Below are 55,933 nucleotides of genomic sequence, written 5' to 3' on the forward strand. Positions count from 1 at the left end.
CCTGCGGCCGAACCCGCTGCCCCAGTACGACCAGCCCTCGGCCGGCGCCATCAGGGTCACGCCGCGTGCCCTCAGCATCCGGGCCAGGGCCATGTGGATGGTGAGGAGGCCGGTGGGGTGACCGGTGGCGATCAGGACCCTGGGGTCCTTCCCCCGGACCACCCCGGCGATCGTGTCGCCCATCTTCTCGACCGCCTCGATCGTGCGGTCGGGGTCGATGGTGTCCTGCCCCTCCCGGTGCTCGGGGTCGGCCACGACGCCCGCGGACTTGGCCATCAGTTCCAGCACGTCCCGGTAGGACCAGGCGCCGTCCATCGTCAACCCGAACATGTAGTACGGGTCGCGGTTGGACAGCGACCGGTAGTGGTCCAGATTGTTCTCCCGGCTGGTCGCCACGTCACCGGCGATCCGGGTACGGATCAGGTGCTCACGAAGCTCGGTCCGAGCCACCGGCGACGCCTCGCGTCGCGGCTCGGGTGCTGGAATCCGGTGACTTCCCTCGTCACCCATCCACTCGTCCACCGCCAAACGCGACGCCTCGCGTCGCGGCTCGGGTGCTGGAATCCGGTGACTTCCCTCGTCACTCATCCACTCGTTCCTCGCTACTTCGTTCCTCGGTCCAGTTCACCGGCGCACCCTCGCGGGCCACTTCGTTCCTCGGTCCAGTTCACCGGCGCACCCTCGCGGGCCACTTCGTTCCTCGGTCCAGTTCACCGGGGACCCCCGCGAGCCGTTTCATTCCTCGGTCCGGTTCACCGGCGGACCGTGTGTCACGGGAGGGGATCGAGCCCGTGGAAGGGGAAGACGGCATTCCTCGTCGCCATGATGGCTCGGTCGATCGGGTCTGCTGGGTCATAACCAGCGGAGAAATCGCGAAATTCCGGATCACGACCATCGGTCAGCGTCAACGGCGCCGTCTGGTTGGTCCGTTCCTTGACGAACTCGCGCCACGCGTCGGGAGTAGCGGTCCCGGGATCGAGGGGGTGGCCCGCCACCTCCGCGATCAGGTGGGTCCAGGCCCGGGGCACGACCTGCACCAGCTCGTAGCCCCCGCCGCCGGTCACGACCCACCGCCCGCCCGCGGTCTCGTGGGCCAGCTCGTGCAGCGCCGCGTACGCGGTCCGCTGGCCGTCCAGGCTGAGCATCAGGTTGGCCAGCGGATCGAGGGCGTGGCTGTCGCAGCCGTGCTGGGTGACCAGGATCTCGGGGGCGAACTCCCGCAGCAGCGGCGGGACCACCGCGTGGAAGGCCCTGAGCCAGCCGCTGTCGCCACATCCGGCGGGCAGGGCCACATTGACCGCGGTGCCCTCCGCGCCGCGCTCCTCGGGGAACCCCGTGCCGGGGAAGAGGGTGCGAGGGCTCTCGTGCAGGCTGATGGTGAGAACCCTGGGGTCGTCGTAGAACAGCGCCTGCACGCCGTCGCCGTGGTGCACGTCCACGTCCACATAGGCGATCTTGGATGCCCCCTGGGCCAGCAGCCACGCGATCGCCGCGCCCGGGTCGTTGTAGACGCAGAAGCCGCTCGCCCCGGCGGCCATCGCGTGGTGCAGGCCGCCCGCGACGTTGACCGCGTGCTCGGCCTCGCCGCTCCACACCGCGCGGGCCGCGGCCAGGCTGGCACCGGTGATCAGCGCGGACGCCTCGTGGACCCCGGCGAAGGCCGGGTTGTCCGTGGTGCCGAGCCCGTAGGCCACGTCGGGCCTCCCGGTGGCGGAGACCCGCTTGACGGCCTCGATGTAGTCGCGCTCGTGGACGAGGGCCAGCTCGTCGTCGGTGGCGGGCGCGCAGCCGCCCATCTCCACCTGGTCCAGCACGCCGAGCTCCCTGGCCAGCGCCATGGTCAGCTCGACCCGTACGGGCGCGAGCGGGTGCCCCGGGCCGAAGTCGTAGGAGGTGAGCGCATCGTCCCAGACAACCCGCACGGACCGGCTCATGCGCACTCCCTGTCTGGTCGCGACGCCGCGCGTCACGACCCGATCTTCCTGCTCCGGCTCGACGTTACCGCACGTGTACGGAATGGCGTTTACGCAGCCGTCTCGGAGGGCGGGCCCGTTTTCACCTGAGGAAAATATCCGGATTTATTGCTATTAACGGGCATGTTTGGCCGACCCCGCTGAGCGCCTCCGGAACGCCGTACCCCCAGCGGACGTCAGGCCGAGGAGACCCTGCGCAGTCCCCTGACGGCGGGGACCAGCAGGAGGGAGGCACAACCGGCCACCGCCACGATCGTGGACACCGTCAGCAGCTGCGGCGCGCCCACCACCCCGGCCACCGGACCGGCGAGCACCTGGCCCACCGGGACGAACAGGGTCGAGCCGGCGACCTCGTACGCGGTGACCCGGTTGAGCGCCTCCGCGGGCACCTGGGTCTGGATGCTCGTGGCCCACATGACCGACCAGAACGCCCACCCCGCGCCGCCGATCACGTGCGCGGCCATGAGGACCGCGGGCGGCGACGCCACGGCGATGGAGAGCGGCTCCAAGGCGAAGCCGAACAGGCCGATCGCGCCGGCCATCAGCGGCCGTCCAGGGCGGACCCGCATGGCGACCAGGCCGCCGACGATGGTGCCCGCCCCGGAGGCGGACATGACCAGGCCGTAGGCGGTCTCACCGAGCCGCTCGCTGATCAGCACCGAACCCAGCGGGATCATCGGGCCGAACAGGGTGACGCCGAAGACCGCCCAGACCAGGATCACCGACCACATCCAGGTCCTGGACCGGAACTCCTGCCAGCCCCCGCGCAGGTTGCGCCACATCGACTGCTCTGCGACCGGGCCCGCGACCACGGGCAGGCGCAGGAGGAGCAGGCACACCGCGCTGACGGCGAAGCCCACGGCGTCGATCGCGAAGACGACGCCGACGCCGGAGAAGCCGACGATGGCACCGGCGACGCCGGGCCCGGCCAGCAGCATGATCGACTCGGAGACGCGCAGGGTGGCGTTGGCCTTCTGCACGTCCCGCGCCACGCGCGGGACCGTGCTGGAGACGCCGGGCTGGTACATCGCGGCGGCGACGCCGTTGATCGCGGAGATGACGAGGATCTGCCAGAGGTCCGGCCTGCCGAAGACGAACAGCGCCGCGCCGGTCCCCTGGCTCAGCACCCTGACCGTGTCGGCGCCGATCATCATGCGGCGCGGCGTGAACCTGTCGGCGAAGACCCCGCCGAACAGGATGAGCACCGCGAAGGGCGCCATCCACGCGGCCAGCGCCAGCCCCACCCCCGTGGGGCCGTAGCCGAGCCCGCCCACGCCCACCGCCGTCGCGAACGGGACCATCGCGGCCCCCAGCATGGAGACGGACCTGGCGGTGAAGAAGAGCAGGAAGCTCCGCGTCCAGACGGCCGGTCCGGCCTGTTCCCGCTGCTCGTCAGCCGATACGGCCTGCCCCACGATCGCCTCATTCCCCCGGAGTTCCGTGGGAAATGATGCCGTATGTAGGAAAGTTTCCTATTAGAGGGGTGGGCTCAGCCCTCGGCGAGCTGGCGTCCCCGATCCCTGGCGGCCTCGATGGCGGCCAGGAAGGCGGCACGGACGCTGTGCCGCTCCAGCTCGGCGATGGCCGCGATGGTCGTACCGCCCGGCGAGGTGACCGCCTCGCGGAGGATCACGGGGTGCTCCCCCGAGTCACGGAGCATGATCGCCGCCCCGACGATCGACTGGGTGACCATGTCGAGGGCCGCGGCGCGGGGCATGCCGAGCAGGATGCCGGCGTCGACCATGGCCTCGACCAGGTAGAAGAAGTAGGCGGGACCGCTGCCCGACAGGGCCGTGGCCGCGTCCTGCTGCGACTCGGGGATGCGCAGCACCTTGCCGACCGGGCTGAACAGGTCCTCGGCGCGCCTGAGGTGCTCCTCGGAGGCGTGCGCGCCCGCCGAGATGACACTCATCGCCTCGTCGACCAGCACCGGCGTGTTGGACATGACCCGGACCACCGGGATGTCGGCACCGAGCCGCGCCTCGACGAACGCGGTCGTGATCCCCGCCGCCGCCGAGACGACCAGGCGGTCGGCCGGGATGTGCCCGGCGATCTCGGCGAGCAGAGCTCCCATGTCCTGCGGCTTGACCGCGAGGATGATCGTGTCGGCGTCCTTGGCCGCCTCTGCGTTGGAGGCCACCCGCACGCCGTACCGCTCCGCGAGGGCCTGGCCCCGCTCGGCGCGCCGCGCCGTCGCGATCACGTCGCCCGGCTTGAACCCGGCCCTGAGCAGCCCGGACAGCAGGGCCTCCCCCATCTTGCCGGTTCCAAGAATCGCGATCATGTGAGCACCTCGAAATCGTGGATCGGAACTCCCCGCAGCCTATCGGCCCCGCCACCGGAGGAATTCATCGATCTCTGCCGCCTGGCGGCCGTCCCCGAGTCCGCGTGGCGCTGGGTGGAGAACGCGCAGTACAAGCTCACCCAGAAGGGCCGGCACCGCTCCGCCGGGCCGATCGACTTACTGCTGTGCGCGACCGCCGTGCACCACGGGTTGACCGTGTTGCACGTCGACCAGGACTTCGTCACCGTCTCGGCGGTCATGGCCGAGGTTCGGCAGCGCGACATCAGAGTGTCCTGAACCTCTCAGGACCGCGATCCGTCTTAGGGGTATGCGTATGATCGCGACCTCTATCCTGGCCGGAAGCCTCCTGCTGGCGCTGGGCTGCGGCGCCGAACCCAGCGCCACGGTCACCGCCGCCGCCCCCTCTCGACCGGTGAGTCAGGCCACCTCCATCCCCGGTGGCCCCTCCGAACCCGCGGGCCACAGCGTGGCCCCCCGGGAGGAGCCCACGAGTGGTACCCCCAAACCGACGAAACCCGAGGGCCACACCGACAACCCCCGCAAGGTCAGGTGGCTGAAGGCCAAGCCGTCGAAGGACGGCCGGAGCCTGAAGGTCACCTGGTGGTCCGGCGTGGAGCCGTGCAACGTGCTCGACCGGGTCACCGTGCGCGAGACCTCCAAGCGGGTGACGGTCACCCTCTGGGAGGGCCCGAGCAGCAAGGCCCAGAACGTCGCCTGCATCGAGATCGCCATCCAGAAGGTGACGACCGTCAAGCTCAAGAAGCCCCTCGGCTCCCGCAAGGTGGTCGACGGCGCCCGCTGACGCGGCACCCCGCGCGAAAGACGCCGTACCGGAGGCCGCACGCCCCGCTTCCCGGCCTCAACCGGATGGATGCGTCCTTCGAGGACCATGACCAACCCCGCCCGCCTTCGGAACAGGCCTGTTCCGAAGGCGGGCGGGCGTCGTACGAGCCCCGCCGGCGGCGACCCGGAGCCCCTGGTCACCGCCGGGGAACGATCGCGCCGGTTCCCTCGTCAGAGGAGGTGGCGGCCACCGGTGTGTTTCCCCGGAAACGGGGAATGCCCCCGCGCGGCAGAAGGTTGAGCCCAGTAGACTCAAGTCGTTTGACAAACGTCACACGAGGTTCCACTATGAGTCTCATCGACTCAACTTTGACTACAAGGACGTACTCATGGCACGTGCGGTAGGTATCGACCTGGGGACGACCAACTCCGTCGTCTCGATTCTTGAGGGCGGTGAGCCCACCGTCATCGCCAACGCTCAGGGTTCGCGGACCACGCCGTCCGTGGTCGCGTTCGCGAAGAACGGCGAGGTCCTCGTCGGAGAGGTCGCCAAGCGGCAGGCCGTCACCAACGTCGACCGGACGATTCGCTCGGTCAAGCGCGAGATGGGCACCAACTGGTCCGTCGAGATCGACGGCAAGAAGTCCAACCCGCAGCAGATCAGCGCGTTCGTCCTGCAGAAGCTGAAGCAGGACGCGGAAGCCTACCTGGGCGAGAAGATCACCGACGCGGTGATCACCGTTCCCGCCTACTTCAACGACGCCCAGCGCCAGGCCACCCAGGAGGCCGGCACCATCGCCGGCCTGAACGTGCTGCGCATCATCAACGAGCCCACCGCGGCCGCGCTGGCGTACGGCCTCGACAAGGAGAAGGACGAGACCATCCTCGTCTTCGACCTCGGCGGCGGCACCTTCGACGTGTCCCTGCTCGACGTCGGCCAGGAGGACGGTCACGGCTTCGTCGAGGTCAAGGCCACCAGCGGCGACAACCACCTCGGTGGCGACGACTGGGACCAGCGCGTCGTGGACGAGCTGGCCAACCGGTTCAAGAACGCGCACGGCGTCGACCTGACCAAGGACAAGATGGCCCTGCAGCGCCTGCGCGAGGCCGCCGAGAAGGCCAAGATCGAGCTCTCCAGCCAGTCGGAGACCTCCATCAACCTTCCCTACATCACCGCCTCGGCCGAGGGTCCCCTCCACCTGGAGGAGAAGCTCACCCGCGCCGAGTTCCAGCGGATCACCGCCGACCTCCTCGAGCGGTGCAAGGGCCCGTTCAACCAGGTCGTCAAGGACGCCGGAATCAAGGTCTCCGACATCGCCCACGTGGTGCTCGTCGGCGGCTCGACCCGCATGCCCGCCGTGGCCGAGCTCGTCAAGGAGCTGACCGCGGGCCAGGAGCCCAACAAGGGCGTCAACCCGGACGAGGTCGTGGCCATCGGCGCCGCCCTGCAGGCCGGCGTGCTCAAGGGCGAGGTCAAGGACGTCCTGCTGCTCGACGTGACCCCGCTGAGCCTGGGCATCGAGACCAAGGGCGGGATCTTCACCAAGATCATCGAGCGCAACACCACGATCCCGACCAAGCGCTCCGAGGTCTTCACCACGGCCGAGGACAACCAGCCGTCGGTGCAGATCCAGGTCTACCAGGGCGAGCGCGAGATCGCCGCCTACAACAAGAAGCTGGCCACCTTCGAGCTGACCGGCATCGCCCCGGCGCCGCGCGGCATCCCGCAGATCGAGGTCACCTTCGACATCGACGCCAACGGCATCGTCAACGTCTCCGCCAAGGACCTCGGCACCGGCAAGGAGCAGACGATGACGATCACCGGCGGCTCCGCGCTGCCGAAGGACGACATCGAGCGCATGATGCGCGAGGCCGAGTCCTACGCCGAGGAGGACAAGAAGCGTCGCGAAGAGGCCGAGGTCCGCAACAACGCCGACTCGCTCGTCTATCAGACCGAGAAGTTCCTCGGCGAGAACGCCGAGAAGGTCCCGGACGACATCAAGACCGAGGTCAACGCGGCCGTCGCCGAGCTCAAGAAGGCTCTGGAGGGCACCGACTCGTCCGAGATCCGCACCTCCGCCGAGAAGCTCGCCACGGTCAGCCAGAAGATGGGATCCGCCATCTACGCCCAGGCGCAGGGCTCCGAGGCCCCGGCCGGCGCCCCCGGCGCGGACGCCACCGACGGGCAGAAGTCCGACGACGACGTGGTCGAGGCCGAGATCGTGGACGACGAGCCGAAGCGCGACAACGGCGCCAAGTGACGGTCGGAAAGCCGAGGGGAGTACCAGCGTGAGCACGCGCGAGAACGGTTCCGAAGAGGAGCCGGTGATCCGCGACAACCGGAAGATAGACCCGGAGACGGGGCAGGTACGCGAGCCGAAGCCGGCCGAGACCACGGCCCAGAACGACAAGGAGCAGGCGGCCGACAGGTCGTCGTCCTCCCTGGCGTCAGACCTGGCCTCGATCGAGCTGGCCACCCAGCTCGCCGAGCGGACCGCGGACCTGCAGCGCCTTCAGGCCGAGTATTCCAACTATCGCAAGCGGGTCGAGAGAGACCGCGTGGCCGTCAAGGAGCAGGCGGTGGCCGGCGTGCTGGCCGAGCTGCTGCCGGTCCTCGACGACATCGGCCGGGCCCGCGACCACGGGGAGCTGACCGGCGGCTTCGCCAAGGTGAGCGAGTCACTGGAGGCGGCCACGGGGAAGCTGGGGCTGAGCACCTTCGGCACCAAGGGCGAGCCGTTCGACCCGATGGTGCACGAGGCTCTGATGCACAGCTACTCCCCCGAGGTCACGGAGCCGACCTGCGTGGAGATCCTGCAGCCCGGTTACCGGATCGGCGAGCGAGTGCTCCGCCCCGCGCGCGTCGCGGTCGCGGAGCCAGAAGAGCCCGCCGCGGACGACAACTGACACCCCCACATCTGATCTCTGAGAAGGAACGTAGATGAGCACCAAGGACTACCTGGAGAAGGACTACTACGCCGTCCTTGGTGTGCCCAAGACCGCTACGGCCGATGAGATCAAGAAGGCGTACCGGAAACTGGCCAGGCAGTATCACCCGGACGCCAACCCCGGAAGCTCCGCGACCTCCGCGAGCACCGCCAAGTTCAAGGAGGTCTCGGAGGCGTACGACATCCTTTCCGACACCAAGCGCCGCAAGGAGTACGACGAGGCGCGGGCGCTGTTCGGATCGGGTATCGGCGGCTACGCGGGGGCCGGGGGGGCTCCGCGCTCGGGCGGTTTCCCGTTCGACCTGGGAGACCTGTTCGGAGGGACCGGCCAGCAGCAGAGCGGCACCGGAGAGCGCATCGGCGACATCTTCGGCGGGCTCTTCAACCGGGGCGGCACGAGCCGCCCCGGGGGGACGGCGACCAGGGCGCGGCGCGGCCAGGACATCGAGTCCGAGGTCTCGCTCTCCTTCTCCGAGGCGGTGGAGGGCACCACGGTGTCGCTCCGCCTGACCAGTTCCTCCGCGTGCACCGGATGCGGAGGGACCGGCGCCAAGGCCGGAACCACCCCGCGGGTCTGCCCGACCTGCGAGGGCACCGGGGCGGCCAGCCGCAACCTCGGCAACTTCGCCTTCTCCGAGCCGTGCCGCGACTGCAAGGGCCGCGGTCTGCTGGTGGACGACCCGTGCCCGGTGTGCGACGGGAGCGGGCGGGGCAAGAGCACCCGCACGATCCAGGCCCGCATCCCGGCGGGGGTCGGCGACAACCAGCGCATCAAGATCAAGGCCAAGGGCGCGCCCGGCGAGAACGGTGGTCCCGCCGGTGACCTCTACGTCCAGATCCACGTCAAGCCGCACCCCGTGTTCGGCAGGACGGGAGAGAACCTGACGGTCACCGTCCCGGTCACCTTCACCGAGGCCGCGCTGGGCGCCGAGATCAAGGTGCCGATCCTCAAGGGGCTGCCGGTCACGCTGCGCATCCCCGAGGGCACCCCCAACGGCCGCACCTTCCGGGTGCGCGGCAGGGGCGTGGCCCGCAAGGACGGCACCAAGGGCGACCTGCTCGCCACGATCGAGGTCCTGGTGCCCCAGCAACTGGAGGACAAGGCGAGGGGCGCCCTTGAGGAGTTCCGCGATGCCACCTCGGGTGGTGACCCGCGGGCGGACCTGATCGAACAGGCCAGAAGCGAGTAGCCATGGAAGCCAACTACTTCGATCTGTCGGACGACACACCCGTCTACGTGATCTCGGTGGCCGCCCAGCTGTCGGGTCTGCATCCGCAGACCCTTCGCCAGTACGACCGTCTCGGCCTGGTCAGTCCAGGCCGTACGGCGGGGCGCGGACGCCTGTACTCCACCCGCGACATCGTGATGCTCCGCGAGGTCCAGCGGCTCTCCCAGGAGGAGGGCATCAACCTCGCGGGCATCAAGCGAATCCTGGTCCTCGAGACGGAGGCCCTGCGCCTGCGTGACGAGAACCACCGCCTGCGCGCGGAGATGAACACGATCCGCGCGCTCATCCAGTACCAGCTGCCCCCCGCCTGAGACTCCGTCCCACGCCTTGAGGACGCGCCTGTGACAGGCCGTGAGAACGCGCCGGTGTCACACGCCCGCGAGGACACGCCGGGCCGGCGTCGCCATTGACACAGCACTTTCGAGTGAGGCCTGACAAGCATGGACTACAAGCTCACCCAGAAGAGCCAGGCGGCGGTCTCCTCCGCCATCAGGCGGGCGGCCGCCGAGGGCAATCCCGAGGTCGCTCCCGCCCATCTGTTCACCGCGCTGCTCGCCCAGACCGGCGGCACCGCCGTACCCCTGCTCGAAGCGGTGGGCGCCGACTGGAAGCAGTTGCGGGTCGAGGCCGAGAAGCAGCTCGCGGCCCTGCCGAAGGCGCAGGGCTCCACGGTCAGCGCCCCGTCGAGCTCCCGGCAGCTCCTCACCGTGATGAACACCGCGGCCCAGCGGGCCCGCGGCCTTGAGGACGACTACGTCTCGACCGAGCACCTGCTGGTCGGCCTCGCCACCGACGGCGGCCCGATCGCCGCCCTGCTCAAATCCAACGGCGCGAGCCCGAACGCGCTGCTCGACGCCTTCGAGAAGGTTCGCGGGCACGCCAGGGTGACCAGCGAGACCCCGGAGGACACCTACCAGGCGCTGGAGAAGTACGGGATCGACCTGACCGAGCGGGCCAGGGCGGGCAAGCTCGACCCGGTGATCGGCCGCGACTCGGAGATCCGGCGCGTCATCCAGGTGCTCAGCCGCCGTACCAAGAACAACCCGGTGCTCATCGGCGAGCCCGGCGTCGGCAAGACCGCCGTGGTGGAAGGGCTGGCCCAGCGGATCGTCGCGGGCGACGTCCCCTCCAGCCTGCGCGACAAGCGCCTGATCGCCCTCGACCTCAGCGCGATGGTCGCCGGCGCCAAGTACCGCGGCGAGTTCGAGGAGCGCCTCAAGGCGGTGCTCGGCGAGATCAAGGAGAGTGACGGCCAGGTCGTCACCTTCATCGACGAGCTGCACACCATGGTCGGCGCGGGTGCCGCCGAGGGCGCGATGGACGCGGGCAACATGCTCAAGCCCATGCTGGCCCGCGGCGAGCTGCGGATGATCGGCGCGACCACGCTGGACGAATACCGCGAGCGCATCGAGAAGGACCCGGCGCTGGAGCGGCGGTTCCAGCAGGTCTACGTGGGCGAGCCCACCGTCGAGGACACCATCGCCATCCTGCGCGGCCTCAAGGGCCGCTACGAGGCGCACCACCAGGTCCAGATCTCCGACGGCGCGCTCGTGGCCGCCGCGGCGCTCTCCGACCGCTACATCACCTCCCGCTTCCTGCCCGACAAGGCGATCGACCTCGTCGACGAGGCGGCCTCCCGGCTCCGCATGGAGATCGACTCCCGTCCGGTGGAGATCGACCAGCTCCAGCGGAACGTCGACCGGATGAAGATGGAGGAGCTGGCGCTCGCCAAGGAGACCGACGAGAGCAGCCTGCAGCGGCTGGAGCGGCTCCGCGGGGAACTCGCCGACCGCCAGGAGGACCTCAACGGCCTGGTCGGCCGCTGGGAGCGGGAGAAGGCGGGGCTCAACCGGGTCGGCGACCTGAAGAAGCAGATCGACGAGGTGCGGAGCGCCGCCGAGCGCGCCCAGCGCGACGGCGACTTCGAGGCCGCCTCGCGGCTGATGTACGCCGAGGTGCCCAACCTGGAGGCCGAGCTCGCCGAGGCCAGCAAGGCCGCCCAGCCCGAGAACCCCATGGTCAAGGAGGAGGTCGGCTCCGACGACATCGCCCAGGTGATCTCATCGTGGACCGGCATCCCCGCGGGCCGGCTGCTCGAGGGCGAGACCAGCAAGCTGCTGCGCATGGAGGAGGAGCTCGGCAGGCGGCTGATCGGCCAGCGGCAGGCAGTCGAAGCGGTCTCCGACGCCGTACGGCGGGCGCGGGCGGGCATCTCCGACCCGGACCGGCCGACCGGCAGCTTCCTGTTCCTCGGCCCGACGGGTGTCGGCAAGACGGAGCTGGCCAAGGCGCTGGCGGACTTCCTGTTCGACGACGAGCGGGCGATGGTCCGCATCGACATGAGCGAGTACGGCGAGAAGCACAGCGTCGCGCGCCTGGTGGGGGCACCGCCCGGCTACGTGGGCTACGAGGAGGGCGGCCAGCTCACCGAGGCCGTGCGGCGCAGGCCCTACGGCGTGGTGCTGCTGGACGAGGTCGAGAAGGCCCACCCGGAGGTCTTCGACATCCTGCTCCAGGTGCTCGACGACGGGCGGCTCACCGACGGGCAGGGCCGGACGGTCGACTTCCGCAACGTGATCCTGATCCTCACCTCCAACATCGGCTCGCAGTTCCTCGTGGACCCGGGCATGGCGAAGGAGGCCCAGCGGTCCGCCGTGATGGCCGCGGTCAGGAGCTCGTTCAAGCCGGAGTTCCTCAACCGGCTCGACGACGTGATCCAGTTCGACGCGCTCGGCACCGAGGAGCTGTCCAGGATCGTGGACCTGCAGGTGGTCCATCTGGCCAGGCGCCTGGCGGACCGGCGGCTCACGCTGACCGTGACCCCGGCGGCGCGCGACTGGCTGGCGCTGACGGGATACGACCCGCTGTACGGCGCGCGTCCGCTCCGCCGCCTCGTCCAGTCCGCGATCGGCGACAAGCTGGCCAAGGAGGTGCTCTCCGGCGAGGTCCAGGACGGCGACGAGGTGCTGGTCGACCTCGACGAGGCGAGCGACTCCCTGGTCATCGGCCCGGTAAGGGCCTGACAGCCGCCGGTAATGGCTTGACCACCATTGAACTAAGCGCGCCCCCGAGCAAGGCCCCACTGTTACGTTCGGTTTTCATCGGATTACCGAACGCAACAGGGGGATGCGCATGTCGAACTCATCACGGAACATCCGGGGAATCCTCGCGATGGCGGCGCTCACGGTCGGCGCCGGCCTGACGATGGTCTCTCCGGCGTCGGCGGAGGTCGTGCCCTGCCCGGAGCAGGGCACGACGGGGGTGCTGGGGGCACCCGGACCCATGGAGCCCGCGTGCGAGGAGACCGGCACCGCCGGGACCGCCACGACGACCGAGGGGACGCCGACCGCGAGCGGCGCCGTGACACCTCCGGTCACGGGCACTGTGACGCCGCCGGTCACGGGCACCGTGATGCCGCCGACCACGGACACCGTGACGCCGCCGGTCACGGGCGCCGTGACGCCGCCGGTCACGGAGACCGTGACGCCGCCGACCACGAACATCGTGGCGCCGCCGGCCACGAACACCGGCGAGATGCCGATGACGGCTGGCGGAACGGCGGTGCCGGCGCCAGTGATGCCGGTGACGCCGGTGACGCCGGTGACGCCGGTGACGATGAACGGTGCCGGGGCACCGGTGGCCGCGAACACCGGTGAGACGGCCGCGACCGCGGACCGGCTCGCACGCGTCACCGGCCTGCCCGAGTTCTCCCAGCCCTCCGCCGTGGTCAGCTTCGCCGACGCCGGAGGCGTCGCCGCGGGTGCCGGCTACCACGCGCTGCCCTTCGGGCTGTCGAGCCTTCCCGGTCACGAGTGGACGAACTCGTGGATGAGCGTCATGGCCGAGGCACCGGACCTGTCCGGCGCTCCCGGCGGCGGCATCAGCTGGCTGCGGGCCCCGGTGCCCCCGGCGCCCGGCGAGCTCGTCGAGGCACCGGCCGCGCCGGCCGCCGAGTCCGCGCCCGCGATGTCCGTCCCCGCCCCGGCGGACGCCGCCATCGAGAACCTGCCGTCGGCCGAGGCTCCCACAGTGGAGTCGCCCGCGGCCGAGGCTCCGGCAGTGGAGGCTCCGACCGCTGAGGCTCCCGCCGCTGAGGCTCCCGCCGCTGAGGCTCCGGTGGCCGAAGCTCCAGTAGCCGAAGCACCCGCGGCGGAGGCACCCACCGCTGAGGCGCCGGTGGCCGAAGCTCCAGTGGCCGAGGCACCCGCCGCCGAAGCTCCGGTGGCCGAAGCTCCAGTAACCGAAGCACCCGCGGCGGAGGCACCCACCGCTGAGGCACCGGTGGCCGAAGCTCCAGTGGCCGAGGCACCCGCCGCCGAAGCTCCGGTGGCCGAAGCTCCAGTAACCGAAGCAGCGGCGGTGGAGGCTCCCGCCGCCGAAGCACCCGCCGCTGAGGCACCCGCCGCCGAAGCTCCAGTAGCCGAGGCAGCGGCGGTGGAGGCTCCGGCCGCTGAGGCACCCGCCGCCGAAGCTCCGGCCGCCGAGGCACCCGCGGCGGAGGCTCCTGCCGCCGCACGCCCGGAGACCTCCGCACTGCCGGACGCCCCCGCGGCCGGCACCATGCCGGAAGGCACCACGACCGAGGGCACCACGAGCGGCACCACGGCCGAGGGCACCACGGCGGAAAGCACCACGACCGAAGACACCGCAAGCAGCCCTGCGGTCGAAGGCACCATGGCGGAGGGCACCGCGGCGGCTCCCGCCCTCCTCGCGCTGAAGGGAACGCTCCCGACCCTCGACGTGGAGTAACCCTCGACGCGAAGTACGTGGAGCGCCTGTAGCACCTGAATGTAAGACGCGGAGAAAGCGGTGGATCGGCCGCCGGTCCGCGGACCAGCACAGATCCACCGCGAAACCGTCGCAGGGGAGGGTCGTGTCCCACGGGGCACGACCCTCCCCTGCCGCGTGTCAGGTCGGCGGGGCCAAAGACGCCGTCAGTGCGAGGCGTCCAGGAGGGCGTCGAGCTCGTCCTCGGGGAGCCCGAGGTCGACGCGGATCCGGTAGCGGGTTCTGAGCAGGGCGATGTGCTCGCCGCTGCCCTCCACCGCCCGGTGCGCCCCCTCGGTGGCCCACTGGTGGGCCTCCCCGAGGTCGCCGTAGGCGACGAGGGTCTCGGCGACCGTGAGGGCGGTGGCCGCGGTGACGTCACCGACGGCGCGGATCGCCGCGATCACCTCCCTCGCCTCGTCCGGCCGTTCGAGCTCGAAGAGGGTGTCGGCGATCCCGGCCCGGGGATCGACGCTCACCTCGCCGCCGTCGTCCAGCGCCCGCTGGAAGCAGTCGAAGGCCCGGGCGGGTTGCCCGGCCTGCCGCCACTCCTCAGCGGCGAGCACGAGGATCGCCGCCCGTGATATGTCGCCGGACGCGTACGCCTCGACCAGGTCTTCGAGTCGCCGAGCCAGGTCTTCGTGATCATCGGCCAGAAGTGCCTGCTCAAGCAATCGATCAAGTTGCTCACGTGTCACATGCGCCACATCGCGAGAGTACCGAGCGACGCTCGACCGCGTACGGCCAACGGCAGGTATTGGCCACGTTACCTTAGGCAAACGAACGACTACGCTGCGCGTTTTTCCCCAGCAAAACGGGCATATGAGCGACGAGTCCTGCCAGAGGAGCGTGTCACGGGGAGGGGCCGCGATGAGCATGTCCAAGCAGACATCGTTCACGTTGATGCTCCTCCTGGCCTTCTCGGTGATCGTTCCGGGGTCCGCCGGATACCTGTCGGTCAAGATGGAGGCGCTCGGGCAGGCACACCGGGAGCTGGTCACCCTGGAGAACCGGATCCGTGACGAGAGGCTCGCCGCCCGGATCAGGAAGGTGGAACGGCTCTACCGGGACCGGCGGCTTGAGCCGATCGTCTCGCCCGGCCGCGAACCCCGCGCCCCCTCGGAGAAGTCCCGCGACAAGCCGGGGACGCGGTCGTCCGGGCTCGCGGCGGTCGTGCCCGTGCCGGTGGCGGGTACGGAACGGTCGCGCGAGAAGCGGCCGCGCGCGTGGCGGCACGTCGCCGGGAAACACCTCCCCCAGGAACAGAACGCCCGGGAACGGGACGCGCGAGGGCCGGGAGCACAGGGAACACCGGGAACACCGGGAACACCGTCGCAGGACGTACGGGAGCCCGTGAAGCGGACGCTGGCGGCGCAGGGGCGCCCCGGGGCGACCGGCGAGGCCGCTTCCCCGGAGCGGTGGTCCCAGCTCGAACGCCGGGGCAGGCGGCATCGTGAGGGGGAGACACGGGAGGAGTACGTGTTCACCGCGCCGGACGCGATCGGCGCCGAGAGCCCGCCGGACGGCACCGGCGCGTCCTCCGGCGAGGGTCTCCTCCCGGGGCCCTCTCAGGCCGAGACGCGGGCGAACTGACGGTTCAGATAACCGCGGATCAGGCGCTTGGCCTCGGCCACGATCTCCGGGTCGCCGTCCGGGTCGCGCCGGAAGGCCAGCTTGAGCACGGCGTCCCCGGCCTCCACCGCGACGAGGATGGCCAGGTCGAACTCCTCGCTGTCGGCCAACCCGTACTCCTGCAGGAGAAGGCCGCGCAGCCGTCCGGCGATCACCGTGTTGTTGTCGGATCCGGAGTCGAGCAGGTTGAGGTCGACCAGGTCGCCGAAGTGCAGGGACCGGAAACCCGGCACGGTCCTGTGCATGTCCACGTACTCGTCGATGATCGCGTCGACCGCTTCCCACCAGCCCGCGTAGTCCTCCGACAGGAAGCGTCTGCCGATCCGGGAGACGAACCCCTCCACGTGGCGCCGGGTCACCGCCTGGGTGAGAGCCCGCTTGTCGGGAAAGAACTGGTAGACCGAACCGATCGCGACCCCCGCGCGCTCGGCGATCCTCGTGGTGGAGAGCGCGTCGTAGCCGATCTCGTCCAGCAGGTCGGCACACGCGTCGAGCATCCGCTCAACTCGCCGCGCGCTCCGTCGTTGGGTGGGTTGACGTCGCAGTGGAGCCTCGCCCGGCTCCTCGCAGGACATGGTGGACACCACACCATCTTGCCCCTCTGACACGCCGGGGTCAGTGCTTATTCGTCAATCACGAGATTTCTCCGTCTCCGATGGCCTCCGACGGCCTCCGGTGAGCCGGACGAACCCGGCGAGGCGGCGTGTGAGCGCCGGGGAGATCCGCGAGAGCACGTAGCCGATCCTGGCCTCCGCGTTCACGGCGACGACGGGAAGGTCGCGGTGGACGGCGCGCAGGATGTGCGCGGCCACCCGCTCGGGCGGGTATCCGCGCGCGGCCAGCGCCTCCCCCGCCGGTTCTCCGGCGACCTCGGCGAGATCGCCGACGTAGTCGGCGTTCCGTGCGATCGCGGTGGAGACGAACCCGGGGCAGATCACGGTGACGCCGATCCCCTGCCCGGCGAGCTCGGCGCGCAGGCAGTCGCTGAGCATCTTCACGGCCGCCTTCGACGTCGAGTACGCGGGCAGCAGCCTGCTGGGGAGGAAGGCCGCGAGCGAGGCCACGTTCACGATGTGACCGCCCTGGCCGCGCTCGGCCATCTGGGCGGCGAACAGGCGGCAGCCGTGGATGACACCCCACAGGTTCACGTCCAGGGTCCGCCGCCAGTCGTCGACCGAGTGGTCCAGGAACGGGCCCGCCACCGCGATCCCCGCGTTGTTGACCACGATGTCGGGCACGCCGTACCGGTCCCTGACCAGCCGGGCGAACTCCTCCATCCCCGCGGCGTCCGCGACGTCCACCCGGTGGGCGTGCGCCGCGCCGCCTCTCCCCGCGATGCCCTCGGCGGTGCGGCGCGCGGCGGCGAGGTCGATGTCCGCGCAGATCACCTCGGCGCCGTGCGCGGCGAAGGCACGGGCGGTGGCCCGCCCGATCCCGCTGCCCGCGCCGGTGACCACCACCAGCCGGTCGTCGTACGGCCCGCGCTCGCCGGGCCGGTCCCTGCGCAGTTCCCTGCTGGGCGGCGCCCCCTCGACGTACTCGGCGAACTCGGCGATCATGCGGGCGAGCACGCCGGGGTGGCTGCGTTGCACCCAGTGGCCCGCGGGAACGCGACGGTGCCACAGCCGGGGCGTCCACCGGTGCGCCGAGGCGAGCAGCGCGGGGGAGACGAACGGGTCCTTCGTGGCCTCGACGATCTGGACGGGCGTCCGCGGCACGGGCTCGGCGGGTGACGCGCCGCGGCCGGTCAGCATGTTGGCCCGGTAGAGGCCTAGACCGTTCAGGCCGTCCCTGACGAGGGTCTCGGCCGGGTGCCCCGGACGTCCGGGCGCCCCCACGGACCGGTTCACGACGCGCGGCAGCACGGCGCGCAGCACGAGCTCGGGGACGACCGGGACCTGGAAGGCGCCGATGTACCAGGACCGCAGGAGCTGCCCGGCGACCTCGCGCGGCCTGCCGTGCCGTACGAAGTGCGCGGCCCGGTCCAGGTGCGGGCCGCCGACGGAGGTGAAGGAGAGGATCCGCTCCCGGATGCCCGGCCTGCCGATCAGATTCCAGCCCTGGATGGACCCCCAGTCGTGCCCGGCGAGGTGCACCCCCGGCTTGCCCACCGCGTCGAGGACCGCGGTCATGTCGGCGGCCAGGTGGTCGTAGTCGTAGCCCCCGGTGGCACGCGGGGCGTCGGAGAGCCCGGCGCCGCGGACGTCGTAGCGGACCACGTGGAAGCGGTCCTCCAGCAGCGTGGCGACCTCGTCCCAGACCCGGTGGGTGTCGGGGTAGCCGTGCACGAGCAGGACGGTCGGGGCCGCGGGGTCGCCCTGCTCGAACAATGCCAGCCGGACGTCGCCGGACTCGACCCACCGCATCACGGCCTCCTGTCGCACGAGGTGCCCGGAACGTTTTCCGTGCCCTTCCGGGCTATCCGGACTGGCCGGGCCTGGCGGCCAGGCCGGTGCAGTCGCGCAGCGCCTTCCAGCCCGCGACGGCCTGCTGCCGCCCGGCCCCGGTGAGCGGGATCGGCACCCCGCCCTGGATGGTGGCCGGGGTCCACTGGTCCTTGAGCACCTTGCGGCCGTTGATCGTCAGGGTGAGCACGCCGGTCCTGCCGGTGTCCGGGCCCCAGTTGTAGAAGACGAAGTTGCCCAGGCCGTAGCTGACGTAGCTGTTCTTCAGGTATCCGGCGCCGAGCAGGATGTGCGCGTGGCCGCCGACGACGACGTCGGCCCCGGCCGCGACCAGCTTGGGCGCCAGGCCGCGCTGCGCCTCGTTGGGGCACTTCTGCAGCTCGGTGCCCCAGTGCAGGTGGACGATCACGGTGTCGGAGTTCTTGCGCGCCCTGCGCACCTCCTGGATCAGCCGCGCCTCGTCCTTGGCCGAGGCGAGGCCGCCCTGGTCGCCGGAGGCCGTCCACGCCTGGACGAACTCCGCGTCCAGCACCTGGGTCGCGCCGATGATGGCGACGCGGTTGCCGTTCACGGTGGTCCGCCACGGCTTGTAGGCCTCGGCCTCGTTCCTGCCCACGCCCACGACGGGGAACTTGGACCGTTTGATAGCGGCGAGGGAGTCTTGCAGCCCGCTCTGCATGTAGTCCATGCCGTGGTTGTTCGCCAGCGAGGCCACGTCCACCCCGGACGCCTTCAGCGCGGTGAGCGCCGCCGCCGGGGCACGGAAGGTGTACTGCTTGCCGGGGGCGGGGGTGCCGCCAGTGGTGATAGCGGTCTCCAGGTTGACCATCGCCAGGTCAGAGCGCTTGAGCACCCTGGCGATCGGGCCGAGCGCGGTCTTCGGATCGGCGTTCAGCCGGGTCCGCAACACGCCCTCGAAGTGCACGTCCCCGCCGAAGGAGATGGTGTACGGTCTGCGCTCGGGCGTGGGGGTGGCCTCGGCCGGTTCGGTGGGCTTCTCCACGACGTCGGGGGACGATTCGGGGGCGGCCGACTCGGCCGCGGAGCAGGCCGCGAGGAGCACGGCTGAGGCGGTGATCGCGGCGGCCAGGGCGAGGCGGCGAGCTGTGTACGTGTCCATCGGTATTCGAGGATGCCATCTCACCCGCCACCTGTGTCACAACTCGCCCCACCAGATTTGTTTCATTAAAACTGGAGTTAGTCGCTAACTTGAATGATTCTGGTTTAGGTCATACGGTGTGGTCATGGAGGACGAGGACCGGCTCCGGCAGGCGGGCCTGCGGGTGACCGCGGCCCGGCTGGCGATCATGCAGACCGTGCGGGAGGGCAACCACCTCGACGTGGACGCCGTCCATCACGGTGTGCGAAGCCGTGTCGGCCAGGTCTCCCTGCAGGCGGTCTACGACTCCCTGCGCGCGTTGCACCGGGTCGGGCTCCTCCGGCGGATAGAACCCGCGGGCAGTCCCGCCCGGTACGAGACGCGAATCGGTGACAACCATCACCACCTCGTCTGCCGCCGGTGCGGGAAGGTCACCGACGTGGACTGCGCCGTCGGCCACGCCCCCTGTCTCGACCCGGTCTCCGACGCCGGATACCTGGTCGACGAGGCGGATGTGATTTTTTGGGGCGTGTGCCCCGGCTGTCGTTCCGAAGACACTCGATGAAGAGAACCCCCGGAGGAACCTCTATGAGCACCAGGCCCATCACCACCACCGACGCGGGAATCGCCGCGCCGAGTGACGAGCACTCCCAGTCGGTGGGCCCGAACGGGCCCCTGCTGCTGCAGGACCACTACCTGATCCAGAAGATGGCCCACTTCAACCGGGAGCGCGTGCCCGAGCGGGTGGTCCACGCCAAGGGTGGCGGCGCGCACGGCGTCCTCCAGATCACCGAGGACGTCAGCCAGTTCACCAAGGCGGGCCTGTTCGCCAAGGGCAAGGAGACCCCGCTCTTCATCCGCTTCTCCTCGGTCGCCGGTGAGCTCGGCAGCCCCGACACCCAGCGCGACCCGCGCGGCTTCGCGCTGAAGTTCTACACCGAAGAGGGCAACTACGACCTCGTCGGCAACAACACGCCGATCTTCTTCATCCGCGACCCGCAGAAGTTCTCCGACTTCATCCACAGCCAGAAGCGCCGCGCCGACACCAACCTGCGCGACCACGACATGCAGTGGGACTTCTGGACGCTCTCGCCGGAGAGCGCCCACCAGGTGACGTTCCTGATGACCGACCGCGGCACCCCGGCCTCCTGGCGCCACATGCACGGCTTCGGCTCGCACACCTTCCTCTGGTACAACGCCGCGGGCGAGAAGTTCTGGGTCAAATACCACTTCAAGACCGACCAGGGCATCAAGAACTTCACCGACGCCGAGGCCGGCGCGGTCATCGCGCAGGACGCCGACTTCCACATCCGCGACCTGCACACCGCGATCGCGAGCGGCGACCACCCGTCCTGGACGGTGAACGTGCAGGTCATGCCGTTCGAGGCAGCCGCCGACTACCGGTTCAACCCGTTCGACCTGACCAAGGTGTGGCCGCACGCCGACTACCCCGAGATCACGATCGGCAAATTCGTCCTGAACCGCAACCCGGCGAACTACTTCGCCGAGGTCGAGCAGTCGAGCTTCGAGCCGGCCAACCTGGTACCGGGCATCGGCCCGTCCCCGGACAAGATGCTCCAGGGCCGCCTGTTCTCCTACCCGGACGCCCATCGCTACCGCATCGGCGTCAACTACCAGCAGCTGCCGATCAACGCGCCGAAGGTTCCCGTCCACAGCTACAACAAGGACGGCCAGATGCGCTTCAACAACCCGGGCGACCCGGTCTACGCCCCCAACACCCTCGGCGGCCCCGTGGCCGACCCGGCGCTGTACGCGGGCGAGCACTATCAGGTGACCGGTGAGATCATCCGTTCCGCCTACACCCTGCACCGCGAGGACGACGACTTCGTCCAGCCCCGCGCCCTGTGGGAGAACGTCCTGTCCGAGACCGACCGCTCCCACCTGGTGAGCAACGTCGTCGGCCACGCCTCCGCCCCGGAGGTCACCGCCGAGACGAAGAAGCGCGTCGTCGAGTACTGGACGAACGTCCACAAGGACCTCGGCCATGGCGTCGCCCAGGGCCTCGGCGTCGCCGCCGAGTAGTCACGACCGTTTCTCCTCGTACGGCCCGCGTCTCCGGGGAGACGCGAGCCGTACGGCCGTTCCGGGGCTTTCCCCGGCCGCCCCCGGCTTTCCAGGGCTTTCCCCGGCTCTCCCTGGCTTTCCAGGGCTGCCCCGGCTGTCCCGGCTGTCCCCGGAAACACGACAGGGGGCCGTCCCGTCGTCGGGAAGACCCCCGGGTCCTGGAGGGACGGCCGCTCAGAGATCGAAGTCTCCGCCCTTCACCGCGGCGACGAACGCGATCCACTCGGACCCGCCGAAAACCAGCACCGCTCCGGTCCTGTCCTTGCTGTCCCTGACCGCGAATCCCCGCCCGGGCAGGTGAGCCACCTCGACACAGTTACCGCTCGCGGCACTGAGCCGGCTCTTTCGCCACAACGCCACAGACAGGTCCATGTCAGACACAACGCCACCTTTCCCCCACAAGACACCGCGAGGCACTTTAAGGATGAAGGTGCAATCGGGAACTTACAAGACATTAAAGAGTGACCATCGCACCCGGCGCGAAGGCTGCCGCGGCGCCTCGATGTGCGATGATTCCCCGGGGCCGTCGGCGGGCCGTCAATCCATCCGGCGGTCGAGGAATCAGAGATTCACGTTAATCCCAGTGGGCGGCTCCCGTGCTCCTCAGTGAGCGCCGGGGGCCGCTTCCGCTTACAGGTCGAACTCTCCGTCCCTCACGCCCTCGACAAAGGCCTTCCACTCACCCGGAGTGAAGGAGAGGACGGGACCGGACCGATCCTTGCTGTCGCGGACCCCTACGTGTCCGCCACCCAGCGACGCCACCTCGACACAGTTGCCGTTGGTGCCGCTTCGCGCACTCTTCTTCCAGATCACATCGTTGTGATTATTCGCGTTCATCATTCTTTCCGAAAATGACAAAATAACGGCAACTGAAATCCCGCCGCCGCTACCTGTTCCAGTAGTCGATTGTTTGTTTGATCAGCTCCTGTGATGCCACCTCGTCGAGCGCACACTCCATAAGGTGGCCGAATGCCAGCTCGTAGCCGTAGACCATTTCCGCTTCCTCCACGAATCTTCCCCCAAAGAGGGATTCCATGTAGACGACGTCCGGGAAGTCGGGAAAGGCCAGGTGCAGGAACGCACCCGTGGACACGGGCGGCGGAACGTCCTGGGGAATGATTCGCATTTCCACGTGTTCCAGCTTCGAGACCTCGATCAGGTGCACGAACTGGTCCCGCATGACGCGGGCGTCACCGTACTGGTTCCTCAGCACGGACTCGTGGAACACGCCCATGAAGGTCAGCGGATCGGGACTGTGCAGCAGGGTGCGCTGCCGTGCCATCCGTATCTCGACCCGGTCACGGAGCCAGCTCGGCGGAACCTGGCTGGCATGCTGGTTCGCCTGAGCGACGGACCGGACGTAATCCTCTGTCTGAAGAAGGCCGGGGACGATCTGGGGTTCCCAGTTTCGCACCATCGTGGCCTCCGCCTCCATCCCGATAAGCGTGATGTAGTCATCGGGAACGGAGCTTCGATACTTCTCCCACCACCCCTTCTGGGCGGCGTCGTGCCGTAGCGCGACCAGGATCGCCTGGAGGGGTTCTTCGACCCCGTAAAGCTCGATGAGCGCCTCGACGTCGGCCTCTTTGGCCAGCGTCCTGGCGGTCTCGATGCGGCTGACCTTGGCCGTCGACCACTCCAGGCGGCTGGACACCTCGTCGCCGGTCATGTTCAGGCTTTCGCGAAGCCTGCGTAACTCCAGACCCAGCCGACGCCGACGGAGCGCTGGACTGCCACGCTGCGGCATCACTACCTCCTCACCATGACGGGCGGGCGGGTGTCACGGCCTCAACAGGAACCCGACGAATGATAGTGCAAATTACACAGATAGTTGCAGTGCATCTGTGAAAGTTTATTGCTTTTTTCCTTACGGCAAGCCTTGCAGCCAAATCTATGCTGAGCGACTATCAGAACAGGAAGGTTCTCGAAAGATCGGGGGAGCCACCGGTGATCATCCGGGGAAGCGTCTTCGAGAGCCTTCCGAGCTGCGCGCGATGCGGGAAGGCGCGCGGCCGATCGGCGACGGCGCCGTCTCTGACGAAGTGGAGTTGACACGGGGAGGACAGCAGGGGGAGCACGGAAAGCGGCCGGCGACGGCCCAAAGTCGCATGCGTCAAAAGAGGGCGTCCTGATCGGGCGCAAAAAACACCGGGTCGGCGGCCACCGACCCGGTTGGCACAAGAACTCCGCGTCAAAGCCACGAAGGGAGTCTCCTATGTCCTTCCACCGTACCAACAGAACCCACGGAATCAAGACCTTCATCCTCGATCTGATCTATGTGAGCGACCGAGAGCTCTGCATGGACCAGGACGAATGGGCCTACCGGCTCGGCTGGACCGTGACCAGGACCGGTTTCGGGGCCAGGCACTACCGCGAGCCCCGGTTCGACCTCCTCAAGGCCGAGCGGACCGCCGCTCCCGCCCTCGCCCTGGCGCCCGTCCGCGACAAGGGGGTGGGCGGCGATGTCGCGGCGTGATCGCCGCGGCGACCACCACGGCCGCCCCTGCGGCCGACCTCCCAGCCGGGTGGGTCTCCTCGTCCGGCTGTGGCGATGGCGGACGGAGACCGCCCTGCTCGCCACCGCCTCGCTCCTCACGGTCACCGTGCTCCTCTCGCTCGGAGAGGGCGACTGGTGGCCGTTTCTCGTTGCGGTCTGCGCCGCCGGCGCCCCCGCCGCCTCCGGCTTCGGGAGGAGCTGGGTGATCGCACACGTGTGGTGCCTCGTCTCCCGGCACCGCATCCAGAGGGCGTGCGCGGAGACCGGGATACACACCCGCTCGGGCCGGTTGCCGCTGATCCTGTGGATCACCCCCTCCGCCGCCGGGGAGAGGGCGCTCGTCCTCGCCAGGGCCGGAACCTCCGCCGAGGACTTCGACGCCTTCTCCGCCGAGATCGCGGCGGCGTGCTACGCCCGTGACGCCGTGGTCTCCCGGCACGACAGGTGGGCGAACCTGCTGACCGTCGAGATCGTCCGCGGGGAGGAGGCCGCCGGTCCCCCGATGGGTCTCGACCGGCTCTACGGGCGGGCGAACTGGGTGAGCCTGCGGGCCGGCCGGACCGCACAGGAGGAACCGGATACCCGCTTCGCCACCGTCCCGCTTCCCGGGCCGGACGAGTTCCCCGGCCGGCAACGGGCGGCGTGAGTTCACGGGCCGCCCGGTTTCCCGGGCGGCGGGAGGCCCCGGAGTTCGCGCTCCGGGGCCTTCTCCGTCCCGGACCGAAGATTCCCGGAGTTCGCGCTCGGGGCCTCCCCAGTCCCGGACCGAAGACCCCGGAGTTCACGCTCCGGGGCTTCCCCCGTCCCGGACCGGCGGCCATGATGAGTTCACTCGCCGAACTCAGGAGTGCCGATGAGAACAGCTCACAGGACCTGCCCCCTCTGCGAGGCCGTCTGCGGTCTCCGGCTCACCCTCGACGACGCCGGGCACATCACCTCGGTCAAGGGCGACCGGGACGACCCCTTCTCCAAGGGGTTCATCTGCCCCAAGGGCGCGAGCCTGGGCCGCCTCGACGAGGACCCGGACCGGCTGGCCGTCCCGATGATCCGGACGGGCGGCGAGTGGCGCGAGGCGTCCTGGGACGAGGCGTTCCGCACGGTCGAGGAGGGCCTTGGAGGCGTGATCGACGCCCACGGCCGCCAGTCGCTGGCCATCTATCTCGGCAATCCGAACGCCCACTCCATGGCCGGCGCCCTGTACGGCTCGCCGCTGATCCGCGCCCTCGGCACCCGCAACGTCTTCTCCGCGAGCACCGCCGACCAGATGCCCAAGCACGTCTCCTGCGGCCTGATGCTCGGCGACCCGCTGGCCATCGCGGTGCCCGACCTGGACCGCACCGACTATCTGCTGATGCTCGGCGCCAACCCGCTGGAGTCCAACGGCTCCCTCTGCACCGCCCCCGACTTCCCCGGCCGTCTCAAGGCGCTGCGCGGGCGCGGCGGCAAGATCGTGGTCGTCGACCCGCGCCGCACCCGCACCGCCGCCCTCGCCGACGAGCACCTGTTCGTACGTCCCGGTATGGACGCCTACCTACTGTTCGGCATCGTCCACACCCTCCTCGCCGAGGGTCTCACCTCGATCGGCGCCGACATCGACGGCGTCGGGATCAACGGGCTGGAGGAGGTCAGGCGGCTGGCGGAGGACTTCGCCCCCGAGGCCGTGGCCCCGATGTGCGGGGTGCCCGCCGGGGAGATCGTGCGGCTGGCGCGCGAGCTGGCCGCGGCCCCGACGGCCGCCGTCTACGCCCGCATCGGCACCTGCACCGCGGAGTTCGGCACCGTCGCGCAGTGGCTGGTCGACGTCGTCAACGTCCTGACCGGCAACTTCGACCGTCCCGGCGGGGTCATGTTCGCGAAGACCGCCGTGGAGAACGGCCGCCGGAGCAAGCCGTACGTCACGGGACGCTGGTACAGCCGCGTCCGGGGACTGCCGGAGGCGAACGGCGAGCTCCCGGTGGCCACCCTCGCCGACGAGATCGAGACGCCGGGTGAGGGCCAGGTCAGGGGGCTGGTCGTGGTGGCCGGCAACCCGGTGCTGTCCGCGCCGGGCGGGCCCCGGCTGGACCGGGCCTTCCGCGACCTGGAGTTCATGGTCTGCGTGGACCCGTACCTGAACGAGACCACCCGGCACGCGAACGTCATCCTGCCGCCGCCACGCATGGCGCAGTCGCCGCACTACGACCTGGCACTGCTGTCCTTCGCGGTCCGCAACTACGCGCGGTTCTCCCCGCCGGTCCTGCCGCTGGAGCCGGGACGCCCGTCGGAGGCCGAGATCATGGCACGGCTGGCGATGATCGCCTCGGGACAGGGCGCGGACGCCGACCCGGCCCTGCTCGACGAGCTGATCCTCGACCGGATGCTTCGCAGGGCCGTCGAGACGCCCGGCTCTCCGGTGGAGGGCGCCGACCCCGCCGAGCTGCGCGCCTCCCTGGACGGCGGCAGCGGGGCCGAGACGCGGCTGGACGCCATGCTGCGGCTCGGCCCGTACGGGCTCTCGCTGGCCACCCTGCTGGCGAACCCGCACGGCATCGACCTGGGCGCGCTGGAGCCCCGGCTGGCGGAGATCGTCCGTACGGCCTCGGGGCGGGTGGAGCTGGCCCCGCCGCAGCTGGTCGAGGACGCCGCGCGGCTGCGCGGGCGGCTGGCCGTCCCGCCCGCGGAGATCGTGCTGATCGGACGGCGCCACCTGCGCTCCAACAACAGCTGGCTGCACAATGTGGGGCCGCTGGTCGGCGGGACCAACCGGTGCACCCTGCAGATCAACCCGGACGACGTGAGCAGGTTCGGGCTGGGCGAGCACGCCGTGGTGCGCTCGGCCGCCGGCGAGCTGGTCGTGCCGCTGGAGCCGACCGACACGATCATGCCGGGAGTGGTGAGCCTGCCCCACGGGTGGGGGCACTCCGGCACCTCGCAACCGGTGGCCGCCAAGCACGCGGGGGTCAACGCGAACACGCTGACAGACGATTCCGTCGTGGACGTGCCCTCGGGAAACGCCGTGTTCAACGGGGTTCCCGTCACACTCGGCCGGGCGTGATCCCATGATCGCTCGGAAAAGCGGGATCGACGCGCATTAGGCTTGCGCGCGTGACCACCCCTCCAGAACAGGACCGTCTGCACGCTCAGCTCACCTTCGCCATGGAGATCGACAAGCTCAGACGCATCGTCCGCCGCAACACCCTCATGGACGGGTCGCGGCGCGAGAACGACGCCGAGCACTCCTGGTACGTGGGCATGCTGGCGATGGTCTTGGCCGAGCACGCACCACCGGGCACCGACCTCGACAGGGTCGTCGCGATGCTGCTCGTCCACGACATCGTCGAGATCGACGCGGGAGACACGTTCATCTACGACGCCTCGGCCGTCGAGGCCCAGCTGGGCATCGAGCGCAAGGCCGCCGACCGGATCTTCGGGCTGCTCCCCTGTGACCAGGCCTCGCGGTTGCGCGAGCTCTGGGACGAGTTCGAGGAACGCAAAACACCGGAGGCCAGGTTCGCCAAGGCCCTCGACCGGATCGCGCCCATCATGGCGAACCATCACAACGAGGGCGGCACCTGGTCGCTGTACAAAGTGACGGCCGAACAGGTGCTGGAGAAGGTGAAAATCATCGAGGAGGGATCGGCGACGCTGGGCGCCTACGCCACCGAAATCATCGCCCTCTCCGTCAGCAGGGGACATTTGGCGCGTGCATAACGCCGTTCTCGGGTAGGTCCCTATGGGTCGAGAAGGGGGCGATGGTGAAGGAAACCGTCAAAACAGGACGCCGGACCTTCAGACGTCTGGTGCCCGGGGTCGAGTTCACCGATCGGATCGAGCGCTCATCCAGGGCCGACAGACCGATCCGCGTGCTCGCCAAGGCCGTGCGCCAGCGGATCGGTCCCGGACCGCTACGTGACCTGCTGCATGGTGTGCCGCTCGGCAAACCGCTCCATCCACCGCTCGCCAACCTCAGCCTGGGCCTCTGGGCGGCGACGGCCGTGCTCGACGTGACCCGCACCGATCCGCGGGCGTCGCGGGTGCTGGTCGCCGGCGGGCTCGCCACCGCGATGCCCGCGATGGCGGCGGGCGTCACCGACTGGTCCGCGCTCCACCGCGAGCAGCAACGGGTGGGGTTCGTGCACGCGATCGCCAACCTGACCGCCCTCGGCCTCTACGCCGGTTCGCTGGTGTTCCGGATGGCCGGGCGCGACCGAACCGGACGGATACTGTCGTTCGCCGGGCTGGGCGCGGCGGGCCTGGGCGGTTACCTCGGCGGGCACCTGGCCTACCGGCAGGCGGCCGGGGCCAACCACGCCGAGTCCGTCGCCCATCTGGTCCCGCTGGGCTGGCACGACCTGTGCGACCTCGGCGACCTGCCCGACGGGCGCCCGGTGACGAGGAGGCTCGGCTACATCGACCTGTTCGTGCTGCGCGTCGGCGCCAACGTCACGGTGCTCGCCGACCAGTGCGCCCACCTGGCGGGCCCGCTCCACCAGGGGCGTCTGATCTCGGAGGAGGGGACCGCCTGCGTGGTCTGCCCGTGGCACGGGAGCACCTTCAGGCTCTCCGACGGAGCCGTCGTGCACGGCCCGGCCACCGCTCCCCAGCCGTCCTTCGAGACCCGGGTCCGCCGCGACGGCGTGCTCCAGGTCCGCCCCGCGCAGACGTGACCGGGGCGGGGGCGGGCCTTCCCCCGGGGTGAGCCCATCGACGGGCAGGCATGCTTTTGGCCCGGCACGGCCCCTGCGCCCCGCCCAGGCGTGACGAATACGTCCCACCCAGGCGTGACGAGAATCGGCCCGTCGACGGCCCGGCCTATGCCGGCTTGCCGTCGGCGGGGTGTTCGACCAGGGCGAGAATACGGCTGGACATGAACCGGGCGGTGCGTACGGCCGTTCCGCTCCGGGTGACCTCACTCACCTCGACGACGCCGCCTCGGGCGTTGGCCACCTCAACGCGGCGCCCCGCTCTGGTGGCGCTGACCTCGTAGGTACGGGAACTGTCTCCTGCGTCGATGACAACCTCGACTTTGTCACCTTTCATACCTGAATAGGTACCCGGTAGCGGCAGGTTCACCCGTACACCAGTTTGACTATCGCCACCACCCCGATGCAGACGATGAACCAGCGCAGCACCGGGGCTGGCAGTCTCCTGCCGACCTTCGCGCCGAAGAAACCGCCGATCGCGGCCCCCAGCGCCACCATCAGGACCGCCAGCCAGTCGACCTCCGCGATCGCGATGAACAGCAGCGCCGCGGCCGCGTTGACCAGCAGCGCGAGCACGTTCTTGGTCGCGTTGATCCGCTGCAGGCCGTCGTCGAGGAAGCTGCCCATCAGCCCGATGAGCAGCACCCCCTGGGCCGCGCCGAAGTAGCCGCCATAGATGCCGCACGCGAGGACACCGGCCCAGAGCCAGGGGCCGCCGTGCGCATGGGGGTGCTCCCGCCGGTCGCTCAGCCATCTGTTGAGCCTCGGCTGGAACACCACCAGCACGCACGCCACGCCGATCAGGACGGGCACGACGATGTTGAACGTCTCCGCGGGAAGGTAGAGCAGGAGCACCCCGCCGGCCACCGCGCCGACCACCGCGGGGACCGCCAGCCTGATCAGCCGCCGGCGCTGCCCCCTCAGCTCCGCCCGGTAGCCGAGCGCGCCGGTCAGCGACCCGGGGACCAGGCCGATGGTGTTGGAGACGTTGGCGACGACCGGTGGCATGCCCAGCGCGACCATCGTCGGGAACGTGATCAGAGACCCGGAGCCGACGACGGCGTTGATGCCCCCGGCCCCGATGCCGGCCACGAAGATCGCGACCGCCTCCCACGGTGTCATGCACTATCCCCTCACTGGTAAGGCTCGCGCCCATGGCAGGTGCACGGCACTCACCGGATGCTAGGAGGAGATCGGCGGTTATCCGGTGGCGGGGGTGCCCTTAACCGGGGGTGTCCTTGACGGGGACGTCCTCGACCGGGGCTCTCTCCGTGTCCGGGACCTTGCCCGAGGCCGTGTCCGGGACCTTGCCCGGGATCTTGCCCGAGACCTTGTCCGGGATCTTGTACGAGGGCTCGTCCTCGTCGGGGAGAAGGTCCGCGAGGCTTTCGAGGACCCGCCTCAGGTCCCGCGGGACGATCCACAGCTTGCCGGCGTCCCCCTTGGCGACCTCGGGGAGTGCCCGCAGGTATTCGTAGGCGAGAAGCTCCGGGTCGGGCCCGCCCTCGCGGTCGGCGCGGAAGAACATGCCGATCGCGTCGGCCTCCCCCTTGGCCCGCGTCGCCTTGGCCTCGGCGTCGGCCCGCGCCCTGAGCACGGTGGCCTCCGCCTCGCCGCGAGCCCTCAGCACGGCGGCCTGCCGCTGGCCCTCGGCGGCGAGGACGGCCGCCTGCCTCTGCCCCTCGGCCGCGAGCACCGCGGCCCGCCTGTCCAGGTCGGCGGCGGCGTGCCTCTCCATCGACTCCTGGACGGAGACGGGCGGGTCGATCGCCGTGAGCTCCACCCGGCTGACGCGCAGGCCCCACGCGCCCGTGGCGGCGTCGAGCGCCCCGCGTACCTCGGCGCCGATCTCCTCGCGCGAGGCCAGCACGCGGTCCACGCTCATCCCGCCCACCACGTCGCGCAGCGTGGTCGCGGTGAGCTGCTCGACGGCGACCAGGAAGTTGGCGATCTCGTAGGTCGCCGCGCGGGCGTCGGCCACCTGGAAGGAGACGGTCGTGTCGACGGAGACGACGAGGTGGTCGGAGGTGACGACCGCCTGCGGAGGAAAGGCGACGACCTGCTCGCGAAGGTCGACCGTGTCCTTGATCCGGTCGATGAACGGCACCACGAGGTTCAGCCCGGGACCGAGTGTCCTGTGGTAACGCCCGAACCGCTCCACGACACCCGCCGTGGCCTGCGACACGACGTGAACCGTCCGGTGGACGGCCAACGCCGCCACGGCCACGACGACGAGTACGGCGACAAGCGATTCCATGAACCACCCCGGGCGGTCGAGTCACGTGGAACTCTTGATCCGGCAGGATATTTGCTTTTCCCTTCACCGGCCTTTGAACGACCGAAACGGTCTCAGCTCCTGCCCGGGGTCATCTCAGAGCTGGTGTGCCCGCGCGTACCAGCGCCCGTCGCCTCCCCGGTCCAGGGTGAGCGGGACGCTGAAGGTGCGCGACAGGTTCTCCGCGGTCATCACCTGGTCGATCGGCCCCTGGGCCACCACCGAGCCGTGCCGGAGCAGCAGGGCGTGGGTGAACCCGCTGGGCACCTCCTCCACGTGGTGGGTGACCAGCACCATGGTCGGCGCCTTCGGGTCGTGCGCGAACATCGACAGGCGCCGGACCAGGTCCTCGCGCCCGCCCAGGTCCAGGCCCGCCGCGGGCTCGTCCAGAAGCAGCAGCTCCGGGTTCGGCATGAGCGCGCGGGCGATCTGGACCCGCTTGCGCTCCCCCTCGGACAGCGTGTTGAACCGGCGCCGGATCAGGTGGGCGCAGCCGAACTGGTCGATCAGCTCGACGGCGCGCGTGACGTCGTTGGAGTCGTACTCCTCCGTCCAGCGGCCGAGGATGGCGTACGAGGCCGTGAGCACCAGATCGATGACCTTCTCCTCCGGCGGCACCTTCTCCGCCAGCGCGGCGCTCGCGAGCCCGATGCGGGGCCGCAGTTCGAAGACGTCACTCTGGCCGAGCCGCTCGCCCAGGATCTCGACGATGCCCTCGGTGGGGAACAGCATCGCCCCGACCACCTGCAGCAGCGTCGTCTTTCCCGCGCCGTTGGGACCGATGACGACCCACCGCTCGTCCTCGTGAACGGTCCAGTCGATCTCCCGCAGCAGGGCCGCCCCGTCTCTGCGGACGGTGACGTCCTGTAGCCGAAGCACCTGACCGCCCATCCCTTACGCCTCCTTGTGAATCGCTGGAACAAAACCTATTGCAGGACAAGCGCATATCGTGGATCGGTGCACCCTGATTCACCGATCTCGGCCACCCTGGTCTGCTGGGGCAACGCCTGGCTCGCCGGACAGGTCGGCCTCGACGAGGCCGCCGACCGCGTGGAACGGCAGGCAGGCCCCCAACTCGTCGCCGGTGAGACCGGCGACCTCCCCCTCCGCGGATTCCTCGCCGACCTGCGGATCGAGGGCATGAAGTCGCTGCGGCTGGCCCTCCCCATCGCGGGCGACCCACTCGGGCTCACCGGACCGCCCCCTTTCAACTCCGCGGCCATCGAGGCCGGGCAGGCGGCGACAGCCGTGCTTCCCGACAGATGCCTCGGCCTGATCCCGGTAAACGACCGCCGCGGGTCATCGTACGCCGGGGTTCGCTGGACCGTGCTGGAGGCCCGTACCGCGGCCCCCGACCTGCCCTCACTCGCCGAGGCCGAGCACGAGCTGACCCGCGCGATGCACGTGGCCACCGACGCCCTGCTCGGTACGGAGGGCCCGGCCCAGGGGCACCGGCGGCTGGAGATCGTGGACGACGGCCTGGCCCCCGGCTATCCCGCCAGGGCCCACCGGGTCGCCGCCCTGGCCGCCCGCCTCGCCGCCGTGCTCCGCGTCGCCGACGACCGCGGGCTCACGTCGGGCCAGATCGCCGTACGCGGCGGGGCCCTGCGCGAGCTCGACCGCGCGGTACGCCGGGCCCGGGTGGTCGCCCACCACGCCATCACCGAGCTGGTCTGACGGTTCGCGGGCGAGCGGGCAGGGCGGGGCGATGTGGCGGGCTACCGGGCGGAGGCCAGCTTCCAGAGCTTGACGGCGCGGTCCTTGCCCGCCGAGACGGCCAGCGTACGGTCGCCGACGGTCATGACGCCCACCGAGTAGACCCCGCCCTTGTGGGCCTTGACCGGCTTGCCGAGGGGCTTGCCCTCGGCCGGGTCCCAGAGCCGGACGGTCCCGTCCGTGCTGCCCGAGACCAGCACGGTGCGGCCGTCGACCTTGCCGAACGCCAGGGAGTAGACGTTGCCGCCGTGGCCCGCGAGCGGCTTGCCGATGGTCTTGGACGTCTTCGGGTCCCAGATCCTGATCTTCTTGTCCTTGCCGCCCGAGGCGATCACGGTGCGGTCGCCCAGCTTGCCCACGGCCACCGAGAAGACCGGCCCGCTGTGTGCCTTGTAGGCCTTGCCGTACCGCTTCCTGGTGACGAGGTCCCAGACGCCCAGCGTCTCGTCGGCGCTGGCGGACACGACGACGGACCGCTTGCCGATCTTGCCGAAGGCGAGCCAGTTGATGTCGTTGCGGTGCGCGGAGATGGTTTTGAGCAGCCTGCGGCTCTTCAGGTTCCAGAAGTAGAGAGTGCCGTCGCCGTCCCCGGTGACGGCCAGCGGCGAACCGTTCACGGTGCCGGCCGCGGCGGCGAAGACCGCGATGGGGTGGTGGCCCAGCGCCTTGCTCTTGCGGGACTTCAGGCTCCACAGGCGGACGGAGTGGTCGTAGCCGCCGGTCACCGCGTACGGCTTTCCGCCGAAGCTGACGGTGGCGACCGCGTAGACCTCGCCCCGGTGCCCGCGGAGCCGGTGGAGCCTCTTGTGCTTGGCGGGATCCCAGAGCCCGAGCGAGCCGTCCTGACTGCCCGAGACGACCGTGGGCCTGTTCCCGATCTCGATGCCCGCGACGGACTGGACGGCCTTGGTGTGCCCCTTGAGCGTCTTGCCGTCCTGGCCGTCGAGGGCCACCACCGTGGCCGGCGGGGTGGGCGGCTCGGACGGCCCGGGGGTCGGGGCGGTCGTGAGGCTCGCCGTGGGCGCGGGGGTCAGGGCCTGCGTGGCGGGTGTGGGGGCCTGCGAAGCCTGCGTGGAGGGGGTCTGGGAGGCGGTCGCCGGGGACGGGACCGGAGGCGGATTCCGCGTACCGTCACCGGCCAGGGCGCTCCGCGTGACCAGGGGGTCGCCGGGGGGCGCGAGACCGTCCCGCATGTTCGGCACCGCCACCAGCACGGCGGCGGCCAGGGTCAGGGCTCCCGAGAGCACCCCGGTCACCAGGACGGCGCGCCTGCGCCGCTTACCGCGCTCGCGGGGCTCGCGGGGCTCGGCGGGGAGCGCGTTGCCGAAGAGGTCCGGGTGCTGTGGCGGCGGCGGGGGGTAGGCCCCCTCGGACGGCGCGGGAGGTACCGGAGGTACGGGAGGTCGCGCGGGCTGCCGGCCCACGGGCGTCAGGTTGCCGGGGTAGCGCGCGGGCCCGGCGGGGGAGGCGAAGGGGGTGGCCGCGGGCGGAGGGCCGCCTGGGACGCCTGAACGCCTCCGGGAGGCATCGGGAGCCGCACCGGGCCCGCCGCGCGGCGCGTCACCGGGACGGTCACCCGGAGTACGGCCGGGGACAGCGCCGGGCCTCCCGTCCTCCGGGGTCTCCCCCGACGGTCGCACCCACAGCGTCTCGGGAGCGGGTGGCCGCTCGTCGGCGGGTGGCTGGGAGACGGGCGGTACGGCGCCCCCGGACGGCGACGCGAGCGCGGCCGGGGACGGCGACGCGGAAGGGATCACGGACGGGGTGGCGACCCCGGCCGGGGCCGGGGGCGGGGTGGCGGACGCGGGCGGGACCACGGGCGGGGTACCGGACCCGGCCGGAGCCACGGGCGGGGTGGCGGACGCGGGCGTGACGGCGGGCGTCGCGGGCGGGAGCGGGACGGCGGAGGCCTCGTCGGACTGGGTCTCCAGGAGCGCGAACAGCACCTCTGACGCGCTGGGCCTCTCCCCGGCGTCCTTGCTGAGGCAGGAGGCGACGATCGGCCTCAGGGTGTCGGGGAGCGCGGACAGGTCCGGGTTCTCGTTCATCACCCTGTAGATGACCGCGGGCACGCTGTCCTGGCCGAACGCGGGCCGCCCGGTCGCGGCGAACGTCATCGTCAGGCCCCAGCTGAACATGTCGGACGAGGGCTCGACGCGATGCCCCGAGACCTGTTCCGGCGACATGTAGGCGGGGGTGCCGACCACCCCGCTCGTCACGGTCATCGCCGAGTCCAGCGCCCTGGCGATGCCGAAGTCGATCACGCGGGGTCCGTCGGGGCCGAGCAGCACGTTGCTGGGCTTGAAATCGCGGTGCACGATGCCCGCCCGGTGGATGGCGGCCAGCGCGGTCACGGTGCCGACCGCGAGCCGGTGGAGCACGTTGCCGCTTCGGGGCCCGTGGGACTGCACGACCCGCTGCAGGGACACGCCCTCGACCAGCTCGCTCACGATGTAGGGGCGGTCGCCGTCCATGTGGGCGCCCAGCACCTGGGCGGTGCAGAACGGCGCCACCCGGCGGGCGGCGGAGACCTCGCGGAGGAACCGGTCGCCGTCCATGCCGGTGTCGCTCAGCCGGGGGTGGAGCAGCTTGATCGCGACCATCGCCCCGTCGGGCCCCCGGCCCGCGTAGACCACACCCTGCGCCCCCTCGCCGAGGCGGCCGAGCAGCCGGTAGTCGCCCAGTGACTCGGGGTCCTCCCTGCGCAGCGGATTCGTGTCCGGCACGTGAGCCTCCCCGTTGTCCAGCCGTGAGTCGCCGGTATCCCCGAGTAACCAAAGATACGCAAACAAGTAATGTAGAGGTAGATCATTCACCCTTCCGACGTGTCCTGCTTACGTCATAATTCATGAAACAAATGGTGACTACGATCACCCCTAGCTCGTGCGGAGACGCCCATGCGCCGAAGCTTCGGCACGCTCCTAGGTCTCAGCCTCATCGCTCCGCTCGCGATCGTCCCCACCGCCTCGGCCGCCGCCACGAACGCGGCGCCCCCGGCCTCCTCCGGAGTCCTGCCCGCGGCCCCGGCGGGCGTTCTGGCCGCGGCCCCGTCCGGGGTGCGGCAGGACAAGCCGTGGTCGGCGTTCAAGGTCTCGGTGAAGGCCCCGAAACGGGTCGGGAACGGCCGCGAGTTCATGTACGAGGTCAAGGTCACCAACCGGGGACCCAGCAAGGCCGACTACTACTACGTCGGCGGAACCGTTCTGCCGAAGGGCATCAACGACACCGTTTACTACAAGGGCCCCAAGGGCACCGACTGCGACTTCTACGACGACGGCTTCTGGTGCGTGACGCCGTGGATCCTCGAGAAGGGCGAGTCCGACACGGTACGCATCTGGGTCAAGCTCAACAAGCGGACCAAGGGCATCGCGGTCGCCAAGCTCGGTGCCGACACCTGGAACGTCCCGACCGGGGGCGGGGACCTCGGCCGTTCGGAATGGGAGCGGCTGGCCTTCCCCCACTGGTACTACCTCAAGACGGTCAAAACCAAGATCGTCCATCCCACGCCGCCCAAACCCAAGCCCAAGGGCGGAGGGGGCGGTTACAACCCGCCACCACCGCCACCTCCCCCGCCGCCGCCGCCCCCGCCGCCGGACCGGCGCGAGGAGAAGAAGGACACCTGACGCCGTAGAGGTCTCCGGCTCGGAGACCCCGCCTGACCAGGCGACCCGTCAGGTCAGGCAGTCAGGCCAGGCCGTTCCGCACCGCGTAGAGGGCGGCCTGGGTCCTGTCCTGCACGCCCAGCTTCATCAGCACGTTGGAGACGTGGGTCTTCACCGTCTTCTCCGCCACCGCGAGCTGCCTGGCGATCTCCCGGTTGGAGCGGCCCGACGCGATCAGCGCGAGCACCTCGCGCTCCCGATCGGTCAGCGGCGTCACCCTCCCGCCCTCCCGCGCGGCCTGGGCCGGTCCCTGGCCGGACAGCATCGCCTCGGCGGCCTCGGGAGCGAGCAGCACCTGGCCACCGTGCACCGCCCGGATCGCGTGCACGAGCGAGGCCGGTTCGACGTCCTTGTAGAGGAAGCCCGCCGCGCCCGCCCTCATCGCCGGGGCCACGTCGCCCCTGTCGCTGACCGAGGTCAGCACGAGCACCCTCGGCGACAGCCCCCGCTCCCCCAGCAGGAGCAGCGCGCCGAGCCCGTCGAGGACCGGCATTCTCAGATCGAGCAGCAACACGTCGGGGGCGAGGGACTCCACCAGCGCGACCGCCTCGGCGCCGTCGGCGGCCTCGCCGACCACGTCGAGGTCTTCCTGCAGGTCCAGGAAGGTACGGAGCCCCTGCCTGACGACCGGGTGGTCGTCGGCGATCAGGACGCGGATCACACGCACACCTCCAACCGGGCCGCGGACGGCGAACCGCACAGGCGCCTCTCCGGGCCACCGGCCACGCGGTCATCCCCCTCCGAACCCCCGATCACACGCACACCTCCATCCGGACGAGCGTGCCCCTTCCCGGCTCCGACGTCACCCGCACGCTCCCGCCGACGGCCTCCGCCCTGTCGCCCATCGAGGCGATGCCCAGCCCTCGTCCCGCCGCGGCGGTCACGTCGAACCCGGCCCCGTCGTCACTCACCTCAAGGAACACGCCCCCGCCCTCGCAGCCGAGCCGCACCCCGACGGCACGCGCCGCCGAGTGCCTGGAGGCGTTGTGCAACGCCTCCTGGGCCACCCGCAGGACGGCCACCTCGATCGCTGGTTCGAGCTCGCACACCGGGGACTCCTCGAACGAGAACGACGCCGGGTGGAGCCGGTCGAGCAGGCGGACGTGCTTGCGGAGCGTCTCGGCCAGGCCATGCCGGTCGAGCTCGGCCGGGCGGAGCTCCACGATCACCGCGCGCAGCTCGGCCAGCGCCTCACCCGCCAGCCGCTCCACCCGGTCGAGCTCCCGCAGCGCCCGTACGGGATCGCCGACGATCAGCGACGCCGCGGCCTGGGCGGTGAGGCGCAGCGAGAACAGCTTCTGGGTCACCGCGTCGTGCAGCTCCCTGGCCATCCGGGTGCGCTCCTCCACCAGCGTGAGCTCGCGGCCCCGCTCGTACAGGCGGGCGTTGGTGAGGGCGATCGCGGCGTGCGCGGCGAACATGGTGAGCAGCCGCTGGTCGGCCTCTGTGAAGCCGCCGGGGGCCCGCTTGTTGGACAGGAAGATGATGCCGAGCACCTCGTCCCCGTCGAGTATCGGCACGCCGAGGAAGTCCTTGAGCACCGGATGGGCGCGGGGCCAGTATTCGAACCTGGAGTCCCTGCGGATGTCGGGCAGCCGGACCGGCGCGCCCTCGCGCAGCATGGCGCCGAGCATGCCGTGCTGGCGGGGCATGGGCCCGATCGCCTCCCACTGCTCGTCGGAGATGCCCTCGGCGACGAACTCGGCGAACGCCCCCTGGTCGTCGGGCACGCCCAACGCGGCGTAGCGGGCGTCCAGCAACCGCCGCGCCGACCGCACGATGACCTGGAGCACCTCACGGACCGACAGATGTCTGGTCACCGCGAGGACGGCCGAACTCACCGCGTGCAGCACGGCGTCCCGGTCCTCACTCTCGGAGCTCACGAACCGACTCTAGGCCGCGGCGGGCACCCACCGCGTACGCCATCGGTCCTAGGCCCATCAGCCCACCTCGGGCCCGGTCCCGCGGCCGATGTGCGGCGGGCGCGCGGCTCCTAGCGTCGGGGCATGACGAAGACGGCACTCATCACCGGCGCCTCCCGCGGCCTCGGCCTGGCACTGGCCCGCTCCCTCGCCGCCGACGGCTGGCGGCTCATCCTCACCGCGCGCGGCGAGGACGCGCTGCGATCGGCCGCGGACGAGTTCGGCGCCCTCGCCCTGGCCGGAGACGTCGCCGACCCCGCTCACCGGGACCGGCTGGCGCGGGCCGTACGGGAACACGGCGGACTGGACCTGCTGGTCAACAACGCGTCGGGGCTGGGCGCGGTCCCGCTGCCACCGCTGGCCGGATACCCGGTCGACACGCTCGAGGAGCTGTTCAGGGCCAACGTGCTGGCCCCGCTGGCACTGATCCAGGCGAACCTGCGCGGGCTCAGGGAGCGGCGCGGCGCGATCGTGAACATCTCCTCCGACGCGGCGGTGGAGGCGTACGAGGGCTGGGGCGGATACGGCGCGACCAAGGCGGCCCTGGAGCAGCTCTCCCACGTGCTGGCCGTCGAGGAGCCGGACGTCGCGGTCTGGTGGGTCGATCCGGGCGAGATGTCCACCGCCATGCTCGCCGACGCGGTCGGCGCCGGGGAGGCGGCGCAGGCCCCGGGCCCGGAGACCGTCGTGCCCACCCTGCGGCGGCTGATCGCCGATCGCCCCGGCAGCGGCCGGGTGAGGCACGGATGAGCGGACGGATCATCGAGCGAGGAGGACGCATGAGAGCGGCAGGGGAATCCGTACGGCCGGGCGGGACGAGAGCCGGACGGGAAGGGGTCGTGAGCGGACGGGGAGGGGGCACGAAGTCCGCGGCGGACGCCATGGCCGCGGACTTCGTGCTCCCTCGCGAGCTGGAGGCGCACGAGCCGCCGGAGGCCCGGGGGCTGGCCCGTGACGGGGTGCGCCTGCTGGTCTCCGACCGAGGCACCGGAGAGGTCGGCCACCACGCGTTCGCCGAGCTTCCCGGCCTGCTCGGCCCCGGCGACCTGCTGGTGGTCAACAACTCCGGCACGCTCCCCGCCGCCGTCCGGCTCGACCGGCTCGCGGTGCACTTCTCCACCGAGCGCGAGGACGGAACCTGGCTGGTCGAGCTCCGCCGGCGCCGGGAGCGGGCGGGTTTTCCCGGGGGCGCCGTCCCAGGGGAGCCCGGGAGCGCGGAGACGGCCGGTGAGCCCTACGGGGGCGGCGCGGACGGGGAGTGGCTGCCGCTGCCGGGCGGGGCGACGCTGCGGCTGCTGGGGCGCGAGACGCCGCGCCTGTGGCGGGCGAGCCTGGACCGCGAGGTCACGGGCTACCTCCGCCGGTACGGCGTGCCGATCCGCTACTCGTACGTGGACAGGGACTGGCCGCTGGCCGACTACCAGACCGTGTTCGGGGTGCGGCCGGGCAGCGCGGAGATGCCCAGTGCGGGGCGGCCGTTCACCACCGGGCTGGTGACCTCCCTGGTGTCGCGCGGAGTCGGGATCGCGCCGATCACCCTGCACACGGGGGTGGCGTCCCCGGAGAAGGACGAGCCGCCCTATCCGGAGCGGTTCGAGGTGCCCGAGGCCACCGCGCGGCAGGTGGAGCTGGCACGCGCGTCCGGCGGCCGGGTGATCGCGGTCGGCACGACCGTGGTCAGGGCGCTGGAGACGGCCGCGCTGGCCACCGGCCGGGTCCGGGCCGCGGACGGCTGGACCTCGCACATCGTGACCCCCGAGGTCGGCGTGAGGGCGGTGAACGGCCTGCTCACCGGGTTGCACGAGCCGCGCTCCAGCCACCTGCTGATGCTGTCGGCGATCGCCGGCCGCGACCTGCTCTCGCGCTCGTACGCGGAGGCGCTCCAAGAGGGCTATCTCTGGCACGAGTTCGGTGACGTCCACCTGATCACCGGTTAGCGGGCCAGTCAGCCACAAGGGTTTCACAAGTCGGGCCCCGCATGCTGAGCCGGTAATCAACGGGATCGACGAAATCCGACTGGAGCAAAAAATGCGCCGGCACCTGACCGCCTTCGCCGCCATCGCCCTGGCGGGAGGCATGCTGCTCACCCCCGGGACCGCGAACGCCGTGGCTCCCCGGATCACCGCGTCACAGGGGGTCGCGGACAAGCCGCTCGCGCCGCTGAGGACGACCGTCTCCTACCCGCGCAGGGCCTGGGCGGGCGACTCGTACGTCTACACGCTCAAGATCAAGAACATCGGCAGCTGGTACACCGACATCGCCTACGTCGGCGGCTACCTTCCCACGCAGGTTTCCAAGATCCGCATCATCGGCAAGCCCTCCGGCTCGTACTGCGAAATCTCGGGGCGTGAGGTGGGCTGCCTGCTCGACACCCTGAACCCCGGCAGGACGGCCACCCTCAAGGTCAGGGTGTGGCTGAGGAACAGCGCCCGGGGCACCGCGTCCGCCAATTTCGGTTCGGTCTCGATCGACGTCCCCGCGGGCGGGCTGGACACCCTGAACATCCACGGCATCGACGTCGGCACCGACGTCAAGTACGTGCGGGTGAAGACCCGGGTCCTCCGCTAGCCGCGCATTTCCGGCGTGCCACCTTCTGACCAGGGGCGATTACCGAAAGCAATGGAAATCACCACGCCCGGAACACTCGGGAACGCCCTGGACGGTAACGACGTGGCACGCGTGGGACGGGCCCACGCGGGTTCCCGTGTCACCCGGTACGACGCCGCGCCGAACGGTCCCATTCAAATCACATGAAGAAATATAATTTCTCTTTACATCTACATATGTGATAAAACGCTGCGGACTTTATGGGACGTTCCAGGCGTCCCCTTGACTCTTCAGCTGGGAGACGTTTGATGCGCCACCCGATCTCCAAGATCGCCGCTCTTGCTCTGGTCACCCCGCTGGTCGGCGGCATGCTCTTCACCGCCCCCGCCTCGGCCGCCTCGGCGCAGGCACCGGCGGCCGTCCAGGATGAGCCGTACTCCACCTTTGCCGTCACCGTTTCCGCGCCGAAGAAGGTCAAGGCCAACGGCAAGATCACCTACAAGATCAAGGCGGTCAACAAGGGCCCTCACCCGGCCGACTACTTCTTCATCGGCGGCCTGCTGCCCAAGGGCGCGAAGCTCACCTCGGTCGCCGGCCCCAAGGGCACCCAGTGCGACAACTACGAAGACGGGTTGTGGTGCTGGGGTCCCAACGTCGTGGAAGTCGGCGACTACGAGGCCATGGCGCTCACGGTGAAGCTCGGCAAGAAGTCGGGGCGGACCGCGGAGGCCATCCTCGGCGTCGACAGCTTCGACGTCCCGACCGGCGCCGAGACCCTCTCCAGGGACGAGCTGGAGCGCATGGGCCTCAAGCACTGGTACTTCGTGAAGAAGGTCAAGACCAAGATCGTGCGCTGACTTCACCTTCAGAGCCGATTCCATCTTCAAAAGGGGCCCCGTCCTGCCACAGGCCGGGGCCTCCGCCTTTTCCGCGTTCCGGAACTTCACGTTCCGACGAATACCCCTCCGGGGAGGACGGCCGGCTTTCGCCGACCCGGTTCCCGGCAAGGGTGCGGGCAACCTCATGTACACGGCGCCCGCGTACCGGACAGGATCTCCCCATGGCGAGTTCCGGACGGCAGGCGATCCATGGCTGAACTGAGAATCGTCCTGGCCGAGGACCACTACCTGGTTCGCGAGGGCACTCGCAGGCTCCTGGAGACCTCCGGCGAGATCGAGGTGGTGGCCGCCGTGGGCACCGCGGACGAGTTGCTCGACGCCGCCAGGCGGTTGCGTCCCGACGTGGTGGTCACCGACATCCGGATGCCGGGCTCAGCCGGCCTCGTCCGTCCCGGAATGGAGGGCATCGACGCGGCACACCGCATCCGCGCCGCCTCACGGGACATCGGGGTCGTGGTGCTCTCCCAGTTCTCCGACGCGATGTTCGCCCTGGACCTGTTCAGGGACGGCACCGAGGGCCGCGCGTACCTGCTCAAGGACCGGGTCGGTGACATCGACGAGCTGCTCGGCGCGATCAGGTCGGTGGCCGGGGGCGGCTCGGTGATCGATCCCAAGGTGGTGGAGGGCCTGCTGGCCAAGCGCGGGGTACGCGGCGGTCCCCCGCCCGCCGAGCTGACGCCCAGGGAGCTGGACGTGCTCAGGGAGATGGCGCACGGCCTGTCCAACGGGGGCATCGCCCGCACCCTGCACCTGTCGGTCTCCGCGATCGAGAAGCACGTCAACTCGATCTTCATGAAGCTGGCCCTGGAGAACAGCCCCGACACCCACCGCCGGGTGGCGGCCGTCATCGCCTATCTGGGCTCGGCCTGACCGGGGCCTGACCGGGGCCGGAACGCGGGATCGGCTCGGGACCGGCTCGGAAACAGCTCGGGACCGGCTCGGAAACAGCTCGGGACCGGCTCGGAAACAGCTCGGGACCGGCTCGGAAGCAGCTCGGAAGCGGCTCCGGGCGCCGGACGTCGAGACACCCGCAGGCGGAGATGGTCCGCCGCTCGGTTCAGGCGGCGACAGGGAGCCCGTGCGCGGCCCCGGCGACCAGCACCGAGGCGACGGACGACTCGGTGGCCCAGGCCAGTTCCCTGCGGTCTCGTCCCCACACCGCGGGCAGCATCGTCACCTCCACCGTCAGCCGCCGGACGGCCACCACACGGCGGACCGAGGCCCACAGGAAATCGTCACCGACGTAGGCGGGCCCGGTGGCCAGGGTGTCCTCGCCTTCCAGATACCTGATCGCCACCGGTCTGACCGGGGCCCCGGCGTCCAGGGCCGCCTGGAACACGGCGGGCCTGAAGGAGCCCATCCCGCGCCCGCACCAGGTCGTCCCCTCGGGAAAGGCCACCACCGGATGGCCGTCGGCGAGCGCCGCGGCCACACCGTCGACGGCCTCGGGCAGCGCGAGGAGCCGGTCCCTGTCGATGAACAGCGCGCCCGCGCCCGCCGCCAGCAGGCCGACCACCGGCCACGCCCTGACCTCCTGCTTGGCGAGCGGGCGGCACGGCAGGACCGCCGCCATGACGAGCGGGTCCAGCCACGACACGTGGTTGGCCACGACCAGCGGAGCGGCCCCGGACGGCCCGCCGGTGACCGGACGAGGCCCGGAGACCGATCCGGCCATGAACGCGAACCCCTGCCGCACCTCGATCCGTATACCGATGGCCCGCAGCACCAGCCGGGACCAGGCGCTCGTCAGCCGGGCCCTGCTCGGCGTACCGAGCCCGCGGGCCGCGAGCGCGAGCGCCACCCCCGCCAGGACGATCAGTACGGCCGCCACCAGCCGCAGCGCCCTGCGCGGCCCGGCGGCCCTCGACCCCGGCGGGAACAGGCAGGCCTCGGGCGTGCACGGCGCCACCGGCACCCACGGGTTCATGATGTGGTTCCCAGGAAGTAGCGCAGGTAGCGGGGGTCCGCCTCGGCCATCGAGAGCAGGACGAAGAAGTCGGCCGTGCCGAAGTCGGGATCGTGGGCGGGCGGGCCGCAGACCCAGGCGCCCAGCCTCATGTACCCGCGCAGCAGCGACGGCAGCGGCGGCCGTCCCTGCCCGGTGGCGGCCGTGCGCTCCGAGGCGTCCTCCCGCTGTGACGGCACGGATCCGGGCGCGATCGAGGGCGCCGAAGCGGAGCCGGCCGGATCGCTTCTCCGGCGAGGGGAGCCTGAGACCGGGCCCGCCCGCCAGGGACGGTGCGGCGTGACACGGTAGCCCGGCGGGGAGAGCGGCACCCGCTCCATGATCCCGGCGGCGTCGGCCACCGGCACCGAGCAGCACCCGGCCAGCCAGCCGTACCCCCCGGCCACCATGTAGCGGGCGATTCCCGTCCACATCAGCCCGAGCACCGCACCACTCCGGTGGCTCGGGTGCACGCAGGCCCTGCCGGCCTCGACCATGTTCCCCCGGATGCCGGCCAGCGCGCCGAGGTCGAACTCGGAGTCGGAGTAGAGGCGATCGGCGCGGCGAGGGGCGAGCAGCCGGTAGGTGCCGACGACCTCCCCCGTGTCGTCGCATTTCACCAGAAGGTGATCGCAGTAGGCGTCGAGCGGATCGACGTCCAGGCCGGTGATGGGACTGTCCAGCCGGGCGCCCATCTCCTCGGCGAAGACGCGGTGGCGCAGGCGCTGGGCCTCGCGCATCTCGACGGCGGTAGCTGCCAGCCCGACGCTGTAGCGGGCGAGGCGCGGCTCCATGGGAAGGGTCGTCATGAGTTCATGAAGACAGTCGCAGGTGACATGGGACCTGAGGGCCCCGCGAACTCCAGGCGTCCGGATGATGAACCGCATTCACGGTCGAATCCGGAGCCAAGTACCGTAGGAACCGATGAACCAGCGCACGCTTCTGATCACGTTGAACGGCCCCGACCGACCGGGCGTGACCTCGCGCCTCTTCTCGGTCCTGGCCGGCTTCCCCGTCATCGTCGCCGACGTGGAGCAGGTCGTCATCCGCGGCCGGCTCACCCTCGGCGTCCTCGTCTCGTACGCGGGTGACACGCCGACCGGCACCGGCGGCACCCTCGGGGCCCTGTGGACCGCCGTCGAGCGGACCGCCGAGGACCTCGGCCTGCAGGTGGAGCTGTCCACCGGCTCCGACCCCAAGGAGAAGCGGCGCAGGGGGCGGCTCGACGTCACCGTGCTCGGCTCGCCGCTGCAGCCCGCCGCCATGGCGGGCATCGCGGGGCGGATCGCCGCGGCCGGTGCCAACATCGACCGGATCGAGCGCCTGTCCAGCTACCCGGTGACCTGCATCGAGCTGTCCCTCTCCGGCGCCGACCCCGACACCCTCAGGGCGGAGCTTGCCATCGAGGCGCACGTCCAGCAGGTCGACGTGGCCGTGCAGCGGACCGGCCTGCACCGCAGGGCCAAGCGGCTGATCGTGATGGACGTCGACTCGACGCTCATCCAGGCCGAGGTGATCGAGCTGCTGGCGGCGCACGCCGGCTGCCTGGAGGAGGTCGCCAGGGTCACCGAGGAGGCGATGCGCGGCGAGCTCGACTTCGCCGAGTCGCTGCGCCGCCGGGTCGCGCTGCTCGAGGGCCTCTCGGAGGAGGTCTTCGAGAAGGTACGCGAGGAGCTCGTGCTGACTCCCGGCGCCCGGACGCTGGTGCGGACGCTCAAGCGGCTCGACTACCGGTTCGCGATCGTCAGCGGCGGGTTCACGCAGCTCACCGACGCCCTCGTGGAGGACCTCGGGATCGACTACTCCGCGGCCAACACCCTGGAGGTCGTCGACGGCGTGCTGACCGGGCGGGTCGTCGGCGAGATCGTCGACCGGCCGGGCAAGGCGCGGGCGCTGGAGCGCTTCGCCCGCGAGGCGGGCATCCCGATCAGCCAGACCGTGGCCATCGGCGACGGCGCCAACGACCTGGACATGATCGCGGCGGCCGGTCTCGGCATCGCGTTCAACGCCAAGCCGGTGGTCCGCCGCGCCGCCGACACCGCGGTCAACGTGCCCTATCTCGACTCGATCCTCTATCTGCTCGGCATCCCCCGCGCCGAGGTGGAGGACGCCGACGCCGAGGACGGTGTCACCGCCGCCGACCGTTGACCCGGCCGGATCTCACCGCTTCTTGGGTTTCCAGTGGGCGATCCCGCGACCGGAGTCGAGCCCGGCCCACTCCCCGTCGACCTCGATGACGGCGAAAGCGCCGGGCGGGAATCCGGTGTCGCCGTCGACGGTGGTGAGCTGCCTGACCAGTTCGTGGACCCCGGGGTTGTGGCCGACCAGGACCAGCGTGCGGACCTCCGGGTCGCTCCGCCGGATCAGCGTGAGCAGCTCGTCGGAGTACGCCTCGTATATGGCCGGTTCGATCAGGATCTCCGCACCGGGTAGTGCCAGGTCAGCGGTCTGCCTGGTCCGTACCGACGGCGAGCAGAGCACCAGGTCGGGGGTGAGGTCCATGTCGGCGAGGGCCGCGCCGACCCTGAGGGCGTCGCGCTCGCCGACATCGGTGAGGGGACGCTCGCGGTCGGCGAGGCCGGAGGTGTGAACCGCCTTGGCGTGACGCAGGACGACGAGCGTGCGTGCCGTCATCGCGACGCCCACACGGCGAGACCCACGATCACCGCGAACACCGCGGCCATCGCCAGCAGGATGAGGACGAGTGTCTTGCCTCCGGAGGGCTGCTGTTCCATACCGGCCAGTTTCCCATTGGGGTGGCCCGCACACGCCGAAGGGGTGCACGCGGCCCGTGCACCCCTTCGTCAAACCTTGCTCAGCTGGAGACCGGCTCCGGCTTCCGGTCGGAGTTGTTCTCCTCCGTCGGGGCGATACTCGCCGAACGACGCTTGGAGACGACCACCGCGCCGACGACGACGCCGACGGCCAGCACCGTGATGCCGATGCGCAGCACGGGGCTGTCGGCGTAGGTCACCACGGCCGGAGCGATCAGCAGCGCCACGAGGTTCATCACCTTGAGGAGCGGGTTGATCGCCGGTCCGGCGGTGTCCTTGAACGGGTCGCCGACGGTGTCACCGATGATGGTGGCCTCATGGGCCGGCGAGCCCTTGCCACCGTGGTGGCCGTCCTCGACCAGCTTCTTGGCGTTGTCCCAGGCACCACCGGAGTTGGCCAGGAACACCGCCATGAGCGTGCCGCACGCGATGGCACCGGCCAGGAACGCGCCGAGCGGGGCGTACCCGAGGGCGAAACCGACGGCGATCGGGGTCAGCACGGCCAGCAGGCCGGGCGTGGCCAGCTCCCGCAGCGAGTCGCGGGTGCAGATGTCGACGACCCTGCCGTAGTCGGGCAGCTCCGTCCCGGCCATGATCCCCGGCTTGGTGCGGAACTGCTCGCGTACCTCGAAGACCACCCGCCCGGCCGCGCGGCCGACCGCCATGATCGCCAGGCCGGAGAACATGAACACCACCGCGGCGCCGATGATCAGACCGACCAGCACGTTCGGGGAGTCGACGCTCAGGCTGAACGTGCTGAACGGGCCCAGCGCCTCCTTCACGCTCTGCGTCGCGCTCGTCAGCTGGGTCTCGACCGCCGTACGGAACGCGCCGAACAGCGCGGTCGCGGCGAGCACGGCGGTGGCGATCGCGATGCCCTTGGTGATCGCCTTGGTGGTGTTGCCGACGGCGTCCAGCGAGGTGAGCACCTGCGCGCCCTCGCCCTCGACGTCGCCGGACATCTCGGCGATGCCCTGGGCGTTGTCGGAGACCGGGCCGAAGGTGTCCATCGACACGATCACGCCGACCGTGGTCAGCAGGCCGGTGCCCGCCAGTGCCACGGCGAACAGGGCGATCGTGACGTTGCCGAAGCCCAGCAGGAAGGCCCCGTAGACGGCGGCTCCGATGATCAGCGCGGAGTAGACCGCCGACTCCAGGCCGACGCTGATGCCGGACAGGATGACCGTGGCGGGGCCCGTACGGGAGCTCTCGCCGATGTCCCGCACCGGGCGGCGGTTCGTCTCGGTGAAGTAGCCGGTGAGGATCTGGATGGCGCTCGCCAGCACCAGGCCGATGAGCACCGCCCCGATCGCGATCAGGCGCGGGTCCGAGGTGACCGCGGCGATCTCCGGGCTCACACCGGTCAGGCCGGAGAAGCTGGCCGGCAGGTAGAGGTAGGCCGCGACGGCGACGAGGATCGCCGAGATGGCCGCCGAGATGAAGAAACCCCGGTTGATCGCGGCCATCGCGTTGCGGTCGCCGGCGCGCGGGGCGGTGACGAAGATGCCGATGATCGCCGTGATCACACCGATCATGGGCACGATCAGCGGGAACACCAGTCCCTCGGTGCCGAAGGCCACCCTGCCCAGGATGAGGCTGGCGACCAGCATGACCGCGTAGGACTCGAACAGGTCGGCGGCCATGCCCGCGCAGTCGCCCACGTTGTCGCCGACGTTGTCGGCGATGGTGGCGGCGTTGCGCGGATCGTCCTCGGGAATGCCCTGCTCGACCTTGCCGACCAGGTCGGCGCCGACGTCGGCGGCCTTGGTGAAGATGCCTCCGCCGACTCGCATGAACATGGCGAGCAGCGCGGCGCCGAAGCCGAAGCCCTCCAGCACGGCCGGGGCGTCGCCCCCGTAGGTGATCACCACCACGGCCGCGCCGAAGAGGCCGAGGCCAACGGTGATCATTCCGGCCACGCCACCGGTGCGGAAGGCGATCCGCATGGCGACCTTCTCACCGGACGCGCGGGCCGCGGCGGCGACGCGGACGTTGCCACGGACCGCCAGCCACATGCCGATGAATCCGGTCAGCGCGGAGAACAGCGCGCCGACGACGAAGAAAGCCGATCTGCCGATCCTCACGCTGGTCGTCTCGGCGGGGAGAAGATACAGCAGGAATGGGATCAGGATGACGAATAGCGCGAGCGTCCGGAACTGCCGCGTAAGGTACGCGGAAGCCCCTTCCTGGACGGCTCTCGCGATGTTCTGCATACGTTCGGTGCCTTGATCGGCGGCCAGCACCTCCCGCACCAACGTGCCGGCGACGGCGAGTGCGAGCAGGGCGACGACGGCGACCACGATCACGATGTTGAAGTGGTAACCACTCAGGGACACCGCTGGCTCTGCAGCGGCGAGATGGAGCACAGACATCCGACTCTCCTTGGCAAGACGGGAACACGTCCTGCCCGGAGTGCGCTGCGGTGAGTGTTAGGAGGCTGAAGCGGCGCACGTCCGGGATGGTTGGCAGTGCCGCTTCCAGTTGCAGACCCCCACGGAGTGCGGCTCGCGTGCGGGCCGCTCCGAAGGATAAACCTTGGCCGGTTCCGGGAGTCTACGCAGCGACGACGCGGATATGAAGCCTCTGCCAGCGCCCAATTGACGACACGACCGGCACCTCTCGGCGACCGACCTGCTTATGAGGTCATTTCACCCGTCACACCTGTCCCGGGAGCCCTGTTTCCCCTCAATTTCAGACAAGAAACATTCAAATTAAGTTTTGTCCGAAATTAAAATCCCCTCGGGGAACGACCGGGCGCGTCCGTGTGGACGTCACAGACGGCCCTTCGGCCCGACCGGCCGCCAACCCTCCCGGACATGTCCGTGTGGCCTCACGGGCCCCTCCGGCCGGACGACGACCACCTTCCCGGACGAACAGCCGGGTCGCGGGTCTCCTTTGGCCCCCCTCCCGGATCGGGAGGTTTTTCCGGCCAACCGGCCGCCTACCCCTCCACGGGCGAACAGCCGGGCACGTCCACGTGGACGCCGCGGGATTCCCCCGGCCGACCCGCCCACTCCCTGCAACGAACAGCCGGGCGCGTCCATGTGGACACGCCCGGCCGCCGAAGTCTTCTTGTCAGACCGGAGACAGTCCGTTCGTCGCCGCCGGCCAGCTCATGCGAATGCACATGCCCTTCTGGCTCGGGTAGACCTGAACGTCGTCGGCCAGCCCCGCGATGACCGCGATGCCGAAACCGGCCATCAGGTCATCGGGAAGCTGCCCGAACGGATCGTCGAACCCCAGAAGGGCACGATCATGCTCCAGCTCGTCACTGGGGGCGGAGTCGGTGACTGTCACCTCGAAACGCCCCGAGTCATCACGTAGCTCGATCCGGATCGGCTCTCCCGGACAGTGGAGGCGATGTGCCTCCACGGCCCGTGAGCATGCCTCTCCGACAGCGAGCCTTACCTCGTCCAGCAACGACTCCTGCACGCCGGTGCGCCTGGCGATAGCCGTGGCCACCAGGCGCGCCGTTCGCACATGCGCGGGGAGAGCGCTGAACGTCAACTCGACGGTAGCCACGACTACTTGTCTCGACCGTGAGCTTCCTTGGCCTCGTCGACCGAGGCGTAGATCCCGAAGACCTTCGTCAGCCCGGTGATCCGGAAAATCTTCAGGATGCGCTCCTGGGTGCAGACAAGCTCCAGTGAGCCATCGTGCGCCCTAACTCGCTTGAGCCCGCCGACCAGGACACCAAGGCCCGTGGAGTCAAGGAAGTCGACCTTCTCCATGTTGACGAGCAGGTGGAAATTCCCCTTGTTGACCAGGTCGATCAGGAGCTCACGCAATCTGGGCGCGGTGTAGACATCGATCTCACCCTCGACCTCAACGATGGTGAGACGGTCCTCGGAATGGTGGTCCAACTTCAGATCCACAGATCCTCCAGCGCCTTGCCTGCGAAAGTACTGATTAGAGCATGCCTCCTGGGGCCGGGTGACCCCCGGACGACAAGCCCTGACGCGCGGCATTCAACCATGCGTACGCTCAGTGTCTATACGAAATCACGATTCCCGGCGACTCTGCCCACAGATGTGAGACTGGAAACCAGTGACCCCGCCCTCATCCTCGCCCCTCAGAGCGGGCACCGCACTCAGCCGCCTCCTCAATGTTCCCGCACGTCGGGAGCGCGTGACCCACGTGGAGCACGTTCCCGCACGTCAGGCGGGTGAGACCGGATGGCCGGACTGGGTCGACCAGCGACTGGTTACGCGCTGGGCGAACCACGGTATTTCTGGCCTGTGGCCGCATCAGGCCGAGGCCGCGGACTTGATCCACCGTGGCCAAAACGTGATCATCTCCACAGGGACCGCATCGGGCAAGTCCCTCTCTTACCTGGTCCCGGCACTCTCCTCCACGCTCGAAGGCGGCACGATCCTCTATCTGTCGCCCAGCAAGGCACTGGCCGCGGACCAGCTCCGCGCGCTGCGCGAGCTCGACCCTCCCGGGCTCCGGGCCGCCACCTACGACGGCGACACCTCCTTCGAGGAGAGGGCCTGGGTGCGCAAGCACGCCAACTACGTCCTCACCAACCCGGACATGCTCCATCGCGGCCTGCTGCCCCGCCATGCCCAGTGGTCGCCCTTCTGGCGGCGGCTCAGGATGGTCGTCGTGGACGAGTGCCACGGCTACCGGGGCGTGTTCGGCTCCCACGTCGCGCAGATCCTGCGCCGCCTCCGCCGGATCTGCGCGCGCTACGGCTCCCAGCCGACCTTTCTGCTCTCCTCGGCGACGGCCAGCGAGCCCGGGATCTTCGCGAGGCGCCTGACAGGCCTCCAGATGGCCGAGGTGACCACGGACACCTCCCCCCGGGGCGCAACCACCTTCGCGCTGTGGGAGCCACCCCTGACCGATCTGCGCGGCGAGGGCGGCGCCCCTGTCCGCCGCCCGGCGACCGCCGAGAGCGCGGACCTCCTGGCCGACCTCGTCGCCTCCGACGTACGGACCCTGGCCTTCGTCCGCTCCCGCCGGGCCGCCGAGACCGTGGCCCTCACCACGCGGGCCAAACTCCAGGACCTCGTCATCGACGGGGAGGCTCCCGCGGACCTGCCCGGCAAGGTCGCGGCCTACCGGGCGGGATACCTGGCCGAAGATCGCAGGGGCCTGGAAAGGGCACTGCGCTCCGGCGAGCTGCTCGGCCTGGCGACGACCAACGCGCTGGAACTCGGCGTCGACGTCTCCGGGCTGGACGCCGTGCTCATCGCGGGGTGGCCGGGAACCCGCGCCTCCCTCTGGCAGCAGGCCGGGCGCGCCGGGCGGGACGGTCAGGACGCGCTGGCGGTGCTGATCGCCAGGGACGACCCCCTGGACACCTACCTCGTCCACCACCCGGAGGCCCTGTTCGGCCGTCCCGTGGAGACGATCGTGCTCGACCCCGACAACCCGTACGTGCTGGGACCCCACCTGTGCGCGGCCGCGGCCGAGATCCCGCTCACCCACGACGAGCTGGACATCTTCGGCCCGACCACCAAGGAGGTGCTCGCGGACCTGGTCGGGGGCGGCCTGCTCAGGGAACGCGCCGCGGGCTGGTTCTGGACCAGCCGGAACCGCGCCACCGACCTCGCCGACATCCGGGGAGCGGGCGCCGCGCCCGTTCAGGTCGTCGAGATGGCCACCGGGCGGCTGCTCGGCACAGTGGACGAGCCCTCGGCCCACTCCGCCGTGCACACCGGCGCCGTCTACGTGCACCAGGGAGAGACGTTCCTGGTGGCCGAGCTCGACCTGGAGGCGGGGGTCGCGCTGGTCGAGGCCGGGACTCCCGACTACACGACCTTCGCCAGGGACGTCACCGACATCTCGGTCATCGAGTCCCTGCGCTCCCACCCCCTCGGGCAGGGAGAGCTCCATTTCGGCGCGGTCGAGGTGACGAGCCAGGTCGTGGCCTATCTCAAGCGCCGAACCCAGAGCGGCGAGCTCATGGGGGACGAACCTCTCGACCTGCCCCCGCGCACGCTGCGGACCCGCGCCGTCTGGTGGACGCTGCCCACCTCGGCGATCATCCCCCTGGCAGAGGACGGCCTGGACCTCGGCGGCGCCGCGCACGCGGCCGAACACGCCTCCATCGGCCTGCTGCCGCTCTTCGCCACCTGCGACCGCTGGGACATCGGGGGCGTCTCCACAGAGCTCCACCCCGACACCGGGCTGCTCACCGTCTTCGTCTACGACGGCCACGAGGGGGGCGCCGGTTTCGCCGAACGTGGGTACGCCCGCGCGCGCGACTGGCTCACGGCCACCCGCGAGGCCATCGCCTCCTGCGAGTGCGAACGCGGCTGCCCGTCGTGCATCCAGTCTCCCAAGTGCGGCAACGGCAACGAACCCCTCGACAAAGCCGGAGCCCTCCGGCTTCTCGCCGTCCTGCTCTCCCAGGACGTGCCTCGGACGTGACAGCCAGATCTCGGCTTTGGTCAGCCCGCCGTCAAGGGCCGGGATCAGCGATGTGAACGGGGCCCGCACGTGCCCTGGCGATGATCGCCACCGGCCCCTTCAGGGGCAGCGAGACCTCCATGGACACCTCGATGTCCGCGATGCCGCCATCGCCGAGAGAACAGCGGGTGACCCTGGCCTCGTTGTCCGCGGCGAGCGAGGAGGCCCTCACGCAGCTCCGGCGCGGATCCGCGAGGGCCAGCCGGGCGGCGGCGAGCGCGCTCAGGTCGGCGGCACTCTGCGCCCGATGGCGCACGACCCTGGCCATGCCCGCGAACACGACCGCCGCCGCTACCGCGAAGACCAGCGCCATGAGCCCGATCGTCCAGATCGTCGCCGACCCCCGCTGCGCGTTCCCTCCACTCGTTCTCGTCCCGCCCCCTCCGCTCGTCGCCGACCCCCGCTGCGCTTTCCCTCCGCTCATCCTCGCCCCGCCCCCTCCACTCGTCCCTGGCCCGACCTCCCTCCTCCTATCCATATCGGCCTCTCCCCTCATATCCGCCCCGATCTCCCTTCTCCTGTCCGTCCCGATTTCTTGCCTTGCCATGGACGTCTCCTCTCCTCTCGCCCCCTGGCCCGATTTCCCGGTTTCCCGCCCCCTGGTTGGCACATGACCCGCGCCGCCGCAGCCACGGTCGGTGAGTGGGCCATGGCCTATCGCTCCGCCCCCGGCTCTGTGATGGACACGGCGGTCGCGTGAACGGTCACGCTCGGGAGCGAGGCGCCCCAGCGAGGCCTGACGCTCACGGACACCTCCACCCGCGCCATCTCCGCGCTCCGGGTCACCTCGACCACGGCACCCGCCGGAGCCACGGACAGGACGCCGCCTCGGACCCGCTCAAGGGATTCGCCGCGCGAGGCGGCCCGGGCCCCGGCCCGCGCGGCGTCCACGCACTCCAGCTGTGCCTCGACCGCCGCCACGGCCCACAGCCCGGCTCCCAGCACGACCATGAGGGCAGGCAGAGCCGCGGCCGTCTCCGCCGTCACCGAACCTCTGGACCGGCGGAAGGAGGTCACCGACGCCGGGAGGATCATCCGGCCACGGTGAGCGCTCGGTTGATCAGAGCTGTGATCATCTGCTGGACGTCGGAACTCGTCACCACCTTGAAGAGAAGTGCGGCGAAAGCGCAGGCGGCGATCGTTCCGACCGCGTACTCGGCGGTGGACATGCCTCGGTCACGATGTGCACCGGTGGTCAGCAGTGCCCATCGGGCACGCGGCCACCGTGACCACCGCGACCAACCGCGCCGCGCGTGAACAGCACTCGTTTGAGCCATCTGCTCCTCCTGGAGATTTCCACCGGACCCGCCGCCCGGCATCGGTCACGCCAGGGTTCTCCATGCACCCTCGGCCCTGTTGGCCCGAACGGCATTCTGTGGAAAACCCAGGTTGTCCACAGCCCGGAAAGCAGGGAATGGCTATGGAAAGCACGAAACAGCCCCCTTCTGTCGCGAGGAGCTGTTTCAGGCCCTAGCTGGGGAAGTTCCCGAAGCTCTATCCACAGGCATCACTGCTTTTCTGTGGATAACCCTGCACTGGCGGGGAAAAACCTGTGGATAACTTAGGGGAGCAGCACCTCGCCGGCGAGACCGGCCACGACAGGGATGATCCCCAGAAAGACGAAGGCGGGCAGAAAACACAGCCCCAGGGGAGCGACGGCCTGGACCCCGACCCGCTGGGCGGCCGCCGACGACGCGGCGCGGGCGGCATGGCGGGAGTCGTCGGACAGCCTGGTGAGGACATCGGCCACCGGTGCACCACTCAGCGCGGCCCGGCTCATGGCCCGCGCCAGAGAGGCGAGCGAGCGCTCGGAGGCCAGTGCCTGCCAGGCGGCTCTCCGGCGCGGCTCCCAGCCTCAGCTGGCCGCTCACCCAGGCCAGTCTCTCGCCGAGCGGCCCGCCGATCGCCTCCACCGTGACGTCGATGGCCCCGGTGATGGGCTGGCCGGCGCGCAGGCAGGCGACCATGAGGTCGGCCGCCAGCGGCAGATCCGCCGTAACCCGCCGGCGTTCCTCCCGCAGTTCGGGTGGTTCCCGCCTCCGCAGGACCGCCAGCGCGATCCAGAAACCGACGACGCCCGCGACCGCTCCCGGCAGACCGCCCACGGCCAGGAACGCCGCCAGCCCCGGGGCGAAAGCCGTCACGAGCTCGCCCCGGCCCGGCCGTCGCCTCCCCCTCGGCTCGCGAGCCCTCCCCGCGGACGCGTAGCGGGCCATCCCCGCGGACGCATCGCAGGTCCTCCCCTCGGACGCATCGCGAGCCGCGCTTGCGGACGTATGGCGAGCCACGCCCACGAACGCATCGTGAGCCGTTGGCGGTGGCGCGCTGCCAATCGCTCGCGGTGGCGCACCGCGAATCGTTCGCGGAGAGGGATCACGAGCCGTCCCCATGGGCGGGGAAAACGTGGGCGCTTCGACCTTCTGCCGCATTCCCGGGAACCTGGCCGGATGGAGTGAGCTCCATGCGCGACGGAGCCGGTCGGCGGGTTCTCTCCGGGTGCTCCACAGCCGAGCGGCGATTCCGGCGAGCACCATGGCCAGCAAGATGATCATCTCTCTCCTCCTCGCGGATTTGGCCGTGTGGACTTGGTCACGTGGACCGGACCACGCGGACCGGACCAGACGGGCCGGGTCACACAGACCTGGCCACGCGGACCGGATCAGACGGACCTGGCCACGCGGACCGGATCAGACGGACCTGGCCACGCGGACCGGATCAGACGGACCTGGCAGATGACCGTCAGACCTGCTGGGCACGAATGACCAGGCGGTGGGTCCACCACAGCCCGCAGGCGTCGAGTGTGAGGCCGACAACCAGGCAGCCGACGCCCGCCGGGCTGCCGAACAGGAAGTGCAGGGGGCGCATGCCGAGACCGGCAGCCATCAGCAGGCCGAGAACGGGCAGGCCCGCCAGCAGCCGGGCCGTGGCGCGGGGACCGGCGAGCTGGGCGGCGACGTCGTGACGATGAGCCTGCGCCTCACGCAGGGAACCGGCGACACGATCGACGAGAACGGCCAGGCCCGCCCCGGCGGTCACGCTCACCTTCCAGCAGGCGGCGAGCCCCCGGAATGCCTCACCTCCGTGTTCGGGTGCCACGGCCAGCAGGGCGGCGGGGACGTCGCCCCCGTCTCTCGCGGCCGCGGCCAGCGGGCGCAGGGCCACGGGATCGGGGAACCCCGCCGCCCCCACGGCCCGCGCCAGCGCCTCACCCGCCGTCCGCCCCGCCGCCAGCTCGGCGGCGAGACCCTGGCACAGCTCGATCGACGCGACCCGCCAGGCGTCCGCACGCCTGGAAGGCCGTGCCCGGGCGGTGAACCTCTCTCGAAGAGAACCCGACGCCGCCGGGCGGCGACGCCTCATCCGGCGCA

General features: G+C 70.5%; 54 protein-coding genes and 1 pseudogene (2 of these 55 cut by a window edge). 25 read left to right on the plus strand and 30 right to left on the minus strand.

Annotated elements, in window-relative coordinates; all coding sequences use genetic code 11:
* The 4 genes from ACSDR0_RS24305 to proC form a co-directional block, all read right to left on the minus strand.
* Positions 1-510, minus strand: partial view of a phosphatase gene (locus ACSDR0_RS24305; RefSeq protein WP_435291227.1) — the 5' portion only. It extends 330 nt beyond the left edge of the window; the window shows 510 of its 840 coding nt (coding positions 1-510); its start codon is at positions 508-510; its stop codon lies off the left edge, out of view.
* A 260-nt stretch (positions 511-770) separates the two neighbouring features.
* Positions 771-1,934, minus strand: coding sequence for an acetoin utilization protein AcuC (locus ACSDR0_RS24310; RefSeq protein ID WP_435291173.1), 1,164 nt, complete (start codon positions 1,932-1,934; stop codon positions 771-773).
* Between the two features lie 215 nt (positions 1,935-2,149).
* Positions 2,150-3,388 carry an MFS transporter gene (locus ACSDR0_RS24315; protein ID WP_435291174.1) on the minus strand — a complete coding sequence of 413 codons (1,239 nt, stop codon included), beginning with the start codon at positions 3,386-3,388 and terminating at the stop codon, positions 2,150-2,152.
* A 74-nt stretch (positions 3,389-3,462) separates the two neighbouring features.
* A complete protein-coding gene (gene proC, locus ACSDR0_RS24320; protein WP_435291175.1) occupies positions 3,463-4,257 on the minus strand; it encodes a pyrroline-5-carboxylate reductase in 795 nt (264 codons plus the stop codon).
* Here proC and ACSDR0_RS24325 point away from each other — a divergent pair, their 5' ends adjacent.
* From ACSDR0_RS24325 to clpB, 7 genes and pseudogenes are all read left to right on the plus strand, one after another.
* Positions 4,258-4,554, plus strand: coding sequence for a hypothetical protein (locus ACSDR0_RS24325; protein ID WP_435291176.1), 297 nt, complete (start codon positions 4,258-4,260; stop codon positions 4,552-4,554).
* 37 nt (positions 4,555-4,591) lie between these two features.
* Positions 4,592-5,080, plus strand: a complete 489-nt coding sequence (locus ACSDR0_RS24330) for a hypothetical protein (RefSeq protein WP_435291177.1) — start codon at positions 4,592-4,594, stop codon at positions 5,078-5,080.
* A gap of 370 nt (positions 5,081-5,450) precedes the next feature.
* Positions 5,451-7,322, plus strand: coding sequence for a molecular chaperone DnaK (gene dnaK, locus ACSDR0_RS24335; protein ID WP_435291178.1), 1,872 nt, complete (start codon positions 5,451-5,453; stop codon positions 7,320-7,322).
* 28 nt (positions 7,323-7,350) lie between these two features.
* Complete coding sequence (gene grpE, locus ACSDR0_RS24340) at positions 7,351-7,968, plus strand: nucleotide exchange factor GrpE (protein WP_435291179.1); 618 nt, start codon at positions 7,351-7,353, stop codon at positions 7,966-7,968.
* Positions 7,969-8,002: 34 nt separating this feature from the next.
* A complete protein-coding gene (gene dnaJ / locus ACSDR0_RS24345) occupies positions 8,003-9,199 on the plus strand; it encodes a molecular chaperone DnaJ (protein ID WP_435291180.1) in 1,197 nt (398 codons plus the stop codon).
* Positions 9,200-9,201: 2 nt separating this feature from the next.
* Positions 9,202-9,454, plus strand: a pseudogene (locus ACSDR0_RS24350) (heat shock protein transcriptional repressor HspR); the annotation flags it as partial.
* 224 nt (positions 9,455-9,678) lie between these two features.
* On the plus strand, positions 9,679-12,261 hold the full coding sequence (gene clpB, locus ACSDR0_RS24355) for an ATP-dependent chaperone ClpB (RefSeq protein ID WP_435291181.1): 2,583 nt from the start codon (positions 9,679-9,681) through the stop codon (positions 12,259-12,261).
* Positions 12,262-12,336: 75 nt separating this feature from the next.
* Here clpB and ACSDR0_RS24360 read toward each other — a convergent pair whose 3' ends face one another.
* A complete protein-coding gene (locus ACSDR0_RS24360; RefSeq protein ID WP_435291182.1) occupies positions 12,337-12,888 on the minus strand; it encodes a hypothetical protein in 552 nt (183 codons plus the stop codon).
* On the opposite strand from ACSDR0_RS24360, the gene ACSDR0_RS24365 reads away from it, so the two are divergent.
* Complete coding sequence (locus tag ACSDR0_RS24365; protein ID WP_435291183.1) at positions 12,875-13,987, plus strand: hypothetical protein; 1,113 nt, start codon at positions 12,875-12,877, stop codon at positions 13,985-13,987. The genes ACSDR0_RS24360 and ACSDR0_RS24365 overlap by 14 nt on opposite strands.
* A gap of 185 nt (positions 13,988-14,172) precedes the next feature.
* Here ACSDR0_RS24365 and ACSDR0_RS24370 read toward each other — a convergent pair whose 3' ends face one another.
* The gene (locus tag ACSDR0_RS24370) at positions 14,173-14,679 is read right to left on the minus strand and encodes a tetratricopeptide repeat protein (protein ID WP_435291184.1); all 507 of its coding nucleotides are present in this window, start codon (positions 14,677-14,679) and stop codon (positions 14,173-14,175) included.
* A gap of 202 nt (positions 14,680-14,881) precedes the next feature.
* On the opposite strand from ACSDR0_RS24370, the gene ACSDR0_RS24375 reads away from it, so the two are divergent.
* The gene (locus ACSDR0_RS24375; protein WP_435291185.1) at positions 14,882-15,598 is read left to right on the plus strand and encodes a hypothetical protein; all 717 of its coding nucleotides are present in this window, start codon (positions 14,882-14,884) and stop codon (positions 15,596-15,598) included.
* Here ACSDR0_RS24375 and ACSDR0_RS24380 read toward each other — a convergent pair.
* From ACSDR0_RS24380 to ACSDR0_RS24390, 3 genes are all read right to left on the minus strand, one after another.
* Complete coding sequence (locus ACSDR0_RS24380) at positions 15,574-16,134, minus strand: TetR/AcrR family transcriptional regulator (protein ID WP_435291186.1); 561 nt, start codon at positions 16,132-16,134, stop codon at positions 15,574-15,576. The genes ACSDR0_RS24375 and ACSDR0_RS24380 overlap by 25 nt on opposite strands.
* Before the next feature lie 132 nt (positions 16,135-16,266).
* Positions 16,267-18,003, minus strand: coding sequence for an SDR family oxidoreductase (locus tag ACSDR0_RS24385; protein WP_435291187.1), 1,737 nt, complete (start codon positions 18,001-18,003; stop codon positions 16,267-16,269).
* A gap of 52 nt (positions 18,004-18,055) precedes the next feature.
* Complete coding sequence (locus ACSDR0_RS24390) at positions 18,056-19,162, minus strand: CapA family protein (RefSeq protein ID WP_435291188.1); 1,107 nt, start codon at positions 19,160-19,162, stop codon at positions 18,056-18,058.
* A 124-nt stretch (positions 19,163-19,286) separates the two neighbouring features.
* Here ACSDR0_RS24390 and ACSDR0_RS24395 point away from each other — a divergent pair, with 124 nt between their 5' ends.
* On the plus strand, positions 19,287-19,706 hold the full coding sequence (locus tag ACSDR0_RS24395) for a Fur family transcriptional regulator (protein WP_435291189.1): 420 nt from the start codon (positions 19,287-19,289) through the stop codon (positions 19,704-19,706).
* Between the two features lie 23 nt (positions 19,707-19,729).
* Positions 19,730-21,184, plus strand: coding sequence for a catalase (locus ACSDR0_RS24400; RefSeq protein ID WP_435291190.1), 1,455 nt, complete (start codon positions 19,730-19,732; stop codon positions 21,182-21,184).
* 216 nt (positions 21,185-21,400) lie between these two features.
* On the opposite strand, the gene ACSDR0_RS24405 is transcribed toward ACSDR0_RS24400, so the two are convergent.
* The 3 genes from ACSDR0_RS24405 to ACSDR0_RS24415 form a co-directional block, all read right to left on the minus strand.
* Positions 21,401-21,598: a DUF397 domain-containing protein gene (locus ACSDR0_RS24405; protein ID WP_435291228.1), complete on the minus strand. Its 198-nt coding sequence runs from the start codon at positions 21,596-21,598 to the stop codon at positions 21,401-21,403.
* A gap of 258 nt (positions 21,599-21,856) precedes the next feature.
* On the minus strand, positions 21,857-22,066 hold the full coding sequence (locus tag ACSDR0_RS24410) for a DUF397 domain-containing protein (RefSeq protein WP_435291191.1): 210 nt from the start codon (positions 22,064-22,066) through the stop codon (positions 21,857-21,859).
* 46 nt (positions 22,067-22,112) lie between these two features.
* The gene (locus tag ACSDR0_RS24415) at positions 22,113-22,973 is read right to left on the minus strand and encodes a helix-turn-helix domain-containing protein (protein WP_435291192.1); all 861 of its coding nucleotides are present in this window, start codon (positions 22,971-22,973) and stop codon (positions 22,113-22,115) included.
* 468 nt (positions 22,974-23,441) lie between these two features.
* Here ACSDR0_RS24415 and ACSDR0_RS24420 point away from each other — a divergent pair, with 468 nt between their 5' ends.
* The 5 genes from ACSDR0_RS24420 (at position 23,442) to ACSDR0_RS24440 (ending at position 28,369) form a co-directional block, all read left to right on the plus strand.
* Positions 23,442-23,702 (plus strand): hypothetical protein, encoded by a 261-nt coding sequence (locus tag ACSDR0_RS24420; RefSeq protein ID WP_435291193.1) that lies wholly within the window; start codon positions 23,442-23,444, stop codon positions 23,700-23,702.
* Complete coding sequence (locus tag ACSDR0_RS24425; RefSeq protein ID WP_435291194.1) at positions 23,689-24,369, plus strand: hypothetical protein; 681 nt, start codon at positions 23,689-23,691, stop codon at positions 24,367-24,369. Before ACSDR0_RS24420 ends, ACSDR0_RS24425 begins: the two co-directional genes overlap by 14 nt.
* 207 nt (positions 24,370-24,576) lie before the next feature.
* Positions 24,577-26,757, plus strand: a complete 2,181-nt coding sequence (locus ACSDR0_RS24430; protein WP_435291195.1) for a molybdopterin-dependent oxidoreductase — start codon at positions 24,577-24,579, stop codon at positions 26,755-26,757.
* Positions 26,758-26,858: 101 nt separating this feature from the next.
* Entirely contained in the window at positions 26,859-27,413 is a 555-nt protein-coding gene (locus ACSDR0_RS24435; protein WP_435291229.1) for an HD domain-containing protein, read from the plus strand.
* A gap of 41 nt (positions 27,414-27,454) precedes the next feature.
* Positions 27,455-28,369 (plus strand): Rieske 2Fe-2S domain-containing protein, encoded by a 915-nt coding sequence (locus ACSDR0_RS24440; RefSeq protein WP_435291196.1) that lies wholly within the window; start codon positions 27,455-27,457, stop codon positions 28,367-28,369.
* A gap of 145 nt (positions 28,370-28,514) precedes the next feature.
* Here ACSDR0_RS24440 and ACSDR0_RS24445 read toward each other — a convergent pair whose 3' ends face one another.
* The 4 genes from ACSDR0_RS24445 to ACSDR0_RS24460 all read right to left on the minus strand — a co-directional run bounded on the left by ACSDR0_RS24445 (position 28,515) and on the right by ACSDR0_RS24460 (position 31,571).
* Complete coding sequence (locus ACSDR0_RS24445) at positions 28,515-28,742, minus strand: hypothetical protein (RefSeq protein WP_329088968.1); 228 nt, start codon at positions 28,740-28,742, stop codon at positions 28,515-28,517.
* Positions 28,743-28,771: 29 nt separating this feature from the next.
* Positions 28,772-29,527, minus strand: a complete 756-nt coding sequence (locus ACSDR0_RS24450; RefSeq protein ID WP_435291197.1) for a sulfite exporter TauE/SafE family protein — start codon at positions 29,525-29,527, stop codon at positions 28,772-28,774.
* A 100-nt stretch (positions 29,528-29,627) separates the two neighbouring features.
* Positions 29,628-30,662: an SPFH domain-containing protein gene (locus ACSDR0_RS24455; RefSeq protein WP_435291198.1), complete on the minus strand. Its 1,035-nt coding sequence runs from the start codon at positions 30,660-30,662 to the stop codon at positions 29,628-29,630.
* Positions 30,663-30,776: 114 nt separating this feature from the next.
* The gene (locus ACSDR0_RS24460; protein ID WP_435291199.1) at positions 30,777-31,571 is read right to left on the minus strand and encodes an ABC transporter ATP-binding protein; all 795 of its coding nucleotides are present in this window, start codon (positions 31,569-31,571) and stop codon (positions 30,777-30,779) included.
* A gap of 66 nt (positions 31,572-31,637) precedes the next feature.
* Here ACSDR0_RS24460 and ACSDR0_RS24465 point away from each other — a divergent pair, with 66 nt between their 5' ends.
* Positions 31,638-32,357, plus strand: coding sequence for a hypothetical protein (locus tag ACSDR0_RS24465; protein WP_435291200.1), 720 nt, complete (start codon positions 31,638-31,640; stop codon positions 32,355-32,357).
* A 41-nt stretch (positions 32,358-32,398) separates the two neighbouring features.
* On the opposite strand, the gene ACSDR0_RS24470 is transcribed toward ACSDR0_RS24465, so the two are convergent.
* Complete coding sequence (locus ACSDR0_RS24470) at positions 32,399-35,122, minus strand: protein kinase domain-containing protein (protein ID WP_435291201.1); 2,724 nt, start codon at positions 35,120-35,122, stop codon at positions 32,399-32,401.
* Positions 35,123-35,293: 171 nt separating this feature from the next.
* Here ACSDR0_RS24470 and ACSDR0_RS24475 point away from each other — a divergent pair, with 171 nt between their 5' ends.
* Positions 35,294-36,019, plus strand: a complete 726-nt coding sequence (locus tag ACSDR0_RS24475; protein ID WP_435291202.1) for a hypothetical protein — start codon at positions 35,294-35,296, stop codon at positions 36,017-36,019.
* Between the two features lie 61 nt (positions 36,020-36,080).
* Here the strand turns inward: ACSDR0_RS24475 and ACSDR0_RS24480 are convergent, their stop codons facing one another.
* Positions 36,081-36,719, minus strand: coding sequence for a response regulator (locus ACSDR0_RS24480; protein ID WP_435291203.1), 639 nt, complete (start codon positions 36,717-36,719; stop codon positions 36,081-36,083).
* 91 nt (positions 36,720-36,810) lie between these two features.
* Complete coding sequence (locus ACSDR0_RS24485; protein WP_435291204.1) at positions 36,811-37,941, minus strand: GAF domain-containing sensor histidine kinase; 1,131 nt, start codon at positions 37,939-37,941, stop codon at positions 36,811-36,813.
* Between the two features lie 123 nt (positions 37,942-38,064).
* On the opposite strand from ACSDR0_RS24485, the gene ACSDR0_RS24490 reads away from it, so the two are divergent.
* The 5 genes from ACSDR0_RS24490 (at position 38,065) to ACSDR0_RS24510 (ending at position 42,296) form a co-directional block, all read left to right on the plus strand.
* Complete coding sequence (locus tag ACSDR0_RS24490; RefSeq protein WP_435291205.1) at positions 38,065-38,730, plus strand: SDR family NAD(P)-dependent oxidoreductase; 666 nt, start codon at positions 38,065-38,067, stop codon at positions 38,728-38,730.
* Between the two features lie 89 nt (positions 38,731-38,819).
* Positions 38,820-39,917, plus strand: coding sequence for an S-adenosylmethionine:tRNA ribosyltransferase-isomerase (locus tag ACSDR0_RS24495; protein WP_435291206.1), 1,098 nt, complete (start codon positions 38,820-38,822; stop codon positions 39,915-39,917).
* 91 nt (positions 39,918-40,008) lie between these two features.
* Positions 40,009-40,548 carry a hypothetical protein gene (locus ACSDR0_RS24500; RefSeq protein WP_435291207.1) on the plus strand — a complete coding sequence of 180 codons (540 nt, stop codon included), beginning with the start codon at positions 40,009-40,011 and terminating at the stop codon, positions 40,546-40,548.
* Between the two features lie 287 nt (positions 40,549-40,835).
* Positions 40,836-41,384, plus strand: a complete 549-nt coding sequence (locus tag ACSDR0_RS24505; RefSeq protein ID WP_435291208.1) for a hypothetical protein — start codon at positions 40,836-40,838, stop codon at positions 41,382-41,384.
* A gap of 231 nt (positions 41,385-41,615) precedes the next feature.
* On the plus strand, positions 41,616-42,296 hold the full coding sequence (locus ACSDR0_RS24510) for a response regulator transcription factor (RefSeq protein WP_435291209.1): 681 nt from the start codon (positions 41,616-41,618) through the stop codon (positions 42,294-42,296).
* A gap of 187 nt (positions 42,297-42,483) precedes the next feature.
* Here ACSDR0_RS24510 and ACSDR0_RS24515 read toward each other — a convergent pair whose 3' ends face one another.
* The gene (locus ACSDR0_RS24515) at positions 42,484-43,353 is read right to left on the minus strand and encodes a lysophospholipid acyltransferase family protein (RefSeq protein WP_435291210.1); all 870 of its coding nucleotides are present in this window, start codon (positions 43,351-43,353) and stop codon (positions 42,484-42,486) included.
* Entirely contained in the window at positions 43,350-44,180 is an 831-nt protein-coding gene (locus tag ACSDR0_RS24520; RefSeq protein WP_435291211.1) for a GNAT family N-acetyltransferase, read from the minus strand. The genes ACSDR0_RS24515 and ACSDR0_RS24520 overlap by 4 nt, the downstream gene beginning before the upstream one ends.
* Before the next feature lie 115 nt (positions 44,181-44,295).
* Here ACSDR0_RS24520 and serB point away from each other — a divergent pair, with 115 nt between their 5' ends.
* Positions 44,296-45,519: a phosphoserine phosphatase SerB gene (gene serB / locus ACSDR0_RS24525; protein ID WP_435291212.1), complete on the plus strand. Its 1,224-nt coding sequence runs from the start codon at positions 44,296-44,298 to the stop codon at positions 45,517-45,519.
* 12 nt (positions 45,520-45,531) lie between these two features.
* Here serB and ACSDR0_RS24530 read toward each other — a convergent pair whose 3' ends face one another.
* From ACSDR0_RS24530 to ACSDR0_RS24545, 4 genes are all read right to left on the minus strand, one after another.
* The gene (locus tag ACSDR0_RS24530; protein WP_435291213.1) at positions 45,532-46,005 is read right to left on the minus strand and encodes a SixA phosphatase family protein; all 474 of its coding nucleotides are present in this window, start codon (positions 46,003-46,005) and stop codon (positions 45,532-45,534) included.
* 181 nt (positions 46,006-46,186) lie between these two features.
* The gene (locus tag ACSDR0_RS24535) at positions 46,187-48,517 is read right to left on the minus strand and encodes a sodium-translocating pyrophosphatase (RefSeq protein ID WP_435291214.1); all 2,331 of its coding nucleotides are present in this window, start codon (positions 48,515-48,517) and stop codon (positions 46,187-46,189) included.
* A gap of 703 nt (positions 48,518-49,220) precedes the next feature.
* Positions 49,221-49,667 carry an ATP-binding protein gene (locus tag ACSDR0_RS24540; protein ID WP_435291215.1) on the minus strand — a complete coding sequence of 149 codons (447 nt, stop codon included), beginning with the start codon at positions 49,665-49,667 and terminating at the stop codon, positions 49,221-49,223.
* A 2-nt stretch (positions 49,668-49,669) separates the two neighbouring features.
* Entirely contained in the window at positions 49,670-50,020 is a 351-nt protein-coding gene (locus ACSDR0_RS24545) for an STAS domain-containing protein (RefSeq protein WP_030916965.1), read from the minus strand.
* Positions 50,021-50,273: 253 nt separating this feature from the next.
* Between ACSDR0_RS24545 and ACSDR0_RS24550 the strand changes: the two genes are divergently transcribed.
* A complete protein-coding gene (locus tag ACSDR0_RS24550) occupies positions 50,274-52,526 on the plus strand; it encodes a DEAD/DEAH box helicase (protein WP_435291216.1) in 2,253 nt (750 codons plus the stop codon).
* 31 nt (positions 52,527-52,557) lie between these two features.
* Here the strand turns inward: ACSDR0_RS24550 and ACSDR0_RS24555 are convergent, their stop codons facing one another.
* The 5 genes from ACSDR0_RS24555 to ACSDR0_RS24575 form a co-directional block, all read right to left on the minus strand.
* Positions 52,558-53,112 (minus strand): Rv3654c family TadE-like protein, encoded by a 555-nt coding sequence (locus ACSDR0_RS24555; RefSeq protein ID WP_435291217.1) that lies wholly within the window; start codon positions 53,110-53,112, stop codon positions 52,558-52,560.
* 107 nt (positions 53,113-53,219) lie between these two features.
* Positions 53,220-53,600, minus strand: coding sequence for a TadE family type IV pilus minor pilin (locus tag ACSDR0_RS24560; RefSeq protein ID WP_435291218.1), 381 nt, complete (start codon positions 53,598-53,600; stop codon positions 53,220-53,222).
* Positions 53,597-53,734, minus strand: coding sequence for a DUF4244 domain-containing protein (locus ACSDR0_RS24565; RefSeq protein ID WP_435291219.1), 138 nt, complete (start codon positions 53,732-53,734; stop codon positions 53,597-53,599). Before ACSDR0_RS24565 ends, ACSDR0_RS24560 begins: the two co-directional genes overlap by 4 nt.
* Before the next feature lie 392 nt (positions 53,735-54,126).
* Positions 54,127-54,345 carry a hypothetical protein gene (locus tag ACSDR0_RS24570; protein ID WP_435291220.1) on the minus strand — a complete coding sequence of 73 codons (219 nt, stop codon included), beginning with the start codon at positions 54,343-54,345 and terminating at the stop codon, positions 54,127-54,129.
* A gap of 959 nt (positions 54,346-55,304) precedes the next feature.
* Positions 55,305-55,933 carry the 3' portion of a type II secretion system F family protein gene (locus ACSDR0_RS24575; protein WP_435291221.1) on the minus strand. Its footprint extends 100 nt past the window's final position, so only the last 629 of its 729 coding nucleotides appear in the window; the start codon falls outside the window, past its right edge — the gene reads right to left on this strand; the stop codon is at positions 55,305-55,307.

The organism is Streptosporangium sp. G11, from assembly GCF_051192615.1.
In the GTDB taxonomy this organism is placed as follows: Bacteria; Actinomycetota; Actinomycetes; order Streptosporangiales; family Streptosporangiaceae; genus Streptosporangium.

Excerpts from the sequence above, each read along its gene's own strand:
- ACSDR0_RS24450 (WP_435291197.1), bottom strand. The coding sequence starts at position 29,527 with ATGACACCGTGGGAGGCGGTCGCGATCTTCGTGGCCGGCATCGGGGCC.
- ACSDR0_RS24475 (WP_435291202.1), top strand. The coding sequence starts at position 35,294 with ATGCGCCGAAGCTTCGGCACGCTCCTAGGTCTCAGCCTCATCGCTCCG.
- ACSDR0_RS24445 (WP_329088968.1), bottom strand. The coding sequence starts at position 28,742 with ATGAAAGGTGACAAAGTCGAGGTTGTCATCGACGCAGGAGACAGTTCC.
- ACSDR0_RS24535 (WP_435291214.1), bottom strand. The coding sequence starts at position 48,517 with ATGTCTGTGCTCCATCTCGCCGCTGCAGAGCCAGCGGTGTCCCTGAGT.
- ACSDR0_RS24555 (WP_435291217.1), bottom strand. The coding sequence starts at position 53,112 with ATGGCAAGGCAAGAAATCGGGACGGACAGGAGAAGGGAGATCGGGGCG.
- ACSDR0_RS24560 (WP_435291218.1), bottom strand. The coding sequence starts at position 53,600 with ATGATCCTCCCGGCGTCGGTGACCTCCTTCCGCCGGTCCAGAGGTTCG.
- ACSDR0_RS24515 (WP_435291210.1), bottom strand. The coding sequence starts at position 43,353 with ATGAACCCGTGGGTGCCGGTGGCGCCGTGCACGCCCGAGGCCTGCCTG.
- ACSDR0_RS24425 (WP_435291194.1), top strand. The coding sequence starts at position 23,689 with ATGTCGCGGCGTGATCGCCGCGGCGACCACCACGGCCGCCCCTGCGGC.
- dnaK (WP_435291178.1), top strand. The coding sequence starts at position 5,451 with ATGGCACGTGCGGTAGGTATCGACCTGGGGACGACCAACTCCGTCGTC.
- ACSDR0_RS24330 (WP_435291177.1), top strand. The coding sequence starts at position 4,592 with ATGATCGCGACCTCTATCCTGGCCGGAAGCCTCCTGCTGGCGCTGGGC.
- ACSDR0_RS24430 (WP_435291195.1), top strand. The coding sequence starts at position 24,577 with ATGAGAACAGCTCACAGGACCTGCCCCCTCTGCGAGGCCGTCTGCGGT.
- ACSDR0_RS24390 (WP_435291188.1), bottom strand. The coding sequence starts at position 19,162 with ATGGACACGTACACAGCTCGCCGCCTCGCCCTGGCCGCCGCGATCACC.
- ACSDR0_RS24410 (WP_435291191.1), bottom strand. The coding sequence starts at position 22,066 with ATGATGAACGCGAATAATCACAACGATGTGATCTGGAAGAAGAGTGCG.
- ACSDR0_RS24455 (WP_435291198.1), bottom strand. The coding sequence starts at position 30,662 with ATGGAATCGCTTGTCGCCGTACTCGTCGTCGTGGCCGTGGCGGCGTTG.
- ACSDR0_RS24500 (WP_435291207.1), top strand. The coding sequence starts at position 40,009 with ATGCGCCGGCACCTGACCGCCTTCGCCGCCATCGCCCTGGCGGGAGGC.
- ACSDR0_RS24435 (WP_435291229.1), top strand. The coding sequence starts at position 26,859 with ATGGAGATCGACAAGCTCAGACGCATCGTCCGCCGCAACACCCTCATG.
- dnaJ (WP_435291180.1), top strand. The coding sequence starts at position 8,003 with ATGAGCACCAAGGACTACCTGGAGAAGGACTACTACGCCGTCCTTGGT.
- ACSDR0_RS24440 (WP_435291196.1), top strand. The coding sequence starts at position 27,455 with ATGGTGAAGGAAACCGTCAAAACAGGACGCCGGACCTTCAGACGTCTG.
- ACSDR0_RS24395 (WP_435291189.1), top strand. The coding sequence starts at position 19,287 with ATGGAGGACGAGGACCGGCTCCGGCAGGCGGGCCTGCGGGTGACCGCG.
- ACSDR0_RS24380 (WP_435291186.1), bottom strand. The coding sequence starts at position 16,134 with ATGCTCGACGCGTGTGCCGACCTGCTGGACGAGATCGGCTACGACGCG.
- serB (WP_435291212.1), top strand. The coding sequence starts at position 44,296 with ATGAACCAGCGCACGCTTCTGATCACGTTGAACGGCCCCGACCGACCG.
- ACSDR0_RS24520 (WP_435291211.1), bottom strand. The coding sequence starts at position 44,180 with ATGACGACCCTTCCCATGGAGCCGCGCCTCGCCCGCTACAGCGTCGGG.
- ACSDR0_RS24310 (WP_435291173.1), bottom strand. The coding sequence starts at position 1,934 with ATGAGCCGGTCCGTGCGGGTTGTCTGGGACGATGCGCTCACCTCCTAC.
- ACSDR0_RS24400 (WP_435291190.1), top strand. The coding sequence starts at position 19,730 with ATGAGCACCAGGCCCATCACCACCACCGACGCGGGAATCGCCGCGCCG.
- ACSDR0_RS24385 (WP_435291187.1), bottom strand. The coding sequence starts at position 18,003 with ATGCGGTGGGTCGAGTCCGGCGACGTCCGGCTGGCATTGTTCGAGCAG.
- ACSDR0_RS24505 (WP_435291208.1), top strand. The coding sequence starts at position 40,836 with ATGCGCCACCCGATCTCCAAGATCGCCGCTCTTGCTCTGGTCACCCCG.
- ACSDR0_RS24530 (WP_435291213.1), bottom strand. The coding sequence starts at position 46,005 with ATGACGGCACGCACGCTCGTCGTCCTGCGTCACGCCAAGGCGGTTCAC.
- proC (WP_435291175.1), bottom strand. The coding sequence starts at position 4,257 with ATGATCGCGATTCTTGGAACCGGCAAGATGGGGGAGGCCCTGCTGTCC.
- ACSDR0_RS24375 (WP_435291185.1), top strand. The coding sequence starts at position 14,882 with ATGTCCAAGCAGACATCGTTCACGTTGATGCTCCTCCTGGCCTTCTCG.
- clpB (WP_435291181.1), top strand. The coding sequence starts at position 9,679 with ATGGACTACAAGCTCACCCAGAAGAGCCAGGCGGCGGTCTCCTCCGCC.
- ACSDR0_RS24415 (WP_435291192.1), bottom strand. The coding sequence starts at position 22,973 with ATGCCGCAGCGTGGCAGTCCAGCGCTCCGTCGGCGTCGGCTGGGTCTG.
- ACSDR0_RS24460 (WP_435291199.1), bottom strand. The coding sequence starts at position 31,571 with ATGGGCGGTCAGGTGCTTCGGCTACAGGACGTCACCGTCCGCAGAGAC.
- ACSDR0_RS24570 (WP_435291220.1), bottom strand. The coding sequence starts at position 54,345 with ATGAGCCGGGCCGCGCTGAGTGGTGCACCGGTGGCCGATGTCCTCACC.
- ACSDR0_RS24565 (WP_435291219.1), bottom strand. The coding sequence starts at position 53,734 with ATGTCCACCGCCGAGTACGCGGTCGGAACGATCGCCGCCTGCGCTTTC.
- ACSDR0_RS24405 (WP_435291228.1), bottom strand. The coding sequence starts at position 21,598 with ATGGACCTGTCTGTGGCGTTGTGGCGAAAGAGCCGGCTCAGTGCCGCG.
- ACSDR0_RS24420 (WP_435291193.1), top strand. The coding sequence starts at position 23,442 with ATGTCCTTCCACCGTACCAACAGAACCCACGGAATCAAGACCTTCATC.
- ACSDR0_RS24510 (WP_435291209.1), top strand. The coding sequence starts at position 41,616 with ATGGCTGAACTGAGAATCGTCCTGGCCGAGGACCACTACCTGGTTCGC.
- ACSDR0_RS24490 (WP_435291205.1), top strand. The coding sequence starts at position 38,065 with ATGACGAAGACGGCACTCATCACCGGCGCCTCCCGCGGCCTCGGCCTG.